The organism is Pseudomonas azerbaijanorientalis, assembly GCF_019139795.1.
GTDB classification, from domain to species: Bacteria; Pseudomonadota; Gammaproteobacteria; order Pseudomonadales; family Pseudomonadaceae; genus Aquipseudomonas; species Aquipseudomonas laurylsulfatiphila.
In genome coordinates this window covers 4,347,697-4,403,710 of the sequence record NZ_CP077078.1, presented here as the reverse complement: position 1 = coordinate 4,403,710, position 56,014 = coordinate 4,347,697, and the positions used below count along the sequence as shown (strand labels likewise).

The window sequence follows — 56,014 nt, the reverse complement described above, 5'->3', positions numbered from 1 at the left end:
AAAAAGCTGCAAGGTTCCATGAAGAATAATCGGCTTGCGGCAGATATCCACTTGCCACCATTTCATAGAGCAGCGCGCAGAAAAAATGTGGAAAACAAATGTGGGAGCGGGCTTGCTCGCGAAGGCGGTGTCAGTCGACGTAAATTTCGAATGACACACCGCCTTCGCGAGCAAGCCCGCTCCCACATGGGGATTTTGCAAGGCTTAAACGCGGAACTGGTCCATCAGACTCTGCTGCTGGTTCGCCAGGCTGTTGAGCGACTGGCTGACCCGTGCCGACTCATTGGCCTGGCCCGACAGCGACTCGGTCACGTCGCGAATGGTCGCCACGTTGTTGTTGATCTCCTCGGCCACCGCGCTTTGCTCTTCGGCGGCGCTGGCGATCTGCATGTTCATGTCGTTGATCACGGTCACCGCGTCGCCGATCTGGCGCAGCGCGGTCACGGCCTGGCCAACCTGCTCGACACTGCCCTGGGCCTGGCGATGGCTGTTGTTCATTGAGCCCACCACTTCCTGTGTGCCGCTTTGCAGTTGTTCGATCACCAGGCGGGTTTCCTCCACCGACTCCTGGGTACGCCGCGCCAGGTTGCGCACTTCATCGGCGACCACGGCAAAACCGCGCCCGGCCTCACCGGCACGAGCCGCTTCGATCGCCGCGTTGAGGGCCAGCAGGTTGGTCTGCTCGGCAATCGCGCGGATCACTTCCAGCACCGTGCCGATCTTCTCGCTATTGGCGGCCAGGCCTTCGACCTGAACCATGGCCGCGCTCATGTCGGCGGCGAGGTTGTCGATGCTGGCGGTGGTGCGGTCGATCACGGTCAGGCCCTGACGGGTTGCCTGATCGGCATCGCGGGCGGCGTGTGCCGCTTGCGCGGCACTGCGGGCGACGTCCTGGGCGGTGGCGCTCATCTCGTGGGAGGCGGTGGCAACCTGATCCACCTGTCGATATTGCTGCTCCATGCCGGCGCTGGTCTGGGTGGCGATGGCGGACGACTGGTCGGCGGTGCTGCGGGCGTCCTGCACCGAGCGTTTCACTTCGGCAATGATCGGCTGCAGCTTGTCGAGGAAGCGGTTGAACCAGCCGGCCAACTGGCCCAGTTCATCTTTCTTGTCGTAGGCCAGGCGACGGGTCAGGTCACCTTCGCCGCTGGCGATGTCCTCGAGCATGTGCGCCACGCCGAGAATCGGTCTGGTCACGCTGCGGGCCATCAGCCACACCAGCACCAGGCCCAGCAGCGCGGCGAGCACACCCAGGCCGAGTTCGACCAGTGTGCCGGCGGTGTTGCTGTCGTCCAGTTGCTTTTTCAGGGCTTCGGCGGGGCCGACCAGGACTTTCTCCGGCACGTCGAGCAGTACGCCCCAGGACTTGCCGCCGGGAATCGGCTGGAAGGGGGCCATCACTTTCAATTGCTGATGGCTGTGCAGGCTGGCGGTTTTGCTGCTGGCGGCCAGCATGCGCAGCAGTTCGGTACCGCTGGCCTTGTCGATGGCATCCAGGCGCTGGCTGAGTTTGCTGGCGTCCGGGCTGTAGCCGGCGAGCAGGCCCGCCGGGCTGATGATGCTGACACTGGTCTGGCCGTCGTAGAGTTTCTTGCTGGCCTCCAGGCTGACCGCTTGCAGGCTGTTGAGGTTGATGTCCACCGACAGCGAGGCGATCACCTTGCCGTTGACCATCAGCGGGAAAACGATGCTGGTCATCAGCACGTTCTGGCCGTCGATCTCATAGAAGTAGGGTTCGATCACGCACGGCTTGAGCGTGGTGCGCGGGCAGGTGAACCAGGCGTTGGCCGCTTCGCCGCTGGGGCCGGTGCTGGTGTCGGCCATGTCCTTTTCCGGCAGCGCCATGGACGTTAGCTTGCCCGGCGTCGGCTGCGACCAGTAGAGGGCGAAACGGCCCTTGTCGTTGCTGCCCAGTTCGGCCTGGCCGGCGAACAGGTCGTCCTTGCCGTCCAGCCCGTTGGGTTCGAACACCAGGGACAGGCCAAGCAGGTCCGGATTGGCCTGCAGGGCCGACTTGACCTGGCGGGTCAGGTCTTCGCGCAGGTCGAAGGCATCGAGGAAGCGCTTTTCGGCCTGCTCGCGCAAAAACAGCACCTGCCGGGAGAAACCGTGGCCGTACTGATAGGCGTCCATGAACTGCTGGCGAATCCCCAGTGCCTGGTTCTCGCCCTGGGACTCGATCCGGGCCTGGGCCGATTCGGTCAGCATCTCCATGCTCGAGGCTTTCACCAGCTCGGAGCTGTGCTCCATGCGGTATAGCGAAAGACCCACCAGCAGGGTCACGATGCCCGCCAGGCAGAGCCCGGCCAGCAGGGTGATTTTCCATTGAATGGAAGGTTGTCTGAGCGACATGGAGGCGTCCTTATTCGATAAATATCTGAGACTTTGCACTGTAGCGGCCGCGATCCGGCTTTCTTTAAACCGTCCACCAAATATCGAATCACCCCTGTAGGAGCTGCCGCAGGCTGCGATCTTTTGCTCTTCAACATCAGCGAAAGACGCCCAAGATCAAAAGATCGCAGCCTGCGGCAGCTCCTACAGGGGGTTGTGTGGGCTTTGACAAGGCGGCAACGGTCCGGCAAAGTGCGCGCCCTCTAATAAAACCCATTCCTGTTATCCGCTGGCGGCTCACGCAGACTGCCGGCCGGACTCTTTCCGTTTGTCACGAGGTTACGAAATGAATGCAGTCATTGCCGCGGTCGGCATCATGCTGGTGCTCAGCCTGTCCCGCGTGCATGTGGTGATCGCCCTGATCGTCGGTGCGCTGGTAGGTGGTCTGACCGGAGGCCTGGGCATCGAGGCGACGCTCAAGGCTTTCAACAGTGGCCTGGGTGGCGGGGCGACGGTGGCGTTGTCCTACGCCTTGCTCGGTGCCTTTGCCGTGGCCATTGCCAAATCCGGCATGGCCCATGCGCTGGCCGACAAGGCGCTGGCGATGGTCGATCGCCAGCACGCCAGCGGCGGCGGCCAGGTCAAATGGTTGCTGATTGGCCTGCTCTGGGTCGTGGCCATCGCCTCGCAGAACATCCTGCCGATCCATATCGCGTTCATTCCGTTGCTGGTGCCGCCGCTTCTATATGTGCTGACCAAGCTGCAACTGGACCGTCGACTGATCGCCTGTGTCATGACCTTCGGCCTGATCACGCCCTACATGTTCCTGCCGGTGGGCTTCGGCAATATCTTCCTCAATGAGATCCTGCTGGCCAACGTCGCCCGCAGCGGTGTGGACATCAGCGGCGTCAATGTGACCCACGCCATGGGCATTCCGGCGCTGGGCATGGTGGCGGGCCTGCTGATCGCGTTTGTCAGCTACCGCAAGAAGCGGGTCTATGACCTGGCAAAAATCGAGCAAGTCGAGCAAGTGGCGGTGCAATACAACCCGCTGAGCCTGATGGTGGCCGGCGTGGCCATCGCCGCGGCGTTCATCATTCAGCTGCTGCTGGACTCGATGATTATCGGTGCACTGGTCGGCTTCCTGATTTTCTCGGTGTCGGGCATCGTCAAATGGCGTGACACCGATGACCTGTTCACCGAAGGCATGAAAATGATGGCGATGATCGGTTTCATCATGATCGCCGCCTCGGGCTTTGCCGAAGTGATGAAGGCCACCGGTCAAGTGCAGACACTGGTCGAGTCGTCGGCGTCGTACATCGATCACAGCAAAGGCATTGGCGCCTTGCTGATGTTGCTGGTGGGGTTGCTGGTGACCATGGGCATCGGCTCGTCTTTCTCCACCGTGCCGATTCTGGCGGCGATCTTCGTGCCGCTGTGCGTGCAACTGGGCTTCAGCCCGTTGGCGATCGTGTGCATCGTCGGCACGGCCGGTGCCCTGGGCGATGCCGGTTCGCCGGCCTCGGACTCGACCCTCGGCCCGACCTCCGGCCTGAACATCGACGGCCAGCACCATCACATCTGGGACACCGTGGTCCCGACCTTCCTGCACTACAACCTGCCGCTGCTGGCGTTTGGCTGGGTGGCGGCGATGGTGCTGTAAAACACCACTTACCCTGTGGGAGCGAGCTTGCTCGCGATAGCGGTCTGTCAGACAACTTGATGCTGAATGTGCCGCCGTCATCGCGAGCAAGCTCGCTCCCACAGGGATTTTCTGCGGAGCTGATGACCGCGTTCAACTTTTGACCTGGCATGCCGTTAAAGCTTTTAACCACGCCAACAAAAACAAAAGAGTGAACGTCATGCGCATGAGCCTCAAGGCCAAAGTCCTGTCCCTTGCCGTCCTCCCGGTACTGCTGTTTGCGCTGGTCATCAGCCTGACCACGCTGTTCATTCTTCAGAAACAGGCCCGTAAGGAAGTCGAACAGACCCGCGAACGCCTGCTCAGCGATGCCAAGGCGACCCTGCAAAGCTACGTGGCCGTGGCCATGACCACGATTAAACCGCTGTATGACGCAGCTGCCCCCGGCGACGAGGCGGCGCGGGCCCAGGTGATCAAGCTGCTGTCGAGCATCACCTATGGCAAGGACGGCTACTTCTTCGGCTACGACTCCAACACCGTGCGCCTGTTCAAGGCCAACAGCCCCGAAGGCGTAGGCCAGAGCTTCAAGGACAATCGCGACCCGAACGGTGTCTACGTCAACCGCGACCTGGTGAAAGTCGCCAAAGACGGTACGCACTATCTGCAATACAGCTCGCCATTGCCCGGCAACACCCAGGTGCTGGTGCCCAAGCTCGGCTACACCGAATACCTGCCCAAGTGGGACATGGCGGTCGGCACCTCAGTCAACCTCGACGGCATCGAAGCACAAGTGGCGGTGGTCCAGGACAAGGTCCAGGAGCGCATGCAAGGCATGGTGCTGAGCATCGTCGGCGTGGCGGCGGTGGTGTTGCTGGTGATCGCTGCTGCCGGGATGTTGCTGGCCAAGACCATTCTGCGTCCGTTGCACTTGATGAAAGCCAACCTCGACGACATCGCGGCGGGCGAGGGCGATCTGACCCGCCGCCTGACCATCACCAGCCAGGACGAACTCGGCGAACTGGCCGGCTCGTTCAACCGTTTCGTCGACAAGATCCATGGCCTGGTGCGTCAGATCAGCGAAATGACCTCGCAACTGACCGGGCTGGTGAATCAGGTGTCCGACCAGGCCAATCGCTCGGATCAGGCCATGGAGCGTCAGCGTCATGAGACCGATCAGGTGGCCACGGCAATCAATGAAATGTCGGCGGCGGCCCAGGAAGTGGCCAAGAGCGCGCAGAACGCCGCGGTGGCAGCCCAACAGACGGATGAAGAAGGCCAGGCGGCCAAGCGGGTGGTGGCCGGCAGCATCGAGAAGATCCATGCGCTGGTGGACGACATCCGCAGCAGCGGCGTGTCTCTGGACAGCCTGCAAAAAGACGTGTCATCGATTGTCAGCGTGCTGGGGGTGATCCGCTCGATTGCCGATCAGACCAACCTGCTGGCGCTCAACGCGGCCATCGAAGCCGCCCGCGCCGGCGAGGCCGGGCGCGGTTTTGCGGTGGTGGCCGATGAAGTGCGGGCGCTGGCCAGCCGCACGCAAATCAGCACCCAGGAAATCCAGGGCATGATCGACCGCCTGCAGGCCGGCACCCAGTCGGCGGTGGAGGCGATGCGTCGCTCCAGCGAGGCGGGCGACGGTACTTCGGCCCAGGCCAACGAGGCGGGGGCTTCGCTGGACACCATGGCCCAGTTGATCGCGACCATCAATTCGATGAACGCGCAGATCGCCAGCGCAGCTGAAGAACAGACCGCCGTGGCCGAAGAGATCAACCGCAGCGTGCATCAGATTGCCGTGGCGGTGGACAACGTCGCCGACGAAACCCAGCTCGGAGCGCAGACTTCGCGCAGCCTGGCCGAGCTCGGTCAGCGCCTGGGCAGCCTGGTCGGGCAGTTCCGTATCTGATTAAAGCTTTTGTGGCGAGGACTCCCTCGCCACAGAAGATCGCAGCCTGCGGCAGCTCCTACACTTACGGTGTGCATCTGAGCACTGGCGACCACACAAGAGGAGTCAGACCCATGATTGACCGTGAAAGTATCTGCGATTGTCCGAAATGTTCCTGCAAACTCGGTGAACATCCGATTGCCCGTCACGGCAAGCACTACTGCTGTGAAGCCTGCGCCAAACACCATGAGCACGGCGAGGAGTGCGCTCATAAAGGCTGCAAGTGCTCCCATGGCTGACGGCATTCACGACAAGCTGTAAAAAGTGGAGCCTAGTCCGGCTCCACTTCCAGCCTGAGGCTGTCGTCCTCCAGGCGTTCGCTGTGGCGAACGGTGCCCTGCAAGCGCCGCCCTTCGACCCACAGCACCAGGGTCCTGGCTTGCTCCAGATCTTCCGGCAGTGGCGCGGGGACGCGTACGGCGAAGCAAAACGGGTCGTTTTCGACCGCTTCCAGTCCGATCGGGCACTCGGCGCTTTTGGTGATGCGACCGGACTGCGTGTCCAGGCCATAGTCCAGCTGCGCAGGGCTGTAGACGGATGTCGCACTCATATCGCTTCCCCCGAACCTGACGGTTGCCAGTGATTAGTTCGCCGGCCGCCACTTGACGTTTTCCACGCCGAATTTCTCAGCCATCGGCTTGCTGGTCTTTTGCACCTTCTCGCGTCCAAACCGGGGAATTCGCCCCACCCCCGCGTCACAGCTCGCCCAATGCCAGGCTTCTGCGTTATCCATTTTTTCCAGTCGGATAATGAATGATTTCGGAGTGCCATGGAGTGTGTACTCGATGACGAATAATTTTGCACTGTTCATAAAGCCCCGGTTCCTCCCTGTTGTACATAAAAGGATCGCGTGCCATCAGGAAAATTCACTCGGATTGTCGGATGCCGGGTGATCCTGTTGCCATAACCCACAGTGGCCCGTATCCACCAGCGTATCTCCTACAAAGAAAAAGGCGCGTTTGCTGTAGGATTGGTTACCTAGACTCCAAGAGGTAACCCTATGAGCGAGCCGATTCGCCTGACCCAATACAGTCACGGCGCCGGATGCGGTTGCAAAATTTCCCCCCAGGTGCTGGAAGTGATCCTGGCCGGCAGCGGGGCGCAGAATCTCGACCCGAAACTCTGGGTCGGCAACGCCTCGCGTGACGACGCGGCGGTGTATGCCATCGATGAAGAACGCGGTGTGGTCTCGACCACCGACTTTTTCATGCCGATCGTCGACGATCCCTTCGATTTCGGCCGAATTGCCGCCACCAATGCCATCAGCGACATCTACGCCATGGGCGGCGATCCCTTGATGGCGATTGCGATCCTGGGCTGGCCGGTGAACGTGCTGGCGCCGGAAATCGCCCGGGAAGTGATTCGCGGTGGCCGTTCGGTGTGCGATGCAGCGGGCATCCCGCTGGCAGGCGGACACTCCATCGACGCACCCGAGCCGATCTTTGGCCTGGCCGTCACCGGTCTGGTGGAAAAGCGCCACATGAAGCGCAACGACACCGCCACCGCCGGTTGCCTGCTCTATCTCACCAAGCCCCTGGGCATCGGCATCCTTACGACGGCCGAGAAAAAGGGCAAGTTGCGCCATGCCGACATCGGCCTGGCCCGGGACTGGATGTGCACCCTGAACAAGCCCGGCAGCCGTTTCGGCAAGCTCGATGGCGTGACCGCGATGACCGACGTCACCGGTTTCGGCCTGCTCGGGCATCTGGTGGAAATGGCCGACGGCAGCCAGCTCACGGCGCGCATTGAATATGACCGTGTACCGCGTCTGCCAGGGGTCGAGTATTACCTCGAACAGGGTTGCGTACCGGGCGGTACGTTGCGCAATTTCGACAGTTACGCCAGCAAGCTCGGACGCCTTCAGGAACTGCACAAACGTGTGCTCTGCGACCCGCAGACCAGCGGCGGCCTGCTGATTGCCGTAACGCCGCAAGGCAACGAGCAGTTTCTTGCCGTGGCCGCCGAACTGGGCCTGAGCCTGGAGTCGATCGGTGAACTGGTCGAGCGACAGGGCAACGCGGTCGAGGTGTTTTGATGTTCGTCGACTGCACCGATTACCGCGACATCTTCCTCAACGACCGGCCCATGATGGATGCGCGCGCGCCGGTTGAATTCAACAAGGGTTCGTTTCCCGGTGTGATCAACCTGCCGTTGATGAATGACCATGAACGCCAGCGGGTCGGCACGTGCTACAAGCAGCACGGCCAGCAGGCGGCCATCGTGCTCGGGCATCAACTGGTATCGGGTGCGGTCAAGGCTGAACGCATCCAGGCCTGGGCCGACTTTGCCCGGGCACATCCGGATGGCCTGCTGTATTGCTTTCGCGGCGGCCTGCGCTCGCAGATTGTCCAGCAATGGCTCAAGGATGAAGCCGGCATCGACTACCCACGGGTGGGCGGCGGCTACAAGGCCATGCGTACCTTCCTGCTGGACACCCTCGATCAAGCGGTTGCCCAGTGCGATTTCGTCCTGCTGGGCGGGATGACCGGTACCGGCAAAACCGAGGTGCTAACGCAACTGGGCAACAGCGTGGACCTTGAAGGTCATGCCAACCACCGCGGCTCCAGTTTCGGCAAGCGCGCCACCGGCCAGCCTTCGAATATCGACTTCGAAAACCTCCTGGCCGTGGATGTGCTGAAAAAACGCGCCCGGGGTATCGAGCAGTTCGTACTGGAAGACGAAAGTCGTGCGGTGGGCAGTTGCGCGTTGCCGTTGCCGCTGTACCAGGGCATGCAGCAGTTCCCGATGGTCTGGCTGGAAGACAGCCTGGAAGGTCGGGTCGAGCGGATCCTGCGTGATTACGTGGTGGATCTGTGCGCCGAATTCATCGACGTGCATGGCGATGATGGCTTCGCACTGTTTTCCGAACGGTTGCTGGCGAGCCTGAACAATGTGCAGAAACGCCTGGGCGGCGAACGTCATCGGCGCATGCTGGATTTGATGGAAGAGGCGCTGGCGGAGCAGGCCCGCAGTGGCGCGGTGGACCTGCACCGGGGCTGGATCGAAGGGTTGCTGAGCGAGTATTACGATCCGATGTACGCGTTCCAGCGGGAGAAGAAAGGTGCGCGGATCGAGTTTGCCGGGGAGCGGGGGGCGGTTCTCGAGTATTTGCGCGAGCGGGTGAATCAACGAAAGTGATGTCGGTTTTACTGGCCCCATCGCGAGCAAGCTCGCTCCCACAGGGTTCAGTGGTGCTCATGCCTTTGTGATCACACTGAAAATCCAATGTGGGAGCGGGCTTGCTCGCGAAGAGGCCAGCTCAGACAACGCATGCCTCAGGTCGGGCAAGTTTCGGCGCCGTTATCCAGGCCTTGCTTGTACACATGGCTCTGCAACTTGGCCTTGCCGTTGTGCCAGGTCAGGGTGAGCACATACAGCGAGTCGTAGTCGCTGGATTCCCAGTCATCGGTGATGGTCGTTTTCTTGCCGGTGGCGTCGCCAGCCACCTTGTTGATCAGTTCCGGCAGGTAGCCGTGCGACCAGGCGGTGTAGATGACCGAGTTGTGATACTTGTCGTGAAGCAGTTCATTGGCCAGGTCGCTGGTGTCATTGGCGGAGAAATTGATGTTCACCGGCAGGCCCAGCTTGATGGCGCTGGGGCTGATGGTCATCAGGGGACGGATGTAGCTGTAGGAATTGTCGAACTCGCCTTCCTCGACGTTACGGGTCGGATTCGCCGCAAACACGTAGTCGGCCTTGCCGAACTTTTCCGGCAGCAACGTGGACAGGTCGATGGCGCGGTTCAGCCCCTGGCAATTGAGCTGGCCGAGGCCGCCGTCGGGTTTTTCTCCGTGGCGCAGGAAGACCAGCGTCTGGGTGCCATCCATCGGTTGGGCGCGACTCAGGCCGGATTCCAGCAACAGGAACACCGCGCTGACTACCAGCAATGCGGGTAACAGCAGGTAGGCGCGATGTTTAAAACGTTTGGCAATATTGAACAGATTCATGAATAAAAGGTTCTTCAGCGCAATTCGGTTAAGGCTGACAAACCTTTACACCGCGACTTTCCAGCGTCGGGTGTTTTCCATGTCGTTGAAGCCGGTCCGTTTTCAAAGGGGTGGTGCTCAGAGTCCCCTGATCCCATTTGGTTCGATTCCGGCCAAGAGCGCAGCAATGTACCGGTAACCTTCAGCGGATTGCAGTGAAGGTTATCGACAGGATGTTGCGGATTTATGGACAGCCTACACCTGATGGTGTTCAAACCGTCGTGATCTCTTTTGATCTCCTCTATCAGCGAGATTGATGGTTCCAAGGGGTCGCTGAGCCGATATCTCCATTATGATCGCCACTCTCAATGTCTTCGTGGATCCTGCCCATGACCGATTTGTCCGCCTTCCCCATCACCCGCAAATGGCCTGCCCAATACCCGGAGTGGATTCAGCTGTACTCCTTGCCGACCCCCAACGGCGTCAAGGTCTCGATCATGCTCGAAGAGATCGGCCTGCCGTATGAGCCTCACCGGGTAGGCTTTGACACCAATGACCAGATGTCCCCGGAATTCCTGTCGTTGAACCCCAACAACAAAATCCCGGCGATCCTCGACCCCCACGGTCCGGACGACAAGCCGCTGGCGCTGTTCGAGTCGGGAGCGATTCTGATCTACCTGGCCGACAAGAGCGGGCAACTGCTGGCCCAGGAGTCGGCCGCGCGCTACGAAACGATTCAATGGCTGATGTTCCAGATGGGCGGCATTGGCCCGATGTTCGGCCAGCTCGGGTTCTTCAACAAATTCGCCGGCAAGGACTACGAAGACAAGCGTCCCCGTGATCGCTACGTCGAGGAGAGCAAACGCCTGCTCAAGGTGCTCGACGGCAGGCTCCAAGGGCGCGACTGGATCATGGGCGAGCGCTACACCATCGCCGACATCGCCACCTTCCCGTGGGTGCGCAACCTGATTGGGTTCTATGAAGCCGGCGATCTGGTGGGCATTCAGAACTTCCCGAACGTCACACGGGTGCTGGAGCGCTTCCTGGCACGGCCGGCGGTGGTGCGCGGGTTGCAGATTCCAAGCCCGGTCGTAAGCTGATACACCGCATAACCTGTGGGAGCGGGCTTGCTCGCGAAAGCGGTATTCCTGTCACATGGATGTTGACAGTGCCGACGCCTTCGCGAGCAAGCCCGCTCCCACAGGGGGATGTGGTGTTCTCAGGGCGTGCCAAAAAACGAGCGGATCCCGTGGTCGCGGAAATACCGTTCGATCACTTTCGGGTCCGCGCACGTCTCGGCAATCGCTACATAGGTATCGGGCCGCAACAGATAAAAGCCGTTGCGCCCCAGGCCCGCCGCTTCGAACGCCGGTCGCCAGTCGAACACATGCAGCGGCAGATGGTGCTCGTGGCACCAGGCGATCATCTCGTCGCTGGTGTCGCCATAGACATGCACCTGCCAGGTCATGCATTTGAGCGATTCCAAGTTGTCCCCCTCACCGTCATGGGCCCAGGGCAGGCGATCACCGCCATGCACGTGCCCGGCAACGCCTGTGCTCAAAGGCATGCCCCGATAATTCAGGGTGATCTGCGACACCGTGCGAAACAGGAATTGGCGGGAGGTTTCGAACGAGGTTATTTTCGGGATCAGGAACGGCGCCAGACGCGTCCGCAGCAAATCGGCCATCGGCCCGTCGGCGGTGACGAACGTGAAGACCCGGTCAGTGGTCGCCACCAGTTTGCGCGCGAAGGCGATGCGCTCGGTTTCATAGGTGTCGAGCAATCTGGCCTCGGCAGCGCCGCTCAGCACGGCCGCCAGTTTCCAGGCCAGGTTGATGGCGTCGCCGATCCCGGTGTTCATGCCCTGGCCACCCGCCGGGCTGTGCACGTGGGCCGCATCGCCGAGCAGAAACGCCCGGCCATTGCGAAAGTGATCCGCCACCCGGTGATGCACACGGTAGGTCGAGAACCAGTTCAGTTGCTCGATCTGCACCTTCATGTGCTCGATGGCCCGGCTGCTGACGTCTTCGAAGCACAGGGTCTCGGCGTGGTCGGCGCGTTCGTCGCGTACGGTGCCGATCAGGCGCGCGCGGCCACTGCCCGCCAGTGGGAACACGGCAAGGAAGTCCGCCTCGTCGAGGTCCACGTGCAGTTCACCGTTGAATGTCGGGCCGCTGCCCTGTACGTCGGCGACGTAGAAAATCTGCTGGTAGGTGCCGCCGGGAAACCCGGTATCCAGGGTCTTGCGCACAATCGACCGGGCGCCGTCGCACCCGGCCAGGAAACAGGCCTGACAGATTTCCTGCTGGCCGTCGGGCAGATGCAGCGTGGCGGTGATGCCGTCTGCGGTTTGCTCGAAGCTTGCCAGTTCGGTGTTGCGTTCGACCGAGATGCCGAAGGCTTCCAGGCGTTCGATCAGCAGCCGTTCGTGCTCGTCCTGCGGGAAATTTTCCAGGAACGCGTAGGGTGTCAGTCCCTCGCCGACCTGGGTCAGTGGCAGGTGCGCCACGGGTTCGCCCTTGACCCAGAAGTTGGCGGCCGCCACCCGATGGCCGTATTGCACAACCGCGTCGGCAAGCCCGAGTTGTCGATACAGTTCCAGCGTCCGCGCCTGGACAGCCAGCGCCCGGGACGTGGTGCCAGGGGCCGAGGCCTTGTCGACAATCCGCACGCGCACGCCCAGCTTGCTCAGCCACAACGCCAGGACCAGCCCGGTCGGGCCGGCGCCGATGATCAACACATCGCTTCTGTGCATGAGCTCATCCTCCTCGCTGGGTAGAACAAGTATGGACGACTCGGCCCCCTGTAGGAGCGAGCCCGCTCGCGATGAACGAAAGAGCGCCGCGTTAATCCAGAAAGTCCGCGTTATTGTTAACGTCCATCGCGAGCAAGCTCGCTCCTACAGGTACAGGGCTGCCCCCAATCAGAAGTCGATGGTGCCCGACAACTTCGCCGTGCGCGGTTCGCCCTGGGTCAGGTAACCCCCTTGGGCCGATTCCCAGTAGCTCTTGTTGGCGACGTTTTCCACGCCCAGGCGTACGGTCACGTCTTTTTCCTGGACCTTGAACGCGTAGCGGGCGCCGGCATCGAAGCGGTTCCAGGCCGGCAGGCTGAGGTTGTTCGCCGCGTCGGCGTATTGGCCGCCGGTGCGCAACATGCGTCCGTTCAGGGCTGCGCCCGGCAGGCCCGGCACGTCCCAATCGACACTGGCATTGAACTGGAAGCTCGGCACGCCGATGGCCCGATTGCCATCGTTGAGGCCGTCCTGGGTGTTCTTCAGTTCGGTGTCCATCACGGTCACGCCGCTGAGCAGGCGCAGGCCGTCGATGGGTTCGCCGAAGACATTGAGCTCCACGCCCTTGTTGACCTGTTCACCGTCATGAACGAACACGGCGGTGGTGTCGTCGATTGCTTGGGTGTAGCCGTCAGCCGGTTGTTCGATGCGGTACACACCGAGGGTCGCACCATAAGTGCCCATGTCGACTTTGACCCCGGCTTCAACCTGTTTGGAACGCGACGGTGCGAACACTTCATTGCCGTTGACCACGACCCTGGAGCCGGAGGTCGTCGGAGCCGTCGGGCCCTGGGCCAGGCCCTCGATACGGTTGGCGTAGAACGACACGTGGTCCCACGGCTTGAACACGATGCCGTACACCGGCGTGGTGATCGACTTGTCGTAGTTGGACGTGCGGTTTTGCGTGTTGTAGTCGTAGCCTTGAACGACCAGCTGTTGACGGCGTACGCCCAGGGTGACCAGCAGGCGGTCATCGATAAAGCCCAGGGTGTCGGACACGGCGGCGCTGCGCATGAAGGTTTTGCCGGTGATGCCCGGATCACTCAGGTCGCCGCCGGAGAAGCCGCCCGCTGGCGCCGGAACATCAATCGGGTGGTAGATGTTGTTCGGATATTGGGTCAGATCGAAATCGAAGGCGTTGCGCTGTTGGGTCCAGATCCCGGCCAGGCCGACGTTGAGTTTATGGGTCACCGGACCCGTGGCGAAACGGCCATTGAGGCCGGCCATGGCACTGGTGTTGTCTTCTTCGTGGGGAATGAACGAGCCGCTGGTCACCGAGCTGCCATCGTTGCCCACCAGGGTGGTGGAGTCGTAGTTGCCGACTTCGCGGGTATGCTTGGCGCCGCCGGCGATGTAAGCGGTCCAGCTGTCGTTCAGGTCGTATTCGGCGCGCAGCATGCCGAAGGTGTCCTCGATCTCGCTGAAACCCCACTTCTGCGCGTAGTTGGTATCGGCGGAGGGCGCATCCGGGATGTGCGTGGCGTCGCCAAGGTTGACCGAGCTGCGGCCGCCGTTGATGCGTTCCTTCGAATAGACGAAATCGCCGGACAGGCGTAGCGCATCGCCGCGGTAGTCGAGGCCCAGGGCGAACAGTTTGGAGCGCTGGTTCTCGTCGTCGATGGCGGTGTCGCCTTCACGTTGGGACAGGTTCAGGCGGGCACCGAAGCGGTTGTCCTCGCCAAAGCGCTGACCGATGTCCAGGTGTTCGCCGATGCGCCCGTCGTCGCTGATGTCCGTGGTGAACCGTCGCAGCGGCACGTCACTGGCGCGCTTGGGTTGCAGGTTGACGCCGCCACCGATGCCGGAACCGGTCGGGGTGACACCGTTGATGAAGGCGTTTGGCCCCTTGAACACTTCCACACGCTCCAAGGCATCAGTGGAAATGATCTGCCGCGGCAGGATGCCGTACAGGCCGTTAAAGGAAATATCATCGCCGTTCAGGGGCAGGCCGCGAATCATGAAGGTCTGGGCCTGGTTGGAAAAACCGGATGCCTGACGCACCGAGGCATCGTTGAGCAGCACATCGCCGACGGTTTCGGCCTGCTGGTCGCGGATCAACTCTTCGGTGTAGGACGTCATGGTGAACGGAACGTCCATGATGTCCTGGTTGCCCAGGATACCCAGTTGACCGCCGCGGGCGACCTGACCTCCGGCGTAAACCGGGGGCAGGTCGGACGGTGCCGGAGCCTGGGCGTTGACATTGACGTCGCCCAGCACCAGCGGTTTTCCCTGGGCCTCGGATGTTTCGGGCGTTGCGGCATGGGCCGTCAGGGACAAGGAGCAAAACAGGGCCAGTAGCGTCGGGTGAAAAGGCACACGGAGTCGTGCTGGAGTGATCATGATGGGTTCCTGGGCGGCGCGCGGCCGATTGGAAAAAGGGGCGGCGCGGGAACTCCATGCGCAAATGCGACTCCAGGCGCGAATGGTAGTTGTTCTCAATAACGTTATGCAATGCGTTTTCTGCAAGGTACACAGGCATTTTCTGCACATGCAGATTTCGGATAACGGGGCATCAGGGCCGTTTCAGTGGCAAATAAAGGCACGTGGTGGACAACGGTTATAGCCGGTGCCCTGCCATTGCTCGTATGGTTAAGCCGGACCCAAGGACTAGATGGAACGACATGCAAGCCAATCGATTGATCTTCAGCATCGCCGCTTTGTTGATACTGGCCGGTTGCGGCAGCCAGCGGACCCAGGAGCCGGCGGCGCGTAGTCCGGCCCAGGTGAAGGCTGAGATTGTGCGATTGCTGCCGGCCAAAGCCGCCGATCCCCAGGGGTGGGCCACGGATATCCAGGTGGCCTTTACCGCGCAAGACATCTCGCCGACCACGCAAAACCTGTGCGCGGTTTTGGCCGTGACCGAACAGGAGTCGACCTTTCAGGTCGATCCGAGCGTACCGGGCCTGGGCAAGATCGCCCGCGACGAGATCGACCGTCGCGCCGCCAAGGCACACATTCCTGGCCTGCTGGTGAGCGGTGCGTTGAAGCTCGACTCGCCCAACGGCAAAAGCTACAGCGCCCGCCTGAATACCGCGCGCAGTGAAAAGGAGCTGAGTGGCATTTTCGACGACTTCATTGGCATGGTACCGATGGGCAAAACCCTGTTCGGTGGCTTCAACCCGGTGCATACCGGCGGACCGATGCAGGTCAGCATCGATTTTGCCGAGCAGCAGGCCAAGGGCTACCCGTATCCGGTGCAGGGCTCGATCCGTCATGAAGTGTTCACCCGGCGCGGCGGCATGTATTTCGGCATCGCGCACCTGCTGGGGTATCCGGCGAGCTACCCACAGCCGCTGTACCGCTTTGCGGACTTCAACGCGGGTTGGTACGCCAGCCGTAATGCCGCGTTTCAGAACGCGGTGAGCCGGGCTTCCGGTATCCCGTTGGCGCTGGATGGCGACCTGGTGCGTTACGGTTCGATCATGCCCGGCACCACGGAACTGGCCGTGCGTACCCTCGGCAAGCAACTGGACATGCGCAATCCGACGATCCGCGAGCAACTGGAAGAGGGCAATACCCTGGCGTTCGAAGACAGCAAGCTCTATCGACGGGTTTTCGAACTGGCCGAACGGGCCGAAGGTCGGCCGTTACCCCGTGAAGTGTTGCCGGGGATCGTGCTGCAAAGCCCGAAAATCACGCGCAAACTGACCACCGCGTGGTTCGCCAAACGGGTCGATGAACGTTACCAGCGCTGCATGGCGCGGGCAGGGAAGTAATCGGTTCTTCACACAGTTCCGGGCAACTACTGTAGGAGCCAGCCTGCTGGCGATGGACTTAAGTGCGCCGCGTTTATCCAGGTTACACGCGTTATCGTTAACGACCATCGCTGGCCAGCCAGCTCCCACATGGGAACGTGCCCACGCTGAAACTGTAATTAAATGGACTCGCCCAAGCCGAGGCGTCTGTGCGCCGCGGTGGCATTCTTATAGAAGCCAACGACAGCGAGGGCGAGGCCATGAAAAAGCATACGATGTTCAATCAGTCTTTGTCAGCCGACGTGTCGGCGTGCACGACCGTTGCGGTAGATCTTGCAAAAAAGGTCTTTCAGGTCGCCGGGGAGGATGCTCTCGGCCAGGTAAAATTCGAGGATCGAATCAAGTCCCGCGAGGCCTTCCAGGTATTTCTGCACAAGCTTCCCGAGAGTGTGACGGTCTTGGTGGAAACCGGGCCAGGCGCTCAGGCGTGGGCGCGGTTACTGCAAATACAGGGCAATCCGGTCCGCATCCTGCCGGCCCAGCTTGTTGCCAAACATCGCTGTGGCCCGAAAAATGATCACAACGATGCGTTCGCTATCCTACGTGCAGGCCGCGATAGCACGATTTCAGCCGTTCCGGTCAAGAGCCCGGCGGCGCTCGCGATGCAGGCACTGCACCGAGCTCGACAGGGATATATACGGCGACGCACGGCGGTGGGCAATCAGATGCGCGGTTTGCTGCTGGAACATGGCGTGGCTCTGGCGCAGGGCGAAATGGCGATCAGCCAGCTCGTGCCTCGGATATTGGAAGATGTTACCCAGCCATTGCCCGATCTACTGCGCGAGCTGATCGCCGAACTGCTGGGTGAATGGAGTCAACTGGGTGAACGCGTCAACGTACTGACCGGCCGACTGGAAACGGCGGCGAAAGAGAGTGAGATAGCGAGGCGGCTGATGACTGTGCGCGGTGTTGGTCCAATCATCGCCACGGCGCTGCTGGCCAAGCAGACCGAGCCTGAACGCTTCGCCAACGCCCGGCAGTTTGCCGCGTACTTCGGGTTGGTGCCCAACCAGCACAGCAGCGGCGATAAAATCCGACTGGGCAAGATGTGCAAACATGGCGATGCCTACTTGCGCAGTCTGACGATCCAAGGAGCCCATGCTGTTTTAAGGCAGATACGATCTGACTCACAGCAGCCGGACGACCAACGTCTACAGCGTTGGATCTCCCGCCTGGGGCGCAAGGAGGCGGCAGTGCGATTGGCCAACCGCAACCTGCGCATTCTCTGGGTACTACTACAAAACGATCAGACTTATCATCGCCGGCCGGGAAATGGCCCCGAGGTGGCGATGAGTCACTGATCAATAGCGTTCTGCCACCGGGGCGTTAAGCCGCTCCAACCCATGCTAAAAAACATTGACCCCAGGTCAGACCGTCGCGGATTGATGCCTGGGCTCCTACCGGCCCTTGAGGCCTCACTGTAATCGGCATACCGCGCGCTTATCCAATGTTGGCCAGAAGCCGTTCAAGGCTTCCTCGAACAGGCCTGATACATAGATGCAACCGGGCAGCAGTGTTTAGAAGCAGGTTGAAAGTGGGGGCGAGTCCATACATAGGAGCCAGCCTGCTGGCGATGGACTCAAGCGCGCCGCGTTCATCCAGTTCGCACGCGTAATCGTTAACGATCATCGCTGGCAAGCCAGCTCCTACCAGGGGCCATGCCCATGCTGGAAATGAAGCGACCTCCAAAACAGTGAAAGCTCCAAGCATAAAAAAACCCGGCGGGTGAGGCCGGGTTTCGTCGAGTCCTGCGGTAAAGCCCTGCATTCAGACCGCGCGGCTTTCGATCAGACGATCCGAACCGCCTTCGGCAACGCGGTTTTCGATCAGGCGATCCGAACCGCCTTCAGCGACGCGGTTTTCGATCAGACGATCGGAACCACCTTCAGCGACGCGGTTTTCGATCAGACGATCCGAACCACCTTCGGCGACGCGGTTTTCGATCAGGCGATCGGAACCACCTTCAGCCACACGATTTTCGATCAGGCGATCGGAACCACCTTCGGCAACGCGGTTTTCGATCAGACGATCGGAACCACCTTCGGCGACGCGGTTTTCGATCAGGCGATCCGAACCACCTTCGGCCACACGATTCTCGATCAAGCGATCGGAACCACCTTCAGCCACACGGCTTTCAATCAGACGATCCGAGCCGCCTTCAGCGACCACAGGTTGAGCAGAAGTTGCGGCGAAAGCGTTAACTGCGAAAACCGAGAAAGCGATGCTGAGGAGGGTTTGGCGTTTCATGATGGTGTGCTCCGGGGTGCTTATGGGTTGGTATGGAGCAGATGTTACGCCGGGGATTTTTTAAGAGAACTTCATTGAGGTGATGGTGAACATCGATGGCAGTGATAAGTCCTGCGCCATACCTCTTGTGAGCTTGATGGTGCGATCGTCGGATGGTCGCTGCGTGGCAGGTGGCGGCTTCTACACTGGAAGCTGGCGCGTTCCTCTGCCGGGACGGATGATGAGGCACTGCAGAGATCGCGGTGTGTAAGGAGACGATTATGTACCAGCTCTACGGCCATCAGAACTCCGGGGCCGCGGCCATCGAAGCCGCCCTTGAACTCTGTGATGTTCCCTATCGCTTCATCGATGTCGAGGCATCCGCGGAGGCGGCCCATGCGCTGGAGAAACTCAATCCGCTCAAACAGATTCCGACCCTGCAACTCCCCGATGGCGCTGTCCTGACCGAGAGCGTGGCGATCCTGATTCACCTCGGGCTGAGCTTTCCCGCGTCGCGGTTGTTGCCCCAGGACCCGGCCGAGCGGGACCAGGCCATTCGCGCCATGGCGTACATCGTCAGCAATTGCTATGTGGCCATCGGCATCATCGATTACCCCGAACGCTGGCTGGCCGGGGCGGATGAGTCGTCCAGGCAGAACCTCATGGAGGGAACCCGCCGGCGCCTGCACTGGAGTTGGGAGGTGTTTGCCGACCAGTTTTCGGGCGAGCTGTATCTGGGCAGCGAGAAGCCGGGGGCCCTGGATGTGCTGACGGCGGTGATCTCGCGATGGGCGGGCAGTCGGGAACATCTGCGCACGACGCGGCCCGGGTTTTTCGCCTGGCTGGAACGCATCGACCGCCACCCGGCTTTGGCACCGGTGTTCGCCCGGCATTGGCCGGCTTGAGCACACAGAGAACCAAATGTGGGAGCGGGCTTGCTCGCGAAGGCGTAGTGTCAGACAGCATTAATGTTGACTGACCCACCGCTTTCGCGAGCAAGCCCGCTCCCACAGGGGATCTTCGGTGTGTCGACTATTCCCCGCGAATGTACTGCTCAAGCTGGCGAATCAACTCCGCCTGTTCGGCAATCGCTTCCTTGACCAGGTCACCGATCGACAGCAGGCCGATCAATTTGCCGCCTTCGACCACTGGCAAGTGACGCAGGCGTTTATCGGACATGATGCCCAGGCAGGTATCCACGGTTTGATGGGTGTCGACGGTAATCACAGGTGACACCATGATGTCGCGCACGGGCGTGCCCACCGAAGAACGGCCGTGCAGCACCAGTTTACGCGCATAGTCCCGTTCGCTGATGATGCCCAGCACTTCATCATTCTCCACCACCAGCAAGGCGCCGACGTTTTTCTCGGCCATCTTCATCAGCGCTTCGAGCACCATGTGATCGGGTTTGATCTGGTGCACTTCCTGATTCTTCTGATCTTTGAGCTTGAGCAGTTGGGCGACGGTTTTCATGGTGGTTACTCGGGTGTTGTCGTTGTCCTTGAAGAATCGTAGACGCAAGCGCTCAGGGCAAGGGCGAAAGCGGCAGATAACACGCAAAAAACGTCATTCGGCGATTTTTCTTCGGTAAACCCCCTCATTTCCGGCCAGCAGCTGACCTGTGGGAGCGGGCTTGCTCGCGAAAACGGACTGTCAGCCAGCAAAGATGTTGAATGTGCTGGCCCCTTCGCGAGCAAGCCCGCTCCCACAGGTTCTGTGTCTGCCTGTTAGGCCTGCGGCAAACGGGCTATCGCGACAGATGACGGGTAGAATCCCCCTCTGAATCAACGTTGAGGTTTGCAGTGGTGGATCTACAGCAGGGCTTCGTCCTGACCCGGCATTGGCGCGACACCCCGGCCGGTACGGAAGTCGAGTTCTGGCTGGCGACCGACAGCGGTCCCCGGCGCATCCGCCTGCCTTGCCAGCCCTCGGTGGCGTTCATACCTGCTGCGCAGCGTCTGCAGGCCGAAAGCGTCTTGCATGACGAGAAGAACGTCGAGCTCAAGCCCCTGAGCCTGCAGGATTTCGACCATCGTCCGGTCCTCGGACTCTACTGCCGGCAACATGGCCAGTTGATGCGCCTGGAAACCGCGTTGCGCAGGGCCGGCGTCGAAGTGTTCGAAGCCGATGTGCGCCCGCCGGAACGCTACATGATGGAACGCTTCATCACCGCGCCGGTGCGCTTCAGTGGCACGCCGAATGCCGAGGGTCTGCTGCTCGACGCACAGATGAAGCCCGATCCCGGTTACCGGCCGAGCCTCAAACTGGTGTCCCTGGACATCGAGACCACGGCCCAGGGCGAGCTGTATTCCATTGCCCTGGAAGGCTGCGGCGAGCGTCAGGTGTACATGCTCGGCGCGCCCAATGGTGACGATAGCCTGGTGGATTTCCAGCTCGAGTACTGCGATTCGCGGACCCTGCTGCTGAAAAAACTCAACGACTGGTTTGCCCGGTTCGACCCTGACGCGATCATCGGCTGGAACGTCGTGCAGTTCGACTTGCGCGTGCTTCACGAACACGCCCGGCGCCTCGCGGTGCCGTTGAAACTGGGGCGTGGCGGCGAAGAAATGCAGTGGCGCGAACATGGCAGCGGCAACCATTACTTCGCTTCAGCCGCTGGCCGCCTGATCATCGACGGTATCGAGGCCCTGCGTTCGGCGACCTGGAGTTTCCCCTCGTTCAGCCTGGAGAACGTCGCGCAAACCCTGCTCGGCGAGGGCAAGTCCATCGACAACCCGTACCAGCGCATGGACGAAATCAATCGCATGTTCGCCGAGGACAAACCGGCGCTGGCCAAATACAACCTCAAGGATTGCGAACTGGTCACGCGGATTTTCGCCAAGACCGAGTTACTCACCTTCCTGCTGGAGCGGGCCAGCGTCACGGGACTACCGGCCGATCGCATGGGCGGTTCGGTGGCGGCGTTCACCCACCTGTACATGCCGCTGATGCACCGCCAGGGTTTCGTCGCGCCGAATCTCGGTGGCAAGCCACCTGAAGCCAGCCCGGGCGGTTTCGTCATGGATTCGCAACCGGGACTGTACGAATCGGTGCTGGTGCTCGACTACAAGAGCCTCTATCCGTCGATCATCCGCACCTTCCTGATTGACCCCGTGGGGCTGATAGAAGGGCTCAGGCACCCGGACGATAGCGAGTCGGTGCCGGGCTTTCGCGGCGCACGCTTTTCTCGCACCCGGCATTGCCTGCCCTCCATCGTCGCCCGGGTCGCCGAAGGCCGGGAAACCGCCAAGCGTGAACACAACGCACCGCTGTCCCAGGCGCTGAAAATCATCATGAACGCGTTCTATGGGGTGCTCGGCTCCAGCGGTTGTCGCTTCTTCGATACGCGCCTGGCGTCGTCCATCACCTTGCGCGGGCACGAGATCATGCTGCGCACCCGCCAGTTGATCGAGGCCCAGGGGCATGCGGTGATCTACGGCGACACCGATTCGACGTTCGTCTGGCTGCGTCGCGCCCACGGCCAGCAGGAGGCGGCGCAAATCGGCCAGGCGCTGGTGGCGCACGTCAATCAGTGGTGGCGCGAGCATGTGCAGCAGGAATACGGCCTGCAAAGCGTTCTCGAGTTGCAGTTCGAAACCCACTACAAGCGCTTTTTGATGCCGACCATTCGCGGTGCCGAAGAAGGCAGCAAAAAGCGCTACGCCGGACTGGTGACCCGCGCCGATGGCAGCGACGAAATGGTCTACAAAGGCCTGGAAACCGTGCGCACCGACTGGTCGCCGCTGGCCCGGCAATTCCAGCAAGAGCTGTATTCGCGGATCTTCCTGCGCAAGCCCTATCAGGATTACGTGCGTGACTACGTGCGCAAGACCCTGGCCGGCGAGTTCGATGACCGGCTGGTTTATCGCAAACGCCTGCGCCGCACCCTCGATGATTACCAGCGTAACGTCCCGCCCCACGTGCGTGCGGCGCGTCTGGCCGATGAGTACAACGACAGCCAGGGTCGCCCGCGGCAATACCAGAACGGCGGCTGGATCAGCTACGTGATCACCGTTGCCGGCCCCGAACCGCTGGAAGTGCGCAGTGCGCCCATCGATTACGACCACTACATCACCCGGCAACTGCAACCGGTGGCGGACGCGATACTGCCGTTTGTCGACGACGACTTCTCAACCCTGATTGGGGGGCAGCTGGGCCTGTTTTGAGTCCATCAGCGACAAGGTCCAGTCATCCAGGATGCCGTGGAAGTATTGGTTCAAGGCTTGCTGGAAAAGGCTGTCGGCGGCATCGACCTGGGCGAACAGGGTCATCGAGGAATGAAATTTCAGGTCGTCGGGATGACCGAAAATCCCGGCCACCGAGCGCTCCCGGATGTTCAACACTTCCTGGGTGCAGGTGCGCAGGCGGGCGCCGAGCAGCGGATGCTCGAGGTAGGCCAGGGCCTCCTCCCGCGAACGAATGGCAAAGCGGCGCGACATCTCGCTGCCGCCGAGCCCGGCAAACTGCGGAAAAATGAACCACATCCAGTGACTGCGCTTGTGTCCGTTGTTCAGCTCGTCTTGAACCCGGTCGAATACCGGGTCCTGAGCCTGGAGAAAGCGTTGCAGATTGAACGGGTCCAGGTGGTCGGTGCTTCTCATGGCGAAGCTCTCAGACAGACTGCGTTGGCTCAGACCATGGCCAGCCGCTGTTTGCGTTGTGGCGCATGAAACGCGTGGTCCAGCGCCTCCAGATCCCCGGGTTCAAGTTGCAGCGTGGCAGCTTGGGCATTGAGTCGCACATGCTCGGGCCGGACCGCTTTGGGGATGGCGATCATGCCGTCCTGGCGCATTATCCATGCCAGCGCCACCTGTGCCGGTGTGACGCCGTGCCGGGCGGCCACCTGCTTGAGCGTGGCATTGGCGAGCATTTCTCCACCCTGGCCGATCGGGCAGTAAGCCATGACCGGCAGCCGCTGCTGTTGGCTCCAGGGTAACAAATCAAATTCTATGCCGCGTTGCTCCAGATTGTAGAGCACCTGATTGGTGGCGCAGGCCGGGGCATCCAGTTCCAGCAGGTCGTTGAGGTCGAAATTGGACACGCCCCAGCGACCGATCTTGCCGGCTTCGCGCAGGCGCTCGAAGGCGTCGACGGTTTCCTCCAGCGGATACTGGCCGCGCCAATGCAGCAGATACAGATCAATGTAATCGGTGCCGAGCCTGCGCAGGCTGCGCTCGCATGCCTGGGGAATACCCTGGCGGCTGGCGTTGTGCGGGTACACCTTGCTGACCACAAAGACGCTGTCGCGCTGTCCGGCGATGGCATCGCGGACCACTTCCTCGGCGCCGCCTTCGGCGTACATTTCAGCGGTGTCGATCAGGGTCATGCCCAGTTCGATGCCCAGGCGCAGTGCCGCGACTTCTTCCCTGTGCCGAGAGCGGTCCTCGCCCATCTGCCAGGTGCCCTGGCCAATGACGGGCACCTGGGCGCCAGCCAATTGAAGCGTGCGCATGCAAACCTCCTGTGTGTATACGGTGTTGTAGGAGCTGCCGCAGGCTGCGATCTTTTGATTTTAATTGTTCAAGATCAAAAGATCGCAGCCTGCGGCAGCTCCTACAGGGAGTGTGGACCGTTCTCATGATGTTCTGATCCGTTTTTTCTATGAACATTCCCCTGCCGGTGATCGATTGGTGCCGCCCGATACTGCACTTTTTCGAAATGCCCGGCTCTATCCATGGCAGCCTGCGGCGATCCCCACCGTCGGCCCATGTCCAAGTTCAAGAACCCATGGCTCGAGTTTCACCCGCGAACAGCTCAAGAATCCGCCGTCATTGCCTGCTGCTGGCAGGTCTGTCGATGTTCTTCGTCACCGGTTGCAGCCAGCAGCAGGGCGGCGACATCATCACCCAGATGCGCGAAGGCAAACCCCAGGAGTTCCTGCAGACCAGTGTCGACCGCATGGCCACCCTGACCATGCGCGACAACCTCGACAGCCTTTACCTGCTCATGGGCAAGCTCTACCTGCGCAACCCCGATGAGCTGAAAAAGTCCGGTTTCCTCGATGCCCGTACGGCCGGCAAGCAAGTGCGCATAGCCATTGAACAGCAGCAGCCCTTACCGACCCTGGGCGGCAAAAAGGACCTGGCGGCCCTGCGTTTTGCCATGAGCCCGGAATTTCTCGGCGATCGGGTCGGAGCGTTCATCTATGCCATCGGCAGCATGCTGGTGACCGCCCATGGCAATCGCACCGAGTTCTACATGACCGATACGATCAACCCGGTATTCGTCAGCAATGCCGCACGCAACATCGAGATTGCCACCTGGATCCTCAGCCAGCGACAAGACAAGGAAGGCCAACCCCTGCTGTTTTCCAACGAAATCTCGGAGGAGGGCAGCAACCTGAGCTTTGCCGTCGAGTTCGGCAAGATCGTCGCCCGGCTGGATTTGCTGACCCAGATGCTCGACGAACGCTACCGGCGCATCGGCCTGAATTATGCCCAGAGCCTGCTGTTCCTGAATTTCCTGCCGGTGCAATGAGCACGACACGGAACCCTGTGGGAGCGAGCTTGCTCGCGATGACTGAGTGTCAGTCGCCATTGATGCCAACTGATACACCGCTATCGCGAGCAAGCTCGCTCCCACAGGGTTGCATGATGGTTCCGGAATAAAGATAGATCGCATCGATATAACTGGTTATAAGAAATATCGCTATGCTGCGGGCCGGATTTCCCCTGCGATCTTTGTGGACGTATCAATGGATTTAGTGAACATCGGGTTGGTCGTGGCCGGGTTGGTGGTTGGCTTTATTGTCGGCATGACTGGCGTCGGTGGCGGGTCGCTCATGACCCCGATCCTGCTGTGGTTCGGCATCAATCCGGCAACGGCGGTCGGTACCGATTTGCTCTACGCGGCGATCACCAAGTCCAGCGGTGTACTGGTTCACCGAAAGAACAACAACATCGACTGGGCGATTACCGGTTGGCTGACCCTTGGCAGCGTGCCGGCGGTGGCACTGACGTTGTGGTTCCTGAGCAGCCTGCACTCCAGCCCCGATGCGATGAACGCGATCATCAAGCAGGCCCTCGGCTTTGTGTTGTTCGCCACGGCGCTGGCGATTCTGTTCAAGAAACGTCTGCTGGATTTCGCCCACAAACGTGCTGGCGGCCACTACAACCCCAGCGGGAAGCGCCTCAATGTCCTGACAGTCATCACAGGCCTGGTCCTCGGCACCATGGTCGCGCTGACGTCCATCGGCGCCGGTGCACTGGGCACCGTGGCCCTGTTCATTCTCTATCCGATGCTGCCGACCCGTCGCCTGGTAGGCACTGAAATCGCCCACGCCGTGCCGCTGACCCTGGTCGCCGGCCTCGGCCATGCGAGCATGGGCAACATGGACTGGCAGGTCCTGGGTTACTTGCTGGTGGGTTCGTTGCCGGGGATTTACCTGGGCAGCCACCTGACCGGGCGCATCTCCGACGAGCTGCTGCGCCCTTGCCTGGCGACCATGCTGTTGCTGATCGGCTACAAGCTGGCGTTCTGATTCAATTCGTTACGCCAGCCTCCTTCGCGGGTGCAATGCTCAGTCGGTGCCTGTCCGGGCACCCCTTGCGACCCGCTTGATCCTTGATCTGCCTTGAACTTTGTAAGTCCTGAGATGACCCCGAGCTGTTGCGCAATGACCGCCCTGACCTAAGCTTGGGACAAGGCGAAAAATTTGCGGCACGTCACCCGGAACGATCGCCGCGATGCGCAATCATTAGAGCGTGGATATCAAAAAGGAGATGCGCATGCTCATCAGGTCACTGACCATGGCTATCTTGCTGGCGATTGCCGGCACCTCGTTCGCCGCCGATGGCGACTCACCACTGGACATGGACAAGGGCAGGGCCCGGCCACTGATTGTCATCGCTCCAAGCACCGTGGATCCGACCTGGGTCAGCCTGAAAAAGTCGCTGGATGAGCCGGCCAATCGCAAGGGTTTCACCGACCGCAACATGGTGCTCTACACCGTGCTCAACCTGATGGGCCAGCGCGAGGGCAAAGACATCGGGCCACAGGACACGGCGGCGCTGATCCGCTCGCTCAAGCTGGGTGCTGGCGCCAAGACCAAGGTGATTCTGGTCGGCAAGGACGGCGAAAAGAAACTGGAACAATCGGACGCCATCAAGCTGGAAGAGATTTTCAGCGCAGTCGATCAATTGCCGGCGGCCGAGAAAGAATTTACCGCGACAGTGGCGGCTCCCGTCGCTGAAGCCGAGCCGGCGGCCAAAGGTGCCAAGCCCGGGAAAAACAGCAAACCGGCCAAGCCCGCCAAGCCGCCGGAAATGCCGGATGATTGATCCGACCTTGGTGGTAAGCAATTAACCTGTGGGAGCGAGCTTGCTCGCGATGGGGACCTGACATTCAACATTTATATTGACTGTTACGACGCCATCGCGAGCAAGCTCGCTCCCACAGGTTTCGTGTGTTAACTGATCAGTATTAACCTCCAGAGGTCGTCTTTACTCTGGGAACGCGAACCAGGCTTATCGGGCAAGGGCACTCAGAATCTGATGCGCAATCCTGACCCGCTGCGCATTCGGGAAGTTTTTGTTGGCCAGCATCACAATGCCGATCTCCTTCGATGGCACGTACGCCACGTAAGCACCAAAGCCACCGGTTGAACCTGTCTTGTTGATCAACACGTTCTGTGGCTGTGCTTGCGGCGGATTCAGCCACTGGACTTTGTGCGCCTGCATGGCCATCGGCGTGGAGTTGCCGTCCAGCAAGCGATCCAGTGTGATCGGGTAGCGATACATCTCCCAGCCCAGGCCTTGGGTCATGTCGCCAACGCTGTAGTAGGCGCTATGGGTCAAGGCGATGGCTTGCTGCAACGGCTTTTCCAGAGGCGCCGGCTTCATGTTGGCGTCGACGTAGGCCAGCAAGTCTGCGGCGCTGGTTTTCACCCCGTACGCCTCGGAATCCAACGCCCCCGGAGTGACCCGCACTGGCTTGCCGTCCTTGTTGTAACCCTGGGCGTACAGCGCCATCTGGTCCTGCGGTACATGCACATAGGTGTGCTTGAGGCCCAGTTTCGGCAGCAGGGTTTTCTCCATCAGCTCATCGAACGGCTGACCCATGCTGTGGGCGGCGAGGTAGCCGAACAGGCCAAGGCTGGGGTTCGAATACAGTCGGTGGCTGCCGGGGGTGTAGAGCGGTTTCCATTGTTTGTAGTAGCCGAGCATTTTTTCGGCCGAATCAGATTCAGCAGGAAATTGCAGCGGCAGGCCGCCGGCGCTGTAGGTGCCCAGTTGCAGCACGCTGATGTTGTCGAAAGCGCTGCCGCGCAAGGCCGGCAGGACCTGGCTGGCCTTGTCCGACAGTGACAGTTTGCCCGTGGCCTGGGCGTAGGCGGCGAGGGTGGCGGTGAAGGTTTTGCTGACCGAGCCGATTTCGAACAGGGTGTCCTTTGTGACGGGGCTGCCGGTTTCCTTCGAGGCGACGCCATAGTTGAAGTAGTGCGCTTGGCCGTTGACGGTGACCGCCACGGCCATGCCGTGGATACCTTCGGCCTGCATCACCGGTTGTACGGCGGCGTTCACCAGCGTCTCGATTTGATCCTGTGCCACGCACTGGCCTGCGGCAAATATCGCCATGCCGGCGGCGATGGTTTTCAGCCTGTCCATGTGGGTTTCATCCGTCGTTGATTAAGTTGCGCGCCATTTTAGGGGGTTAAGCGCCAGGCTCCGAGCGCTTTTTAAACCGGCCGCCAACAGGCGGCCACGCGCAACCCTTGAATCAACTCACTTGGCGATTCAACCCACTTGGCGTTTCAACCCACTTGGCGTTTCAACGCACCAGGCACGGCCGCTTGTTGTCGAACGTCCAGCCCGGAATCAAAAACTGCATGGCCACGCTGTCATCCCGCGCCCCCAGGCCCATGCCTTTGTACAGTTCATGGGCTTTGGCGACCTGATCCATGTCCAGTTCCACCCCCAACCCCGGTTTCTGCGGCACCTGCACGCAGCCGTCGACGATTTGCAGCGGGGCCTTGGTCAGGCGCTGGCCGTCCTGCCAGATCCAGTGGGTGTCGATGGCGGTGATCTCGCCCGGCGCGGCTGCCGCGACATGGGTGAACATCGCCAGGGAAATGTCGAAGTGGTTGTTGGAGTGCGAACCCCAGGTGAGGCCCCATTCGTGGCACATCTGCGCCACGCGCACCGAACCCTGCATGGTCCAGAAGTGCGGATCGGCCAGGGGAATATCGACCGACTGCAACTGGATCGCGTGGCCCATCTCCCGCCAGTCGGTGGCGATCATGTTGGTTGCGGTTTTCAGCCCCGTGGCCCGGCGGAATTCAGCCATGACTTCGCGTCCCGAGTAACCGTTTTCCGCCCCGCACGGGTCTTCGGCGTAGGCCAGCACGCGGTGCTGATCGCGGCACAGGCGGATGGCTTCTTCCAACGACCAGGCCCCGTTCGGGTCGAGGGTGATGCGCGCATCGGGGAAGCGTTCGGCGAGGGCCGTGACCGCTTCGATTTCGGCGTCGCCGCTGAGCACGCCGCCCTTGAGCTTGAAGTCCTTGAAGCCATAACGCGCGTGCGCCGCCTCGGCCAGGCGGACCACCGCCTCGGCGGTCATGGCTTTTTCGTGACGTACGCGGAACCAGTCGTTGTCGGCGTCTGGCTCGCTGCGGTAGGCGAGGTCTGTTTCGTTGCGATCACCTACATAAAACAGATAGCCAAGCATCTTCACTTCATCGCGCTGCTGGCCTTCGCCAAGCAGGGCGGCGACCGGCACGTCCAGGTGCTGGCCGAGCAGATCGAGCAGCGCGGCTTCCAGGCCGGTGACGGCGTGAATGGTGATGCGCAGGTCGAAGGTCTGCAATCCGCGACCGCCGGCATCGCGGTCGGCGAAGGTCTGGCGTACCTGGTTGAGAATCTTCTGGTAAGTGCCGATCGGGCTGCCGACCACCAGGCTGCGTGCGTCTTCCAGGGTCTGGCGAATGCGCTCGCCACCCGGCACTTCGCCGACGCCGGTGTGGCCGGCGTTGTCCTTGAGGATCACGATATTGCGGGTGAAAAACGGGCCGTGGGCGCCGCTGAGATTGAGCAGCATGCCGTCGTGGCCGGCCACCGGAACAACCTGCATGCTGGTGATGATCGGGGCTTTGGCGGTGTCGTGTGCGGTCATGTTGTTATCCTTTTAAACCAATGATTCAGGCGTGGTGGGGCGCTGGTTTGCCCGGTGCGGTGACGGGGGCGACCTTGGGTTTGTTGCGTGCGGCAAAGACGATGATCGCGGCGATGATCGAGGTCGCGGCCAAGCCGTAGAGTCCGCCCTGGATGGAGCCGGTGCGTTCCTCCAGCAGGCCGAACGTGGTCGGCGCGACGAAACCGCCGAGGTTGCCCACCGAGTTGATCAGCGCGATGACACCGGCGGCGATGCGTGCGTCCAGATAAGCCTGGGGAATCGGCCAGAACAGCGACGAGGCCGATTTGAAACCCAGCGCCGCAAAACAGATCGCGACGAAGGCGAAGACCGGCCCGCCGGTGGTGGACATGAACATCCCGGCAGCGGCGATCAGCAGGGCCGCGGCGACCCAGGCTTGCTGATGCTTCCAGTTGGCCGACAACGAGGCGAAGGCATACATGCCGACAATCGACAGCAGCCACGGAATCGAGTTGAACATTCCGACCTGGAAGTCGCTGAGGTCGCCCATCTTCTTGATGATGCTCGGCAGCCAGAAAGTCGCGGCGTAGATGGTCAGCTGGATAAAGAAGTAGATCACGCAGAACAGGATGATCTGGCGATCCTTGAGCAATTTGCCCAGTGACGGCTTGATCGGTGTGGCGGCTTCGCGGGCCAGTTGCTCGTCGTCGATGGCCTTGACCAGCGCGTCCTGCTCGTCGCGGCTCAGCCATTTGGCATCGTGGGGTTTGGAGTCGAGCCAGAACCAGACAAAAACACACAGACCCACCGAGAACATGCCTTCGATGAAGTACATCCATTGCCAGCCATGCATGCCGAGTCCGCTGATTTGCAGCAGCAAGCCGGACAGTGGGCCGGAGATCAGTGAGGCAATCGCCGAGCCACTGAGGAAGATGGCAATCGCCTTGCCACGCTCCACGCCAGGCAACCAGCGGGTGAAGTAGTAGATCACCCCGGGAAAGAACCCGGCCTCGGCCACGCCCAGCAGAAATCGCAGGATGTAGAAGTGGGTTTCGTTCTGGATGAACGCCATGCCCGCGGCGACCAGGCCCCAGGTCAGCATGATGCGAGTCAGCCAGATGCGGGCGCCGACTTTTTGCAGAAGGATATTGGAGGGCACTTCGAACAGTGCATAGCCGATGAAGAACAGGCCGGCACCCAGACCGTAGGCGGCCGCGCCAATGCCCAGGTCGTGTTCCATGTGGGCGCGGACGAAACCGATGTTCACTCGATCAATGTAATTGACGATGAACATGATGACGAACAGCGGCAAGACGTGACGTTTGACTTTGGCGATGGCGGACTTCAGCGCTGAATTGGCGTCGTCGTGCATCCCGGAGACGGATGTATTCACTGCGTTTTCTCCCACTCGTTATTTTTATGCTGGGTGAAGCTGAGTGCTGCGTTGTTGATAGACATCATACAACTAGGTTTTTTGATCTTGCAACCGCCTTTGTCCAATGAAATGGCGCTGTATTAGAGATTTTTTATTCTGGTGATGGTGGCGGGTGGCCTTTAAAACGAATCGATATGGGCTGGTTGTTGAGTGTTGTCATACAAGTTGAGCGAGGTTTTTCAGGATTCCCGCCCGGCGCGGTGCTACGATTCGATAGCCCTGATTTCCGGACACCCTCATGCAAGAAGACCTCGAAGCACCCGCCCGCAAGCGCAGCCACAACCTGGCCCATGACCTGGTGGAGAAACTGACCCAGCGCATCCTGCTCGGCCAGATATTGCCCGGCGACAAGCTGCCGTCGGAAAACACCATCGTTCAGGAACACGGGGTCAGTCGCACGGTGGTGCGCGAGGCGATCTCGAAGTTGCAGGCCTCGGGGCTGGTGGAAACCCGGCATGGCATTGGCACGTTCGTGATCGAGCGCGCACCGGAGCAGGGGCTGCGGCTGAATGTCGATACGGCGTTGGGGGTACGCAGCATTCTGGAGTTGCGCATGGGCCTGGAAACCCAGGCGGCGGCGCTGGCGGCAACTCGCCGCACCGATCTGCAACTGGCGCAGATGCGTGAAGCGCTGGACGATTATCAAAGCCTGCTGGCCAACAACGACAGCTGTGTCGAAGCGGACCGGCGTTTTCATCTGCTGATCGCCGAAGCCACCGGCAACGTCTGCTTTACCGAAATCATGCAGCACCTGGGCAGCGCCATGATCCCGCGCACCCGGGTCAATGCCGCCGAGCGGGGGGCCGTGGACTTGAGCAAGCTCGGCGAGCTGGCCAATCTTGAGCACGAGGCGATCCTCAATGCCATCAAGCGCCAGGACCCGGACGCGGCGCGGGCGGCGATGTGGTTGCACCTGACCAACAGTCGTGACCGGTTTTCGGCTAGCTGATAGTCAGTGACACCGCGTTATCGTTCTTCGCGGGCAAGCCACGCTCCCACAGGGCAAAACTGTGGGGGCGAGCTTGCTCGCGATAGCGCCAGACCTGACAGCGAAAAACCTGAATCAGACCCTGACAGCCTGAACAACCACAGCCCGCCGCTCCAGATTCAACGCCAGCACACTCGCCAACACCACCAGCCCACCCACCACGATCATCAACGTCGGCCGTTCGCCGAGCGCATAAGACGCCATCACCATCGCCGTCGGCGGCGTCAGATACAGCGTCATGGTCGCCCGGCTCAAATCGACATGCGCCAGCACATAGGCCCAGGCCAGGTACGCCAGGGCACTGGGGAATATCCCCAAGGCAATCACCGCCCACTGCACGCGCATCGGCGCCAGGGCGACTTGATCCACAAGGCCGGGCAGAAAAATCAGCAACAGCACCGTACCGGACCACACCGTGTAGCACACCAGCGTCAGCCCGTCGTAACGTCCGGTGTGATGTTTTTGCAGGGCAAAGTAGAGGCTCCAGGACACCGCCGCCAGCAGGATCAGCAAGCCATGGGCGTCAATGCTGCCCAGGCCATTATCGCCCGCCACCACTATTACCACGCCAAACAACCCGAGCAGCACACAACCCCAGCGCCACAGGCTCACCTGATCCTTGAACACGAAGCGTGCGATCAATGTGCTGAACAGTGGCGTGGTCTGGGCCAGGACGCTCGAAGCGCCTGCGCTGACTCCCTGCTGCCCGAAGTTGATCGCCACGTGATGCAGGCTCACGGCAAAGAAACCCAGGCCGAACATCAGCGGTAAGTCTCGCAGGCTGGGCAGGCGGATGCCCTTGAACATCGCGACCACGGCCATGAACACGGAGGCCAGCAGGAAGCGCAGCAGGGCCAGGTGCACGGGGTCGTAGGCCTGCAAGCCGATATGAATGCCGGTCGGGGAGTATCCCCAGCACGCCACGACAAATGCCATGGCCAGAATGATTTTCCAGGGTGAAACGGGGGAGGGTGTGAGCGGCGTCATGGTCGTGCACCTGTGGGCTGATGCACGGAGTATCAGAAAGCCTATCGTTCGCCACAACTGACTTATACTGTGCCAACCGTTCACTATGGGTGATGTATGGAGCTGGCACAGATTCGCATGTTCAAGACCGTGGCCGAGGTCGGCAGCATTGCCCGCGCAGCGCAATTGCTGCATTGCGTGCCGTCCAACATCACGGCACGGATCAAGGCCCTCGAGGCTGAGCTGGGTGTCGCGCTGTTCCTGCGCGAAGGCCGAGGGCTGCGCATCAGCCCGTCGGGGCAGACTTTCCTGGCCTACGCGTCGAAAATTCTCGCCCTGACCGTCGAGGCCAAGCGGGCGGTCGACCCTTCGGCCGATCCTTCAGGGCCGTTGCGCATCGGCGCCATCGAGTCGTCGGCCACCGGGCGTTTGCCGCGCCTGCTGGCGAAATTCCACAAGCGTTTCCCGCAGGTGGCGCTGGAACTGACCACCGGCGCCTGGGGGCAACTGCTCGATGACACGCTCAATCACAAGCTCGACGGCGCTATCGTCGCGGTCGACGTCGAGCGTTCGCATCTCAAGCGCACGCCGATGTACCGCGAAGAGTTGCTGCTGATCGCCTCGACATCCCTGGGGCCGTTGCGCGACATCAGCGACTTGCAGGACCAGACCGTGTTCATGTGGCCCCAGGGCTGTCCGTACCGGGCGGCGCTGGAGCATTGGTTGTTGCGACAGGGGCAGGCACTGCCGATTGTCAGCCTGGCCAGTTATGGCGCGATTGTCGGTTGCGTCAGTGCCGGGGCCGGCGTGGCGCTGGTACCCAAGGGGATCTTCGACCAATACGCCAAAGGTGCGGGGTGCGCGGGGTTTGAGTTCCCTGAGCTGACCGCCGTCGACAACCTGTTTTACTGGCACGAAAACGCCGGGGTGCACCCGGCGCGTGAGGCGTTCGTGGCGATGCTCCGCGAGGAATTTGCCTGACGCAGTACCTGTGGGAGCGGGCTTGCTCGCGAAGGCGGTGTGTCAGGCAACATTGACTTTGAATGTGCCGTCCCCTTCGCGAGCAAGCCCGCTCCCACAGGGATTACGGCATGTTGAAATCTCGCATCAGCAGGCCAAAACTCAAATCCACCGCATCCGGTATCGGCAAATACACCGTATGCCCATCCCCCGGTGCAACGTCGATCGCTTCACCCTTGGCGTTCTGCAGCTGATGCAGATCGAAGTGGAAGTTGCCCTTGGGCGTCATCAGCTCCATGTGGTCGCCCACGCCGAAACGGTTTTTCACCTTGACCTCGGCCAGGCGATCCCGGCGCTGTCCGGTCAGCTCACCGACAAACTGTTGCCGTTCCGACACCGAGCTGCCGTTCTGGTAGTTCTGGTATTCGTCATGCACATGCCGGCGCAGAAAGCCTTCGGTGTAGCCGCGCTGGGCGAGGGATTCCAGGTCGGTCATCAGGCCGCGGTCGAAGGCCCGGCCCGCCACTGCGTCGTCGATGGCCCGGCGATAAACCTGGGTGGTGCGCGCACAATAAAAGTGCGATTTGGTCCGGCCTTCGATTTTCAGCGAGTGCACGCCCATCTGCGTCAGGCGTTCGACGTGCTGCACGGCGCGCAGATCCTTGGCGTTCATGATGTACGTGCCGTGTTCGTCTTCGAAGGCAGGCATCTGTTCGCCGGGACGATTGGCTTCCTGCAACAGGAACACCTGATCGGTGGGCGCGCCGATGCCCAGGGTCGGTTCGGGGTCGAATGTCTGCACGATTTCGCCCAGCTGGTTTTCCGTGGCCGGCTGCGCCGAATATTTCCAGCGACAGGCATTGGTGCAACTGCCCTGATTGGCGTCGCGCCTGTTCATGTACCCCGACAGCAGGCAGCGCCCGGAATAGGCCATGCACAACGCGCCATGCACGAACACTTCCAGTTCCATGGCCGGCACTTGCCCGCGGATCTCGGCGATCTCTTCCAGCGACAGCTCCCGCGACAGGATGATCCGGCTCAAGCCTTGCTGCTGCCAGAACTCGACACTTGCCCAGTTCACGGTATTGGCCTGCACCGAAAGGTGGACCGGCATCTGCGGGTAGTGCCGGCGCACCAGCATGATCAGGCCGGGGTCGGACATGATCAGCGCATCGGGGGCCATGGCGATCACCGGTTCAAGGTCCTTGAGGAAGGTCTTGAGCTTGGCGTTGTGCGGTGCGATGTTCACCACCACGTAGAAGCGCTTGCCCTGCGCCTGGGCCTCGCGAATGCCGAGGGCGAGGTTGGCGTGGTCGAATTCGTTGTTGCGCACCCGCAGGCTGTAGCGCGGCTGGCCGGCGTACACGGCATCGGCGCCATAGGCGAAGGCATAACGCATGTTTTTCAGGGTGCCGGCGGGGGCGAGCAGTTCTGGCGCGGTGAGGTTCATGGTGGTGTCGTCGCAAAAGCCGCGCAGGGTAAACGCTCGGCACGGAGCGTTTATTGACCTGGATCTATGTCTGATCAACAAAGAGATGGCACTCGCGCGAGCCGTAGCGGACTAAACATCAGGGCGCGAGTTTTTCGTCCCGGCGGGCATGGATCGAATATGAACGAAGAAACCCTGAAAGACAGATCGCTGACCATCCTTCTGGCCCTGGTGAGCGTCGCCTTCATCTGGATCCTGCTGCCGTTCTACGGCGCTGTGTTCTGGGCGGTAATCCTCGGCATCCTCTTCGCTCCGCTGCAACGGCGGCTGCAGTTGAGGTTCGGCTGGGAGCGCAACCTCACGTCACTGCTCACGCTGAGCATCTGCCTGTTGATCGCGATCCTGCCAGTGATAGTCCTCAGCAGCCTCCTGGTCCAGGAGGGGGTTGCGCTCTACAAGAACATCGAGAGCGGCGAACTGGACATCGCCGGGTACGTGACGCAGTTCAAGCACATCCTGCCGCCGTATTTCCAGCATCTGCTGGATCGCTTCGGCATGGGTGAGCTGAACGGGCTGCGAGAGAAAATCGTCAAGAGTGCGATGACCGGCGGGCAGGAACTGGCCGCCAAGGCCTTCATTTTTGGCCAGGGCACGTTCGAGTTCATCGTCAGTTTCTTCATCATGCTGTACCTGCTGTTCTTCTTCCTGCGCGACGGCGCGGAACTGGCACGCAAGGTGCGTGCGGCGGTGCCGTTGGAGGAACAGCAGAAACGTCGTTTGCAGCTCAAGTTCAATCGCGTGGTACGGGCCACGGTGAAGGGCAACCTGCTGGTGGCGATCACACAAGGCGCGCTGGGTGGCCTGATTTTCTGGTTCCTGGACATTCCCAGCGTAGTGCTCTGGGCGGTGTTGATGGCGTTTCTGTCGCTGTTGCCGGCGGTGGGGGCGGGGATTGTCTGGGTACCGGTGGCGGCGTTTTTCCTGCTCACCGGGGCCATCTGGCAGGGCGTGGTGCTGGGATTGTTCGGGATCTTCGTGATCGGCCTGGTGGATAACGTGCTTCGACCGATTCTGGTGGGCAAGGACACCCGGATGCCGGATTACATGATCCTGATCTCGACCCTCGGCGGCCTGGCGATTTTCGGGCTGAACGGCTTTGTCATCGGCCCGTTGATCGCGGCCCTGTTCATGTCCAGCTGGGACATTTTCATTGAAACCAAACCGCGGGTGCAGCTGCCTTAGGCGCTGAGCCTGCCGGACTGGCCGGAGCCGATGCGTTGCGACAGTTCACGGGCGGCGGGCAACGAAGTGAGCGGGCCGCTGATCTGCACACCGTCCTGCACCAGATACCAGCAGGCGAGCATGCCCAGCTCTCTGAGCTGTGCGGGGACGGCGCTGCCGATAACGGACATGATCTGAACCTGGGACATGACAAGTACCTCCATCAATCTGTGGAGCTACTTTAAGGTCCGGGTGCCTCGATGAGTAATCAACGCTTTCAATAGTGGTCATTGATGCCAGCGGGGGCAAACGACCGTTGGTCGGTCAGTTGACCACCTGATCGAGCATGTTCACCACTTCCTGCTCGTTGAGCAGGCCCTTGCGCACCAGGTTTTGCGTCAGCAGCGAGAGAAACTTGGCGCTGCGATGACCTTCCAGGTGCTTGAGTTCGGTCAGTGCGTTGTACACCTTGCTGGAGGTGCACAGACCGACGATGCGGTGCGGGTTTTGCGTTGGCATGTGGTCGTCCTTGTTGTTATCAAGCTGTTTTCGACGGACAGCACCGAGCTTGCGGATCTGTCATGACAAAAATATGACCGTTTTTCGCCACACGGCAGAAAACCGGTCGAGTCCATCTTGCCCGTTTCTGCCGCGCGCACTGTCCCGATAGCGACCTTGGCGAGATTTATCCAGACCTGCACCGACCAACGGGCATAAAAAAGCGTGTTCACGCAATTGCGGGGAACACCGATAACGCACTACCTGTAATTAAATGGACTCGCCCAAGCCGAGGCGTCTGTGCGCCGCGGTGGCATTCTTATAGAAGCCAACGACAGCGAGGGCGAGGCCATGAAAAAGCATACGATGTTCAATCAGTCTTTGTCAGCCGACGTGTCGGCGTGCACGACCGTTGCGGTAGATCTTGCAAAAAAGGTCTTTCAGGTCGCCGGGGAGGATGCTCTCGGCCAGGTAAAATTCGAGGATCGAATCAAGTCCCGCGAGGCCTTCCAGGTATTTCTGCACAAGCTTCCCGAGAGTGTGACGGTCTTGGTGGAAACCGGGCCAGGCGCTCAGGCGTGGGCGCGGTTACTGCAAATACAGGGCAATCCGGTCCGCATCCTGCCGGCCCAGCTTGTTGCCAAACATCGCTGTGGCCCGAAAAATGATCACAACGATGCGTTCGCTATCCTACGTGCAGGCCGCGATAGCACGATTTCAGCCGTTCCGGTCAAGAGCCCGGCGGCGCTCGCGATGCAGGCACTGCACCGAGCTCGACAGGGATATATACGGCGACGCACGGCGGTGGGCAATCAGATGCGCGGTTTGCTGCTGGAACATGGCGTGGCTCTGGCGCAGGGCGAAATGGCGATCAGCCAGCTCGTGCCTCGGATATTGGAAGATGTTACCCAGCCATTGCCCGATCTACTGCGCGAGCTGATCGCCGAACTGCTGGGTGAATGGAGTCAACTGGGTGAACGCGTCAACGTACTGACCGGCCGACTGGAAACGGCGGCGAAAGAGAGTGAGATAGCGAGGCGGCTGATGACTGTGCGCGGTGTTGGTCCAATCATCGCCACGGCGCTGCTGGCCAAGCAGACCGAGCCTGAACGCTTCGCCAACGCCCGGCAGTTTGCCGCGTACTTCGGGTTGGTGCCCAACCAGCACAGCAGCGGCGATAAAATCCGACTGGGCAAGATGTGCAAACATGGCGATGCCTACTTGCGCAGTCTGACGATCCAAGGAGCCCATGCTGTTTTAAGGCAGATACGATCTGACTCACAGCAGCCGGACGACCAACGTCTACAGCGTTGGATCTCCCGCCTGGGGCGCAAGGAGGCGGCAGTGCGATTGGCCAACCGCAACCTGCGCATTCTCTGGGTACTACTACAAAACGATCAGACTTATCATCGCCGGCCGGGAAATGGCCCCGAGGTGGCGATGAGTCACTGATCAATAGCGTTCTGCCACCGGGGCGTTAAGCCGCTCCAACCCATGCTAAAAAACATTGACCCCAGGTCAGACCGTCGCGGATTGATGCCTGGGCTCCTACCGGCCCTTGAGGCCTCACTGTAATCGGCATACCGCGCGCTTATCCAATGTTGGCCAGAAGCCGTTCAAGGCTTCCTCAAACAGGCCTGATACATAGATGCAACCGGGCAGCAGTGTTTAGAAGCAGGTTGAAAGTGGGGGCGAGTCCATACATAGGAGCCAGCTTGCTGGCGATGGACTCAAGTACGCCGCGTTTATCCAGTTCACCCGCGTTATCGTTAACGACCATCGCGGGCAAGCCAGCTCCTACAGGGGACCGTGCGCATGCTGAAAATGAAGTGACCTCCAACCCCCCAAAAAAGCCCCGCTGTTTCAGCGGGGCTTGAAGGATTCGTTACCAGCGGCCGTGTCGCGGGCCGTAGTAGCCGCGTGGTGGGCCGTAGTAGCCACGGGGTGGCCCATAGTAAACCGGGGCCGGGCGGTAGTAGATCGGTTGCTGCACGTAGACCGGCGCCGGCTGGTAGTAAACCGGGGGCGGTGGCGCGTAGTAAACCGGAGGCGGCGGGGCGTAGACCGGTTGCGGCGCGACATAGACCGGGCGGTTGGCGTTGATCAGAGCCGAACCTACGATGGCAGTACCGACGATCGCGCCAAACACCGCCGGACCCTGCCAGTAATTACCACCACCATGGGCTTGCGCCTGTCCCGCGATAGCGAGGGCGCCGATCAGCAAGGCTACTGTGGGGATTTTACGGATCATGATAGTTCCTCGGTTCTTCAGCCCGGCGCCTGTGTCTGCAATAGACCCAGGGATTGTCGCGGGGATACTTCTAAGACAGCGTTTTTTCGAAAAACAGCACGGCTGCCAGGTAAATTTTGTGTAAGGTCTGTACCGACTTTCTTACCGACCTGGTCAAGCCCGTGGGTCCAGGCTTTCATGATCGATCAGATCCCGATGGACGGCTAATCCCGTCCATCCGAAAAGTGCATTTGAAGGAGCTTTGCCATGCAGATGAACCCCAACAAAGACACCCAGTTGTGCATGTCCCTTTCAGGGCGCCCCGGGAACTTTGGCCTGCGTTTTCATAATCATCTGTATGAGCAACTGGGCCTGAATTTTTACTACAAGGCCTTCGCCAGTCAGGACCTGCCGGGCGCCGTCGCCGGCATTCGCGCCCTGCGCATTCGTGGTTGTGGCGTGTCGATGCCGTTCAAGGAAGCCTGCATTGCCCTGGTGGATGAACTCGACGCCTCTGCCGCCGCCATTCAATCGATCAACACCATCGTCAACACCGACGGTCATCTCAAGGCCTACAACACCGATTACATCGCCGTGGCCCAGTTGCTGGAAAAACACCAGGTGCCCAAGGACTCGACCTTTGCCCTGCGCGGCAGCGGTGGCATGGCCAAGGCCGTGGCGAGCGCCTTGCGCGATGGCGGTTATGAGAACGGCCTGATCGTGGCCCGCAACGAGCGCGCCGGGCAGGCGCTGGCGCAGTCGTTGGGCTATGAGTGGCAGGCAGAGTTGGGCAGTCGTCGCCCGCAGATGCTGGTCAATGTCACCCCGATCGGCATGACGGGAGGGCCGGAGGCCAACCAACTGGCCTTTGAGGGCGATGTGATCGAAAAAGCGGAAACCGTCTTCGATGTGGTGGCGATTCCCTCGGAAACGCCGCTGATCGTGCGTGCCCGTGCCGAAGGCAAGCGGGTCATCACCGGGCTGGAAGTGATCGCGATCCAGGCGCTGGAGCAATTTGTGCTCTATACCGGTGTACGGCCGACGGATGAGCAATTCCAGAAGGCCGTGGCGTTTGCCCGCAGCTAGGAGGTGTCCATGCATCCCCCCATTCTCAATCTGAACACTGTCGAGCTTGAACCGCTGCCCGAAGCGTTTGCGCCGAGCGGTGAAACCGCCGGGCGCTATCAACAGCGTCTGGCCCGGGTCGGTCAACTGCTGGGGGCGCAAAAGCTGGGATATCGCCTGTATGTGCTGGAGCCGGGCATGCGCGGCAGTCCGTTTCACAGCCATCGGGTCAATGAGGAAATGTTCTACGTCGTGGCCGGGGAAGGGCAGGTCCGCCTGGGAGACGAGCGATTTCCAATCCGCGCCGGTGATGTGATCGCCTGTCCACCGGGTGGGCCTGAACAGGCCCATCAGATCATCAATACCAGCAACGGGGAGCTGCGTTACCTGGCGGTCAGCACCCAGCAATCACCGGAGATCTGCGAATACCCGGATTCCGGCAAATATGCCGTGATGGATGACTTCAAGGTCGATGCCGAGGGCAATGCTTCCGGATTTGTTGCGGTGGCCCGGCAGGCCGATGGGGTGGATTACTGGGACGGGGAGTAACTCAAAGCCCGCTCCCACAGGTTCTGTATCAATCACAAATGCCAGCCAGCCCACAGATCCACTGTGGGAGCGGGCTTGCCCGCGAAAGCGTCAGCACATCCAGCATTGATGTGACTGACAAACTGCTTTCGCGAGCAAGCCCGCTCTCACAGGTTCTGTATCAATCACACATGTCAGTCAGCCCACAGGTTTTGTGCCAGGCAAACATCCAGGCTATTCGAGGCGTGCCAACCGCTCTTCCAGCGCCGCAATCCGCGCTTCCAGTTCTTCGATCCGTTCTACCGAAACCCCGTTGCTGCCACGTTCGGTCGGGTTCTGCCGTGCCGCCATGATCGCCTCGATATCCGCCGGGTCGCCCAAGGCGTGGGTATAGCGGTCTTCGCGCTGGCCGGCCTGACGCGGTATCAGCACGGCCAGGCCCCGGGCGATCAGGCGTTCGAGTTGATGCACGACCTGTTCGGCGTCTTCGAATTCATGCATGCGGCCGCTGCGGGTCAGCAGTTCATTGACGGTCTGCGGGCCGCGCAGAAACATCAGCCCGGTCAGGATCACCTGCGCCGGCACCAGCTCCAGGGCCTTGTCGACCTTGTGTTCCCAACGGTCGGCACGGCTGCCCATCACCAGCCTGGCGAAGCCGCGCCCTTCGAGCGCGCGCAGGCTCTGGCCGACCTGGCCCGGCGTCAGGTTCATCACCGGCTCGCGGCTGGTTTTCTGGTTGCAGGCGATCACCAGGGCATTGAGGGTCAGGGGATAGGTTTCCGGGCTGGTGGCCTGTTTCTCGATCAACGAACCCAGAATGCGAATTTCCGTACTGTTGAGCCGCGGTTCGTCGAAAGTCGTCTCTTGCTCAGTGCTCATGGTTCTGCATCCTTAGCTGATTCATGTTTTTCACTTGCGTGAGCGCACTTTGACATCGCCCGTTCGGACTAGGCAAGGCTAACGATTCTGCCGCGACCGGCTGGCGCCAGACTTCATGCTCAAAGGGGTGTTGCGCCACGCGCGCCCCGCCAAACGAGCAGAAGGCGCCGCGATGGAGTTTGCATTCAGCGACGAACAGGAAATGATCCGCGCATCGGCCGAGGGCTTCCTCGCCGATGTCTCGGATTCTGCCGCCGTGCGGGCGGCAATGGTCAGTGAACGGGGTTTTGACGAAGTCCTCTGGCAGCGTTTGTGCCAGGAAATGTGCTGGCCCGCCATTCATATCCCCGAAACCTACGGTGGCCTTGGCCTCGGTTTTGTCGAGCTGACGATCCTGCTCGAACAGATGGGCCGGCGTTTGCTGTGCTCACCGTTTTTCGCCACCGCCTGCATGGCCACACCCGCGCTGTTGCTGGCCGCCAATGATGAACAGAAACAGCGCTGGTTGCCGTCGATCGCCGATGGCAGCGTGACGGCGACCCTGGCGTTCAGCAGTGCCAACGGCTGGTCAGCCGACGATGTCCAGGCAACGGTGCTGGCCGAAGGTGACGGCTTCGTCCTCGACGGCACCCTCAAGCATGTGCTCGACGGCCATGGCGCTGATCTGTTGATCATTGCCGCACGACAACCCGGAACCACTGGCGAAAAGGGCATCAGCCTGTTTGCCGTGAACGCCGCAAGCGCAGGCATCGCGCGACAGATGTTGCCGACCATGGACCAGACCCGGCGCCAGGCGCGGATCCAGCTCAAGGGCCTGTACCTTGAAGCTGACGCGCTGCTGGGTGAGTTCGGTCACGGCTGGCCGCACCTTGAGCGCGTCCTGCAACTGGCCTGCATCGGCCTGGCTGCCGAGCAGACCGGCGGCGCGCAGCAGGTGCTCGATCTCAGCGTGGCCTACATGCAGGAGCGCCAGCAGTTCGGGCGCCCGATTGCCAGTTTCCAGGCCCTCAAACACCGCGCCGCGGACATGATGCTCCAAGTCGAATGCGCGCGTTCGGCCAGCTACTACGCCGCGTGCGTGGCCCAGGAGGTACTCGACCCCCAGGGTGATCCGCAGGTCGCGGCCCAATTGCCGCTGGCGGCGGCGCTGGCCAAGGCGCAGTGCTCCGAGACCTATTTCCACTGCGCGTCCGAGTCGATCCAGTTGCACGGCGGTGTCGGTTTCACTTGGGAATACGACCCGCACCTCTACTTCAAGCGCGCCCGCGCCAGCGAGAGTTTCCTCGGGTTACCGGCCTGGCATCGCGAGCGCATTGCTTCGGTGATTCTTGGAGAACAGCCATGAAAATCAGTTTCAGCGAGCAGGACGAACGCTTCCGCCAGGAAGTGGCCGACTGGATGAGCGCCAACCTTTGCGGTGAGTTCGAGGCCCTGCGTTTTCGCGGCGGTCCGGGCGACGAGCACATGTTTCCCGAAGAGCGCAAAGCCTGGGAACGCAAACTCGCCGAAGGCGGCTGGACCTGCGTCGGCTGGGCGCCGGAGCATGGCGGGCGTGGCTTGTCGATCACCCGGCAAGTGATTTTCCACGAAGAATACGCCCGCGCCGGCGGCCCCGGCCGCATGGGTCATATCGGCGAAGGGCTGGCCGGGCCGACCATTGCCGCGTTCGGCACGGTCGAACAGCAACAGCGTTTTTTGCCGGGAATCGTCAGCGGCACGTCGTTCTGGTGCCAGGGCTATTCGGAGCCGGGCGCCGGTTCTGACCTGGCCAACGTCAAGACCCGCGCCACGCTGGATGAGGCGAGCGGCCAATGGTTGATCAATGGCCAGAAAGTCTGGACCTCCCTGGCCCACGAATCGGACTGGTGCTTTGTCATCGCCCGCACCGAACCAGGCAGCGTCGGCCATCGCGGCCTGTCGTTCCTGCTGGTGCCGATGGCCCAGGCGGAAATCACCGTGCGGCCTATCGAGCAACTGACCGGTACCTCGGAGTTCAACGAAGTGTTCTTCGACGATGCCCGCACCGACGCCGCCAACATCATCGGCGCGCCGGGCGACGGCTGGAAGATCGCCATGGCGTTGCTGGGTTTCGAGCGCGGTGTGTCGACCCTCGGCCAGCAGATGCAGTTTCAGAACGAACTCAACGAAATCATCGCCATTGCTAAAGCCAATGGCGCCGACCGCGATCCGATCCTGCGCCAGCGCCTGGCCGAAGCCTGGAGCGGGTTGCGGATCATGCGCTACAACTCGCTGCGCATGCTTTCGGGTAGCCAGGACGGTTCGCTGCGCAAAGAGGCGACCATCTACAAGCTGTTCTGGTCGACCTGGCACGCCAGCCTCGGCAAGTTGGCGATGGACGTGCTCGGCGCCGAAGCGGAACTGCTCGAAACGGCGCCCTACCAACTGACCCGTTTGCAGTCGCTGTACCTGTTCAGCCGCGCCGACACCCTGTACGGCGGCAGCAACGAAATCCAGCGCAACATCATCGCCGAGCGTGCCTTGGGCATGCCCAAAGAGCCGCGTCCGCGCGCCTGAAAGGAGAGAGTTCATGTCTGTACCTCAATATGTTGAAGGTCGCGGCCTGCTGCGCGGCAAGTCGGTACTGATCACCGCGGCGGCGGGTGCCGGGATCGGTTTTTCCGCCGCCGTGCGTGCTGCCGAGGAAGGTTGCCGTGCGCTGATGATCAGCGACATCCATGAAGGCCGGTTGGCCGAAGCAGTGCTGAAAATTCGCGAAACCACCGGGTTGCAGCAGGTCTTCGGCCAGGTCTGCAACGTCGCCGACGAAACCCAGGTGCAGCAGTTGATCGCTTGCGCCGAGCGCGACCTGCAAGGCGTCGACGTGCTGATCAACAACGCCGGCCTCGGCGGCTCGCGCCTGCTGGTGGAGATGGGCGACGAGGAGTGGAACCGGGTGCTGGATGTGACGCTCACCGGCACCATGCGCATGACCCGCGCCATGCTGCCGAAAATGATGGAACGGCGTGCCGGGGTCATCGTCAATAACGCCTCGGTACTGGGCTGGCGCGCGCAGAAAGAACAGGCGCACTACGCCGCGGCCAAGGCCGGCGTCATGGCGCTGACTCGCTGTGCAGCGGTCGAAGCCGCCGACTACGGCATCCGCATCAATGCGGTCAGCCCGAGCATCGCCCTGCACGATTTCCTGCGCAAATCCGCGCCCCAGGCGGTGCTCGATCAACTCGCCGCCAACGAAGCCTTCGGCCGCGCCGCCGAAGTCTGGGAAGTGGCCAACGTGATGATGTTCCTGGCCAGCGACTACAGCTCCTACATGACCGGCGAAGTGTTGTCGGTATCCAGCCAGAGGGCGTGACCATGCCACGTATTTTCGAGACGCCGATGGCCCTGTTCGAGGCCGTTGGCCAATCGCTCGGCGTCAGCGACTGGCTGCTGCTGGAGCAGGACCGCATCGACCGGTTTGCCGACGCCACCGGCGATCACCAGTGGATTCACGTCGATCCGCTCAAGGCCGCCGATGGCCCGTTTGGCGCCTGCATCGCCCATGGCTACCTGAGCCTGTCACTGGTCAACCTGTTCCTGCCGCAGATCGTCGAGGTCCGTGGCCTGGCCATGGGCGTCAACTACGGTTGCGAGCGGGTGCGCTTCCCTTCGGTGGTGCGCGTCGGTTCGCGGGTACGCGGCAGTGCGCAATTGATCGCGGTCGAGGAAGTGAAGGGCGGCGTGCAGGCGACCATCCGCGTCAGCGTCGACATCGACGGCCAGGAACGTCCAGGCGTCGTGGTCGACACCATCAGTCGCTATTACCCGGCCTGACCTTCAACAGCATTTTCGAGGAATCCAGCATGAAAGAAGCCGTCATCGTTTCGACCGCCCGTACTCCGATCGGCAAGGCCTTTCGCGGTGCGTTCAATGACACCGAGGCGCCGCAACTGGGCGGCCACGTGGTGCGCGAAGCCGTGCGCCGTGCCGGCATCGAGCCGGGTGAAGTGGACGACGTGATCATCGGCGCCGCCGCGCAGCAGGGTACGCAGTCCTACAACCTGGGGCGCCTGTGCGCGATCGCCGGCGGTTTGCCGACATCGGTTGCCGGGATGGCCGTCGAGCGCCAGTGCTCGTCGGGCCTGATGAGCATCGCCATGGCCGCCAAAGGCATCATGTGCGACGAAATCGACATCGCCGTGGCCGGTGGCCTGGAGTCGATTTCCCTGGTGCAGAACAAGCACAAGAACCTCTATCGCAACCAGTCGGCTTCAGTGATCGAGCTGGACCCGCACGCCTACATCCCGATGATCGAAACCGCCGAGATCGTCTCCGCGCGCTATGGCATCTCCCGCGACGAGCAGGACGAATACAGCTACCAGAGTCAGCTGCGTACCGCACAGGCCCAGAGCGCCGGGCGCTTCGACCGCGAACTCGCGCCGCTGGCCAGCCGCAAGGCACTGTTCGACAAGGCTACCGGCGAAACCGGTTATGAATCCGTCACCTTGCTGCGCGACGAGTGCAACCGCATCGACACCACCCTGCAAAGCCTGACAGCGCTGGAGCCGGTATGGCCGGGCGGTCAGTGGAGCGACAAGGGGCGTTTCATCACCGCCGGCAATGCCTCGCAGTTGTCCGACGGTGCGTCGGCCTCGGTGTTGATGAGCGCCAAACTGGCCGAGAAGCGTGGCCTGGAACCGCTGGGGATCTATCGCGGCATGGCCGTCGCCGGTTGCAACTCCGATGAGATGGGCATCGGCCCGGTCTACGCCATTCCCAAGCTGCTCAAGCGCCACGGCCTGACCATGGACCACATCGGCCTCTGGGAGTTGAACGAAGCGTTCGCCTGTCAGGTGCTGTACTGCCGAGACACCCTGGGCATTCCCGCCGAGCGCCTGAACGTCAACGGCGGGGCGATTTCCATCGGTCATCCGTTCGGCATGTCCGGGGCGCGGATGGTTGGACATGCGCTGATCGAAGGCCAGCGTCGCGGTTTGCGGTATGTGGTGGTGAGCATGTGCATCGGTGGCGGCATGGGTGCCGCCGCCCTGTTCGAGGTGGTCTGAATGATCAGCGCAGAGCAGATCCAGGCGACCATGGCGCGTTATGTGGAGCTGGTGGATGCCGGCGACATCGAAGGCATCCTCGCGCTCTACGCCAAAGACGCCACCGTTGAAGACCCGGTCGGCCAGGCGCCGTTGCAGGGCATCGACGCCATTGCGCGTTTTTATCGTGAGGGGCTGGGGGCGATGAAAGTCTCCGCAACCCGGACCGGCCCGGTGCGCGCCACGCTCAACGGTTGCGGGGCGATGCCGTTCCGGGTCGACATGGAGTGGGGCGGGCAACCGTGCTCGCTGCATGTGATCGACGTGATGGAGTTCGATGCCCACGGCCAGATCCGCTCGATGAAAGCCTTCTGGAGCGAGGTCAACGTGACGGCGCGAGGTGCGGCATGAATCTGGAACAGCGGATCGCCCGCCTGGAAGCGCTGGAGGACATCCGCCAGCTCAAGCATCGCTACCTCAATGCCTGCGACCTCAAGCAAGTCGAAGTGATTGCCGACTGCTTTGCCGACGGTGAAGTGCTGATCGATTACGGTCCGTTGGGGATCTTTCATGAGCGCGACAGTTTTGTCGCGCTGTACCGCGAGCTGGCCTGCCATGCGCGGGTGATCGACCTGCATCATGGCGCCAACCCGGAAATCGAGGTGTTGGGCGAGGATCAGGCCCGGGGCCGTTGGGCCCTGTGGTATTTCAACCTGGATGGCGAGAGCGGGGCGACGCGGCAGTTGGGTGGGTTCTATCAGGACCGTTACCAGCGTATCGCCGGCCAATGGAAGATCGTCGCCACCCGTTTTATTGCTCACTCGGAAGTGGCGCGTTCCTGAGGGTCGCCGCGATCCCAAGGAGCTGGCTTGCCAGCGATGACGGTGTGTCAGGCGACATTGATGCTGGATGTTCCGACCCCATCGCTGGCAAGCCAGCTCCCACAGGTCTTATGGTGACCCCGGCATTTGCAAGCACCCCCAATCCCCTGTGGGAGCGGGCTTGCCCGCGAAGGCGGGGTGTCAGGCGACATCAATGTTGGATGTGCCGGCCCCTTCGCAGGCAAGCCAGCTCCCACAGTTTTTGTGGTGACCCCGGCATTTGCAAACACCCCCCAATCCCCTGTGGGAGCGGGCTTGCTCGCGAAGGCGGCGTGTCAGGCGACATCAATGCTGGATGTGCTCAAAGCCATATCGGAATTCTGCGTGCGGCCGGTTTCGTAGAAGGCCTTGAGGTTCTCGGCAATCTGCTGCACGACCTTGTTGAAGGACTTGGCCAGCAACCACTCCATCAGCCTGCCTCCGCGCAGGCTGTAACGCATTTGCAGGGTGATGCGGGTCGTGTCGCCTTCGGCTTGCAGGGCATAACTGAAACTCGCCTGGCGAAACGGAAAGGGTGAGTCATTGCCGCCCTTGTGCAACCGCAGCAAGAACCCCGTGCCTTCCTGCCACTGCATCACGCTTTCATCCAGATACTGACCGCCCTTGCGCAGCACCCGGCGACTGGCGCCGAGGCCTTCTTTCGGCCCAGGATGAAACTGGCAACCGGTCAACCCCGGCACGTAGTGCGGGGCGAGGCTCAGGTCGCGCAGTTTGGTCCATGCGGCTTGTGGCGTGAGGTCGAGCGGGACGCTGTGGCTGGCGATTGCGGGCATGTCGGAACTCCTTTTGTTATTCGAATGCTTGAAAGATCGCAGCCTCGTTTCACTCGACAGCTCCTACAGAGATTGAGGTTCAACTGTAGGAGCTGCCGCAGGCTGCGATCTTTTCAGGATTGTGCCGCGTCGAGAAACGCCGGTCGCTCGCCGGCTCCGTGCACCGCGATGTCCGCGCCGCTGACATAACGGGCCAAAGACGACGCCAGGTACAGGCAGGTATCGCCAATGTCCTCCGGGGTCGCCAGGCGTTGCATTGGAATGGTCGCCGCCACCCGGGCAATGCCCGCGTCGTCACCATAATGCATGGCGGCCTGCTCGGTGAGAATCAGCCCGGCGGTGACCGCATTGACCCGCACCTTCGGCGCCCATTCCACCGCCAGCGAGGTGGTCAGGTTCAGCAGACCGGCCTTGGCCGCGCCATAGGCGGCGGTGCCGGGGGAGGGGCGGGTGGCGCTGACGCTGCAGATGTTGATGATCGCGCCGCCGTCGGCCTGGGCCTGCATCACCTGGTTGGCCTGCTGACACAGGTTCAGTGGAGCGATCAGGTTCAAGCGAATGATCGCTTCGCTGAAACGGGGAGAAGCGGTGGCCGCGTCGGCATTCGGTGAACCGCCGGCGTTGTTGACCAGCACATCGAGGCGGCCGAAACGCTCGACGATCTGTGCGATCAAGCGCCCGGATTGTTCGACGTCCCGCAGGTCGCAGGGCACGAACAGCGCCTCGCGTCCGCCGCTGGCAGGCACGAATGGCGGGGTTTGGCGACCGCAGATCACCACCTCGGCGCCGCAGTCGAGAAAGCGCTGGCTGATGCCGCGACCCACACCTTTGCCACCGCCGGTGACCAGTACCACTTTGCCGTGAAAGTCCATTGGATCAAGCATGGGAGTTCTCTTTTTGCCGCTCGGGAATGCCGTCGATGCTAGGTCTGTGGTCCCTGTAATCCAACGTCCGATGAGACTAGGAACGGTGTAGGAGCGAGCCTGCTCGCGATGGACGTCAACGATAACGCGTAAAACCTGATGCCCCACGGTGTCCTGGCGTTTTTCGCGAGCAGGCTCGCTCCTACAGGGGCGTAGTCCTGTCGGACGATGTTGCGCAGCCGGCCCGTCTGAATAATCCAGCTACAACAACAGGCCGGGAGGACACCTTATGGGCGCTTCAGCGCAAGGGCACTTCGTTACGCTGCCGGATGGTTTGCAGCTGCGCTATGTGGATACAGGCGGGAAGGATGGCGGCAACGGCGAGCCGGTGATTTTCATCCATGGCAGCGGGCCGGGCGCTAGCGGTCACAGCAACTTCAAGCAGAACTACCCGGTGTTTGCCGAGGCCGGTTACCGGGTGATAGTCCCGGATCTGCCGGGCTACGGCGCCTCGGACAAACCCGACACCCTCTACACCCTGGATTTTTTTGTCGCAGCCCTGAGCGGTTTGCTCGATGCCTTCGACATCCAGCGTTGTGTGTTGGTCGGTAATTCGTTGGGCGGCGCGATCGCGATCAAACTGGCCCTCGACCAACCGCAGCGTGTCAGCCGTCTGGTGCTGATGGCCCCCGGTGGCCTGATGGAAAAGGAACAGTATTACCTGCAGATGGAAGGTATCCAGAAAATGGGTGCGGCCTTCGCCAAGGGTGAGCTGAACGACGCGGCGGGCATGCGTCGCCTGCTGGCGCTGCAGCTGTTCGACGAAAGCCTGATCAGCGACGAGACGGTCAACGAGCGGGTGGCCGTGGTGCAACAGCAGCCGGTGTGCGTGCTGTCGACCATGCAGGTACCGAACATGACGTCGCGCCTGGGTGAGTTGCGGTGCCCGATCCTCGGTTTCTGGGGCATGAACGACAAGTTCTGCCCGTCCTCCGGTGCCCGGACCATGCTCGAAAACTGTTCCAGAATCCGTTTCGTGATGCTCAGCGAGTGCGGGCATTGGGTGCAGGTCGAGCACCGTGACTATTTCAACAGCCAGTGCCTGGCGTTTCTTCAGGAGGCCCGCGGATGAGCGTGCAATTGCGCCGTGAGTTCGGCGAAGAGCTTTATCAGGCGCTGCTCAGCGGCTCCACTCTGGCGCCGCTGACCGAGCGTTGGCCGTCGATCAGTATCGAAGACGCCTATCACATTTCCCTGTACGCCATTGAGCGTCGGGTGGCGGCCGGCGACCAGATCGTCGGCAAGAAGATCGGGGTGACCTCGGCGGCAGTGCAACAGATGCTCAACGTGCATCAACCGGATTTCGGCTTCATCACCCGGCAGATGTCGTTCGATGACGATGCGCGCATTTCTCTGTCGGCGAACAAACTGATCCAGCCCCGCGCCGAGGGCGAGATCGCCTTCAAGCTCAAGCACGATCTGGTCGGCCCCGGCATCACCGAGGCCGATGTGCTGGACGCGACCGAGTACGTAATGCCGTGCTTCGAGATCGTCGATTCGCGGATTCACGACTGGCGCATCCGCATCCAGGACACGGTCGCCGACAACGCCTCCTGCGGTGTATTCGTGCTGGGCGACAGCAAGGTCGATCCCCGCGAGCTGGACCTGCCCAACTTGCGCATGCGCGTGTTCAAGAACGGTGAACCCCTGAGCGAAGGCCTGGGTTCGGCAGTGCAGGGCAATCCACTGACGGCGGTGGCCTGGCTGGCCAACACCCTGGGCGCCTTTGGCATTCCGTTCAAGGCCGGGGAAATCATTCTGTCCGGCTCCCTGGTGCCACTGGAACCGGCCCGTGCCGGCGACCGTTTTTCTCTGACCATCGATGGCCTGGGCAGTGCCCGGGTGTCTTTCTGCGCCTGACTTTTGGAGTTTGACCCCATGAGCAAAAAACTCAGAGCGGCCATTATCGGCCCGGGCAATATCGGCACCGATCTGCTGATGAAAATGTGTCGATCGCAATGGATCGAGCCGGTATGGATGGTTGGCGTCGACCCTGAATCCGAAGGCCTGAAACGTGCCCGGGAAATGGGCATCAAGACCACCGCCGGCGGTGTCGATGGCTTGCTGCCGCACGTGCTCGACGATGATATTCGCATCGCCTTCGACGCCACCTCGGCTTACGTGCACGCGCAAAACAGCCGCAAGCTCAACGAACTCGGGGTGATCATGATCGACCTCACGCCGGCGGCCATCGGCCCGTTCTGCGTGCCGCCGGTCAACCTCAAGGAGCACGCGTCGAGCCTGGCGATGAACGTCAACATGGTCACCTGCGGTGGCCAGGCGACCATCCCGATGGTGGCGGCGGTGTCGCGGGTGCAACCGGTGAGCTACGGCGAAATCGTTGCCACCGTGTCGTCCGGTTCGGTCGGCCCGGGTACCCGGCAGAACATCGACGAATTCACCCGCACCACGGCCGGTGCGGTGGAGAAGATCGGCGGCGCCCGACGCGGTAAAGCCATCATCGTCATCAACCCGGCCGAGCCGCCGCTGATGATGCGCGACACCATCCACTGCCTGACCGATGACGAGCCGAACCAGGATGCGATCCGCACCTCGGTGCTGGATATGGTTCGCGAGGTGCAGCGCTATGTGCCCGGCTACAAGCTGATCAACGGGCCGGTGTTCGATGGGCGCAAGGTGTCGATCTTCATCGAGGTCGAAGGCCTCGGCGACTTCCTGCCCAAGTCCGCCGGCAACCTCGACATCATGACCGCCGCCGGTTTGCGCACGGCCGAGATGTTCGCCGAAGAAGCCCACAAGGGCACCCTGCAACTGCCTGTCCGTTGAGTGGAGATGAGTATGAATTTGCAAGGTAAGAGCGTCCGTCTGCATGACATGAGCCTGCGCGACGGCATGCACGCCAAACAGCATCAGATCAGCATTGAACAAATGGTCGCGGTGGCCACCGGCCTCGATGGGGCCGGTGTGCCGCTGATCGAAATCACCCACGGCGATGGCCTGGGCGGTGCGTCGCTGAACTACGGCTTCCCGGCCCACAGCGACGAAGAGTACTTCGCTGCGGTGATCCCGCAGATGAAACAGGCCAGGGTTTCGGCCCTGTTATTGCCGGGGATCGGCACCCTCGACCACCTGAAAATGGCCCATGAACATGGGGTTTCGACCATTCGCGTGGCGACCCATTGCACCGAAGCGGACGTGTCCGGCCAGCACATCGGCATGTCGGCGAAGATGGGCCTGGACACCGTCGGCTTCCTGATGATGGCGCACATGGTCAGCCCGGAGAAACTGCTGGAGCAGGCGCGGCTGATGGAAAGCTACGGCGCCAATTGCATCTACTGCACCGACTCGGCCGGCTACATGCTGCCCGATGAAGTGACGCAAAAGATCGGTGCCCTGCGCGCCGGCCTGAACGCCGGGACTGAAGTCGGCTTCCACGGCCACCACAACATGGGCATGGCCATCGCCAACTCACTGGCCGCCATTGAAGCTGGTGCTGCGCGGATCGACGGGTCTGTTGCGGGCCTTGGCGCGGGTGCGGGCAACACGCCGCTGGAAGTGTTCGTCGCGGTGCTGGAGCGCATGGGCGTTAACAGTGGCGTGGATCTGTACAAGATCATGGACGTTGCCGAAGACCTGGTGGTGCCGATGATGGACCAGCCGATCCGCCTGGACCGCGATGCGCTGACGTTGGGGTATGCCGGGGTTTACAGTTCGTTCCTGCTGTTCGCCAAGCGTGCTGAACAGAAGTACGGGATTGCCGCCCGTGAGTTGCTGGTGGAACTGGGCCGACGCGGGACTGTGGGTGGTCAGGAGGACATGATTGAAGACCTGGCGTTGACCTTGTCGCGGGCCCGAGGGGTATTGCCAACCTGATCCATGCAGCAACGAAAAAACCACCGATGAATCGGTGGTTTTTTTATGGCCGGTGAAATCTTGCGCTTAAGGCAACAGATTACGCACCAGCGGTGGATAGCAATTGATCGCCGCGCTCGCACAACTGAAATACGCCGTGGTCGGTCGATAGGCTTCGTTTTTGAACAGTTGGCACAGGCTGGTGGACGCGCCTGCACAGACGATGATGAATAGAGCACAAGTGGATTTGCGCATGATGAGTCTCGACACGGTTTTATTGTTGTAGAGACAGGTTATGGCGACGGTTCGCCAGTGGCTTCGTCCGAATGGACTAGTTGATGGCTTGAGAGCTCCGCAACCCCTGTGGGAGCGAGCCTGCTCGCGAAGGCGGTGTATCAGGCGACATGGATGTTGAATGTGCCGGCCCCTTCGCGAGCAAGCCCGCTCCCACAGGTTACTTGGCGTTTCCGGGATTTGCGTCTGGCTGCAATCCCCTGTGGGAGCGGGCTTGCCCGCGAAAGCGGAGTGTCAGGCGACATGGATGTTGAATGTGCCGGCCTCATCGCTGGCAAGCCAGCTCCCACAAGGTCAGTGGGCGTTCCCGGGATCTGTGCCTGGCCGTGATCCCATGTGGGAGCGGGCTTGCCCGCGAAAGCGGAGTGTCAGGCGACATGGATGTTGAATGTGCCGGCCTCATCGCTGGCAAGCCAGCTCCCACAAGGTCAGTGGGCGTTCCCGGGATCTGTGCCTGGCCGTGATCCCATGTGGGAGCGGGCTTGCCCGCGAAAGCGGAGTGTCAGGCGACATGGATGTTGAATGTGCCGGCCTCATCGCTGGCAAGCCAGCTCCCACAAGGTCAGTGGGCGTTCCCGGGATCTGTGCCTGGCCGTGATCCCATGTGGGAGCGGGCTTGCCCGCGATAGCGGAGTGTCAGACGCCATGGATGTTGAATGTGCCGGCCTCATCGCTGGCAAGCCAGCTCCCACAAGGTCAGTGGGCGTTCCCGGGATCTGTGCCTGGCCGTGATCCCATGTGGGAGCGGGCTTGCCCGCGATAGCGGAGTGTCAGACGCCATGGATGTTGAATGTGCCGGCCTCATCGCTGGCAAGCCAGCTCCCACAAGGTCAGTGGGCGTTCCCGGGATCTGTGCCTGGCCGTGATCCCATGTGGGAGCGGGCTTGCCCGCGATAGCGGAGTGTCAGGCGACATGGATGTTGAATGTGCCGGCCTTATCGCTGGCAAGCCCGCTCCCACAGGTTACTTGGCGTTTCCGGGATTTGCGTCTGGCCGTGATCCCATGTGGGAGCGGGCTTGCTCGCGAAAGCGGAGTGTCAGGCGACGTGGATGTTGAATGTGCCGGCCTCATCGCGAGCAGGCTCACTCCCACAGGTACTAACGGGTGTCAGGTTTTCTTCGCGCGAGGGCGCCCATGGCCATGAACAGCGCAGCAATGGCCCTGGCTTCGTGGAGGTCACCGCGGGCCACCAGTTCGGGGATCTGTGCCAGGGGTACACGCAAGCATTCCAGGGGTTCGGGTTCGTCGCCTTCGAGTTGGCAGGGGCTCAGTTGTTCGGCCAGTACCACCCGGTAGTGATGGCACAAATGCCCCGGTGCCAGGGTCAGTTCGCCCAGTTCGGTGAGGCGTGCGGCGCGCAGGCCGACTTCTTCGCTCAGTTCGCGCTGCGCCGCCTGCAAATAGTCTTCATCGGGCTCGGCACCGCCCTTGGGCAGGCCGAGTATGGTTTTTTCCACACCGACCGCGTATTCGCGCACCAGCAGCACATGCTCTGGATCAGGCATCGCCACCAGCATCACCGAGCGATAACCGGTGCCGCGCAGGCGTTCGTAGACCCGCTGTTGGCCGTTGCTGAATTGCAGGTGCAGGGCTTCGATCTGAAAGTGGCCGCTTTGCGCCAGCAGTTCAGTCTTGAGGATGGTTGGGCAGTTGCGCATGGGGCAGTCCCCTGTTTGGGATGAGGACACTGTGCGCTGTACAACGGGGGCCGCCATCGTCCGAGCGGACGAGGGCGGCAATGAGGCTCAGCCCAGGGTCGCCACGCTGCGCAGGATCAGGCGCACCAGCATGGTCTGGCGGGTCACGCCGGTCTTGGAGAAGGTCGAACGCAGGTGTGCCCGCGAGGTGTTGCGGCTGATGCCCAGCTCTTCCGAGGCTTCGTCCAGGGTCAGACCGTTGGCCAGCAGCATCGCCAGCTGGGTTTCCGCCGGGGTGAAGTCGAACAGCGCGCGCACGATTTCCTGCGGTGCGGTGGACTGTTGTTCCGGGTCACTGATGAAAATCACCACGGTCGGGCACTGCTTGCCTTCGCTCCAGTCGGTCAAAGGCACCGAGCGCACGATGATCCCCAGGTCCGCTTTGCCGGACGGCCGCTGCACGCGCAGGGCTTCGACCACGGACGGGTTGCTGCTCTTTTGCGACAGCAGCGACTGCTTGACCAGACGGCGGAACTCCTGAGTGTCCCGGGCCGTTCCCACCTGCAGGCCATCGTTGACCAGTTTGATGCCGTCCTTTTCCTGGATCAGCCGGTCGGCCACCTGGTTGGTCTGCAGCACCTTGCCGGACTCGTCGAGGATGATTGTGCCGACCGCCATCTGGTTCACCGCGCCGGCGTACAGGTTGCGCTCGGCTTCGATGCGGTTGAGCTGCATGTGGATCTTGATCGACCGTTCCAGGTGCGGAATGAAATGCGTGAGCAT

At 61.4% G+C, this 56,014-nt stretch carries 54 protein-coding genes (1 of these 54 cut by a window edge); 30 read left to right on the top strand and 24 right to left on the bottom strand.

All coding sequences use genetic code 11. From position 1 onward, the window contains the following. Positions 1–204: 204 nt before the first annotated feature. Positions 205–2,352 carry a methyl-accepting chemotaxis protein gene (locus KSS91_RS28925; RefSeq protein ID WP_217835831.1) on the bottom strand — a complete coding sequence of 716 codons (2,148 nt, stop codon included), beginning with the start codon at positions 2,350–2,352 and terminating at the stop codon, positions 205–207. A 325-nt stretch (positions 2,353–2,677) separates the two neighbouring features. Between KSS91_RS28925 and KSS91_RS19530 the strand changes: the two genes are divergently transcribed. The 3 genes from KSS91_RS19530 to KSS91_RS19520 all read left to right on the top strand — a co-directional run bounded on the left by KSS91_RS19530 (position 2,678) and on the right by KSS91_RS19520 (position 6,154). Further along, entirely contained in the window at positions 2,678–3,994 is a 1,317-nt protein-coding gene (locus KSS91_RS19530; RefSeq protein WP_126050273.1) for a Na+/H+ antiporter family protein, read from the top strand. Between the two features lie 199 nt (positions 3,995–4,193). Next, on the top strand, positions 4,194–5,876 hold the full coding sequence (ctpM, locus tag KSS91_RS28920) for a methyl-accepting chemotaxis protein CtpM (protein WP_217835830.1): 1,683 nt from the start codon (positions 4,194–4,196) through the stop codon (positions 5,874–5,876). 113 nt (positions 5,877–5,989) lie between these two features. Next, on the top strand, positions 5,990–6,154 hold the full coding sequence (locus KSS91_RS19520; protein ID WP_015094211.1) for a metallothionein: 165 nt from the start codon (positions 5,990–5,992) through the stop codon (positions 6,152–6,154). Positions 6,155–6,186: 32 nt separating this feature from the next. Here KSS91_RS19520 and KSS91_RS19515 read toward each other — a convergent pair whose 3' ends face one another. Together KSS91_RS19515 and KSS91_RS19510 are read right to left on the bottom strand one after the other, a co-directional pair. Beyond that, entirely contained in the window at positions 6,187–6,465 is a 279-nt protein-coding gene (locus tag KSS91_RS19515; RefSeq protein ID WP_015094212.1) for a hypothetical protein, read from the bottom strand. A gap of 33 nt (positions 6,466–6,498) precedes the next feature. Beyond that, complete coding sequence (locus KSS91_RS19510) at positions 6,499–6,726, bottom strand: DUF6555 family protein (RefSeq protein WP_007971981.1); 228 nt, start codon at positions 6,724–6,726, stop codon at positions 6,499–6,501. A gap of 189 nt (positions 6,727–6,915) precedes the next feature. On the opposite strand from KSS91_RS19510, the gene selD reads away from it, so the two are divergent. Further along, positions 6,916–7,950, top strand: a complete 1,035-nt coding sequence (gene selD, locus KSS91_RS19505; protein WP_217835829.1) for a selenide, water dikinase SelD — start codon at positions 6,916–6,918, stop codon at positions 7,948–7,950. Continuing rightward, complete coding sequence (gene mnmH, locus KSS91_RS19500; protein ID WP_217835828.1) at positions 7,950–9,053, top strand: tRNA 2-selenouridine(34) synthase MnmH; 1,104 nt, start codon at positions 7,950–7,952, stop codon at positions 9,051–9,053. The genes selD and mnmH overlap by 1 nt, the downstream gene beginning before the upstream one ends. Before the next feature lie 137 nt (positions 9,054–9,190). Here mnmH and KSS91_RS19495 read toward each other — a convergent pair whose 3' ends face one another. After that, positions 9,191–9,862: a histidine phosphatase family protein gene (locus tag KSS91_RS19495; RefSeq protein WP_217835827.1), complete on the bottom strand. Its 672-nt coding sequence runs from the start codon at positions 9,860–9,862 to the stop codon at positions 9,191–9,193. Between the two features lie 368 nt (positions 9,863–10,230). Between KSS91_RS19495 and KSS91_RS19490 the strand changes: the two genes are divergently transcribed. Next, complete coding sequence (locus KSS91_RS19490; protein ID WP_217835826.1) at positions 10,231–10,941, top strand: glutathione S-transferase family protein; 711 nt, start codon at positions 10,231–10,233, stop codon at positions 10,939–10,941. A 119-nt stretch (positions 10,942–11,060) separates the two neighbouring features. Here KSS91_RS19490 and KSS91_RS19485 read toward each other — a convergent pair whose 3' ends face one another. Further along, positions 11,061–12,596 carry an FAD-dependent oxidoreductase gene (locus tag KSS91_RS19485; RefSeq protein ID WP_217835825.1) on the bottom strand — a complete coding sequence of 512 codons (1,536 nt, stop codon included), beginning with the start codon at positions 12,594–12,596 and terminating at the stop codon, positions 11,061–11,063. A 168-nt stretch (positions 12,597–12,764) separates the two neighbouring features. Beyond that, positions 12,765–14,975, bottom strand: a complete 2,211-nt coding sequence (locus KSS91_RS19480) for a TonB-dependent receptor (protein WP_217835824.1) — start codon at positions 14,973–14,975, stop codon at positions 12,765–12,767. 281 nt (positions 14,976–15,256) lie between these two features. Between KSS91_RS19480 and KSS91_RS19475 the strand changes: the two genes are divergently transcribed. Beyond that, the gene (locus KSS91_RS19475; RefSeq protein WP_217835823.1) at positions 15,257–16,351 is read left to right on the top strand and encodes a DUF1615 domain-containing protein; all 1,095 of its coding nucleotides are present in this window, start codon (positions 15,257–15,259) and stop codon (positions 16,349–16,351) included. 281 nt (positions 16,352–16,632) lie between these two features. Further along, positions 16,633–17,691 carry an IS110 family RNA-guided transposase gene (locus KSS91_RS19470; protein WP_217838401.1) on the top strand — a complete coding sequence of 353 codons (1,059 nt, stop codon included), beginning with the start codon at positions 16,633–16,635 and terminating at the stop codon, positions 17,689–17,691. 466 nt (positions 17,692–18,157) lie between these two features. On the opposite strand, the gene KSS91_RS19465 is transcribed toward KSS91_RS19470, so the two are convergent. Further along, the gene (locus KSS91_RS19465) at positions 18,158–18,637 is read right to left on the bottom strand and encodes a phage infection protein (protein WP_217835822.1); all 480 of its coding nucleotides are present in this window, start codon (positions 18,635–18,637) and stop codon (positions 18,158–18,160) included. 260 nt (positions 18,638–18,897) lie between these two features. Here KSS91_RS19465 and KSS91_RS19460 point away from each other — a divergent pair, with 260 nt between their 5' ends. After that, positions 18,898–19,521, top strand: coding sequence for a glutathione S-transferase (locus tag KSS91_RS19460; protein ID WP_217835821.1), 624 nt, complete (start codon positions 18,898–18,900; stop codon positions 19,519–19,521). A gap of 127 nt (positions 19,522–19,648) precedes the next feature. On the opposite strand, the gene KSS91_RS19455 is transcribed toward KSS91_RS19460, so the two are convergent. Next, positions 19,649–20,089, bottom strand: coding sequence for a CBS domain-containing protein (locus tag KSS91_RS19455; RefSeq protein ID WP_015094223.1), 441 nt, complete (start codon positions 20,087–20,089; stop codon positions 19,649–19,651). Positions 20,090–20,421: 332 nt separating this feature from the next. On the opposite strand from KSS91_RS19455, the gene KSS91_RS19450 reads away from it, so the two are divergent. After that, a complete protein-coding gene (locus KSS91_RS19450; protein WP_217835820.1) occupies positions 20,422–22,782 on the top strand; it encodes a DNA polymerase II in 2,361 nt (786 codons plus the stop codon). Here the strand turns inward: KSS91_RS19450 and KSS91_RS19445 are convergent. Continuing rightward, positions 22,747–23,217 (bottom strand): DUF1810 domain-containing protein, encoded by a 471-nt coding sequence (locus KSS91_RS19445; RefSeq protein ID WP_116581565.1) that lies wholly within the window; start codon positions 23,215–23,217, stop codon positions 22,747–22,749. The genes KSS91_RS19450 and KSS91_RS19445 overlap by 36 nt on opposite strands. Before the next feature lie 29 nt (positions 23,218–23,246). Continuing rightward, complete coding sequence (locus tag KSS91_RS19440; protein WP_217835819.1) at positions 23,247–24,068, bottom strand: aldo/keto reductase; 822 nt, start codon at positions 24,066–24,068, stop codon at positions 23,247–23,249. 275 nt (positions 24,069–24,343) lie between these two features. Between KSS91_RS19440 and KSS91_RS19435 the strand changes: the two genes are divergently transcribed. The 3 genes from KSS91_RS19435 (at position 24,344) to KSS91_RS19425 (ending at position 26,895) form a co-directional block, all read left to right on the top strand. Further along, positions 24,344–25,093: a hypothetical protein gene (locus tag KSS91_RS19435; protein WP_217835818.1), complete on the top strand. Its 750-nt coding sequence runs from the start codon at positions 24,344–24,346 to the stop codon at positions 25,091–25,093. A 217-nt stretch (positions 25,094–25,310) separates the two neighbouring features. Beyond that, positions 25,311–26,096 carry a sulfite exporter TauE/SafE family protein gene (locus tag KSS91_RS19430; protein ID WP_015094228.1) on the top strand — a complete coding sequence of 262 codons (786 nt, stop codon included), beginning with the start codon at positions 25,311–25,313 and terminating at the stop codon, positions 26,094–26,096. Positions 26,097–26,343: 247 nt separating this feature from the next. Further along, positions 26,344–26,895: a DUF4174 domain-containing protein gene (locus KSS91_RS19425; protein ID WP_217835817.1), complete on the top strand. Its 552-nt coding sequence runs from the start codon at positions 26,344–26,346 to the stop codon at positions 26,893–26,895. Between the two features lie 186 nt (positions 26,896–27,081). Here KSS91_RS19425 and ampC read toward each other — a convergent pair whose 3' ends face one another. The 3 genes from ampC to KSS91_RS19410 all read right to left on the bottom strand — a co-directional run bounded on the left by ampC (position 27,082) and on the right by KSS91_RS19410 (position 31,100). Continuing rightward, a complete protein-coding gene (ampC, locus tag KSS91_RS19420) occupies positions 27,082–28,191 on the bottom strand; it encodes a class C beta-lactamase (protein WP_437179761.1) in 1,110 nt (369 codons plus the stop codon). Between the two features lie 193 nt (positions 28,192–28,384). Beyond that, positions 28,385–29,728: a glucarate dehydratase gene (gudD, locus tag KSS91_RS19415; protein WP_217835815.1), complete on the bottom strand. Its 1,344-nt coding sequence runs from the start codon at positions 29,726–29,728 to the stop codon at positions 28,385–28,387. Positions 29,729–29,753: 25 nt separating this feature from the next. Then, the gene (locus tag KSS91_RS19410) at positions 29,754–31,100 is read right to left on the bottom strand and encodes an MFS transporter (RefSeq protein WP_217835814.1); all 1,347 of its coding nucleotides are present in this window, start codon (positions 31,098–31,100) and stop codon (positions 29,754–29,756) included. A gap of 280 nt (positions 31,101–31,380) precedes the next feature. Here KSS91_RS19410 and KSS91_RS19405 point away from each other — a divergent pair, with 280 nt between their 5' ends. Beyond that, positions 31,381–32,091 (top strand): FadR/GntR family transcriptional regulator, encoded by a 711-nt coding sequence (locus KSS91_RS19405; protein ID WP_015094233.1) that lies wholly within the window; start codon positions 31,381–31,383, stop codon positions 32,089–32,091. Positions 32,092–32,205: 114 nt separating this feature from the next. Here the strand turns inward: KSS91_RS19405 and KSS91_RS19400 are convergent, their stop codons facing one another. After that, positions 32,206–33,117, bottom strand: coding sequence for a DMT family transporter (locus KSS91_RS19400; protein WP_217835813.1), 912 nt, complete (start codon positions 33,115–33,117; stop codon positions 32,206–32,208). Between the two features lie 96 nt (positions 33,118–33,213). Here KSS91_RS19400 and KSS91_RS19395 point away from each other — a divergent pair, with 96 nt between their 5' ends. After that, positions 33,214–34,077, top strand: coding sequence for a LysR substrate-binding domain-containing protein (locus KSS91_RS19395; protein WP_217835812.1), 864 nt, complete (start codon positions 33,214–33,216; stop codon positions 34,075–34,077). A 103-nt stretch (positions 34,078–34,180) separates the two neighbouring features. On the opposite strand, the gene trhP is transcribed toward KSS91_RS19395, so the two are convergent. Next, complete coding sequence (trhP, locus tag KSS91_RS19390) at positions 34,181–35,506, bottom strand: prephenate-dependent tRNA uridine(34) hydroxylase TrhP (protein WP_217835811.1); 1,326 nt, start codon at positions 35,504–35,506, stop codon at positions 34,181–34,183. A 159-nt stretch (positions 35,507–35,665) separates the two neighbouring features. Here trhP and KSS91_RS19385 point away from each other — a divergent pair, with 159 nt between their 5' ends. Further along, positions 35,666–36,727, top strand: a complete 1,062-nt coding sequence (locus KSS91_RS19385) for an AI-2E family transporter (protein WP_217835810.1) — start codon at positions 35,666–35,668, stop codon at positions 36,725–36,727. Here the strand turns inward: KSS91_RS19385 and KSS91_RS19380 are convergent. Both KSS91_RS19380 and KSS91_RS19375 read right to left on the bottom strand, forming a co-directional pair. Then, a complete protein-coding gene (locus tag KSS91_RS19380; RefSeq protein ID WP_102674556.1) occupies positions 36,724–36,915 on the bottom strand; it encodes a hypothetical protein in 192 nt (63 codons plus the stop codon). The two genes, KSS91_RS19385 and KSS91_RS19380, sit on opposite strands and share 4 nt — an antisense overlap. Before the next feature lie 115 nt (positions 36,916–37,030). Next, on the bottom strand, positions 37,031–37,225 hold the full coding sequence (locus KSS91_RS19375; RefSeq protein ID WP_007976845.1) for a hypothetical protein: 195 nt from the start codon (positions 37,223–37,225) through the stop codon (positions 37,031–37,033). 372 nt (positions 37,226–37,597) lie between these two features. Here KSS91_RS19375 and KSS91_RS19370 point away from each other — a divergent pair, with 372 nt between their 5' ends. Next, positions 37,598–38,656, top strand: coding sequence for an IS110 family RNA-guided transposase (locus tag KSS91_RS19370; protein ID WP_217838401.1), 1,059 nt, complete (start codon positions 37,598–37,600; stop codon positions 38,654–38,656). A 433-nt stretch (positions 38,657–39,089) separates the two neighbouring features. On the opposite strand, the gene KSS91_RS19365 is transcribed toward KSS91_RS19370, so the two are convergent. Then, positions 39,090–39,455 (bottom strand): hypothetical protein, encoded by a 366-nt coding sequence (locus tag KSS91_RS19365; RefSeq protein ID WP_102701863.1) that lies wholly within the window; start codon positions 39,453–39,455, stop codon positions 39,090–39,092. A 246-nt stretch (positions 39,456–39,701) separates the two neighbouring features. Here KSS91_RS19365 and KSS91_RS19360 point away from each other — a divergent pair, with 246 nt between their 5' ends. Continuing rightward, positions 39,702–40,520 (top strand): shikimate 5-dehydrogenase, encoded by an 819-nt coding sequence (locus KSS91_RS19360; RefSeq protein ID WP_217835809.1) that lies wholly within the window; start codon positions 39,702–39,704, stop codon positions 40,518–40,520. A 9-nt stretch (positions 40,521–40,529) separates the two neighbouring features. After that, complete coding sequence (locus tag KSS91_RS19355) at positions 40,530–41,048, top strand: cupin domain-containing protein (RefSeq protein WP_217835808.1); 519 nt, start codon at positions 40,530–40,532, stop codon at positions 41,046–41,048. Between the two features lie 213 nt (positions 41,049–41,261). On the opposite strand, the gene KSS91_RS19350 is transcribed toward KSS91_RS19355, so the two are convergent. Further along, positions 41,262–41,906, bottom strand: coding sequence for a YceH family protein (locus KSS91_RS19350; protein ID WP_015094242.1), 645 nt, complete (start codon positions 41,904–41,906; stop codon positions 41,262–41,264). 172 nt (positions 41,907–42,078) lie between these two features. Between KSS91_RS19350 and KSS91_RS19345 the strand changes: the two genes are divergently transcribed. From KSS91_RS19345 to KSS91_RS19315, 7 genes are read left to right on the top strand one after another with little or no spacing between them, the layout of a single operon-like run. Then, complete coding sequence (locus KSS91_RS19345; RefSeq protein ID WP_217835807.1) at positions 42,079–43,251, top strand: acyl-CoA dehydrogenase family protein; 1,173 nt, start codon at positions 42,079–42,081, stop codon at positions 43,249–43,251. Continuing rightward, entirely contained in the window at positions 43,248–44,441 is a 1,194-nt protein-coding gene (locus KSS91_RS19340) for an acyl-CoA dehydrogenase family protein (protein ID WP_217835806.1), read from the top strand. Before KSS91_RS19345 ends, KSS91_RS19340 begins: the two co-directional genes overlap by 4 nt. A gap of 13 nt (positions 44,442–44,454) precedes the next feature. Then, positions 44,455–45,237, top strand: coding sequence for an SDR family oxidoreductase (locus KSS91_RS19335; RefSeq protein WP_217835805.1), 783 nt, complete (start codon positions 44,455–44,457; stop codon positions 45,235–45,237). Positions 45,238–45,239: 2 nt separating this feature from the next. Then, positions 45,240–45,698 carry a MaoC family dehydratase gene (locus KSS91_RS19330; RefSeq protein WP_217835804.1) on the top strand — a complete coding sequence of 153 codons (459 nt, stop codon included), beginning with the start codon at positions 45,240–45,242 and terminating at the stop codon, positions 45,696–45,698. 29 nt (positions 45,699–45,727) lie between these two features. After that, positions 45,728–46,930 carry an acetyl-CoA C-acyltransferase gene (locus KSS91_RS19325; RefSeq protein ID WP_217835803.1) on the top strand — a complete coding sequence of 401 codons (1,203 nt, stop codon included), beginning with the start codon at positions 45,728–45,730 and terminating at the stop codon, positions 46,928–46,930. Further along, entirely contained in the window at positions 46,931–47,320 is a 390-nt protein-coding gene (locus KSS91_RS19320; protein ID WP_217835802.1) for a steroid Delta-isomerase, read from the top strand. Then, positions 47,317–47,751 carry a nuclear transport factor 2 family protein gene (locus KSS91_RS19315; protein WP_217835801.1) on the top strand — a complete coding sequence of 145 codons (435 nt, stop codon included), beginning with the start codon at positions 47,317–47,319 and terminating at the stop codon, positions 47,749–47,751. Before KSS91_RS19320 ends, KSS91_RS19315 begins: the two co-directional genes overlap by 4 nt. A 314-nt stretch (positions 47,752–48,065) precedes the next feature. On the opposite strand, the gene KSS91_RS19310 is transcribed toward KSS91_RS19315, so the two are convergent. Then, positions 48,066–48,563 carry an SRPBCC family protein gene (locus KSS91_RS19310; RefSeq protein ID WP_217835800.1) on the bottom strand — a complete coding sequence of 166 codons (498 nt, stop codon included), beginning with the start codon at positions 48,561–48,563 and terminating at the stop codon, positions 48,066–48,068. A 113-nt stretch (positions 48,564–48,676) separates the two neighbouring features. Continuing rightward, a complete protein-coding gene (locus tag KSS91_RS19305; protein ID WP_217835799.1) occupies positions 48,677–49,447 on the bottom strand; it encodes an SDR family oxidoreductase in 771 nt (256 codons plus the stop codon). 268 nt (positions 49,448–49,715) lie between these two features. On the opposite strand from KSS91_RS19305, the gene KSS91_RS19300 reads away from it, so the two are divergent. From KSS91_RS19300 to dmpG, 4 genes are read left to right on the top strand one after another with little or no spacing between them, the layout of a single operon-like run. Further along, positions 49,716–50,558 carry an alpha/beta fold hydrolase gene (locus KSS91_RS19300; protein ID WP_217835798.1) on the top strand — a complete coding sequence of 281 codons (843 nt, stop codon included), beginning with the start codon at positions 49,716–49,718 and terminating at the stop codon, positions 50,556–50,558. After that, entirely contained in the window at positions 50,555–51,346 is a 792-nt protein-coding gene (locus KSS91_RS19295) for a fumarylacetoacetate hydrolase family protein (RefSeq protein WP_217835797.1), read from the top strand. Before KSS91_RS19300 ends, KSS91_RS19295 begins: the two co-directional genes overlap by 4 nt. Before the next feature lie 18 nt (positions 51,347–51,364). Further along, the gene (locus tag KSS91_RS19290) at positions 51,365–52,273 is read left to right on the top strand and encodes an acetaldehyde dehydrogenase (acetylating) (protein WP_217835796.1); all 909 of its coding nucleotides are present in this window, start codon (positions 51,365–51,367) and stop codon (positions 52,271–52,273) included. Between the two features lie 12 nt (positions 52,274–52,285). Continuing rightward, positions 52,286–53,320, top strand: coding sequence for a 4-hydroxy-2-oxovalerate aldolase (dmpG, locus tag KSS91_RS19285; RefSeq protein WP_217835795.1), 1,035 nt, complete (start codon positions 52,286–52,288; stop codon positions 53,318–53,320). A gap of 66 nt (positions 53,321–53,386) precedes the next feature. On the opposite strand, the gene KSS91_RS19280 is transcribed toward dmpG, so the two are convergent. The 3 genes from KSS91_RS19280 to KSS91_RS19270 all read right to left on the bottom strand — a co-directional run. Then, a complete protein-coding gene (locus KSS91_RS19280) occupies positions 53,387–53,554 on the bottom strand; it encodes a hypothetical protein (protein ID WP_173900862.1) in 168 nt (55 codons plus the stop codon). A gap of 1,137 nt (positions 53,555–54,691) precedes the next feature. Further along, on the bottom strand, positions 54,692–55,252 hold the full coding sequence (nudE, locus tag KSS91_RS19275; RefSeq protein ID WP_217835794.1) for an ADP compounds hydrolase NudE: 561 nt from the start codon (positions 55,250–55,252) through the stop codon (positions 54,692–54,694). A gap of 87 nt (positions 55,253–55,339) precedes the next feature. Then, a protein-coding gene (locus KSS91_RS19270; protein ID WP_007986294.1) for a helix-turn-helix transcriptional regulator crosses the window boundary here: on the bottom strand, positions 55,340–56,014 show its 3' portion. Its footprint extends 456 nt past the window's final position; 675 of the gene's 1,131 nt are visible here — the last part of the coding sequence; its start codon lies off the right edge, out of view — the gene reads right to left on this strand; the stop codon is at positions 55,340–55,342.

Coding starts and splice junctions, on each gene's coding strand:
- KSS91_RS19515 (WP_015094212.1), bottom strand. CDS start 6,465: ATGAGTGCGACATCCGTCTACAGCCCTGCGCAGCTGGACTATGGCCTG.
- KSS91_RS19340 (WP_217835806.1), top strand. CDS start 43,248: ATGAAAATCAGTTTCAGCGAGCAGGACGAACGCTTCCGCCAGGAAGTG.
- KSS91_RS19320 (WP_217835802.1), top strand. CDS start 46,931: ATGATCAGCGCAGAGCAGATCCAGGCGACCATGGCGCGTTATGTGGAG.
- KSS91_RS19325 (WP_217835803.1), top strand. CDS start 45,728: ATGAAAGAAGCCGTCATCGTTTCGACCGCCCGTACTCCGATCGGCAAG.
- KSS91_RS19330 (WP_217835804.1), top strand. CDS start 45,240: ATGCCACGTATTTTCGAGACGCCGATGGCCCTGTTCGAGGCCGTTGGC.
- KSS91_RS19345 (WP_217835807.1), top strand. CDS start 42,079: ATGGAGTTTGCATTCAGCGACGAACAGGAAATGATCCGCGCATCGGCC.
- gudD (WP_217835815.1), bottom strand. CDS start 29,728: ATGACCGCACACGACACCGCCAAAGCCCCGATCATCACCAGCATGCAG.
- KSS91_RS19310 (WP_217835800.1), bottom strand. CDS start 48,563: ATGCCCGCAATCGCCAGCCACAGCGTCCCGCTCGACCTCACGCCACAA.
- KSS91_RS19475 (WP_217835823.1), top strand. CDS start 15,257: ATGCAAGCCAATCGATTGATCTTCAGCATCGCCGCTTTGTTGATACTG.
- KSS91_RS19485 (WP_217835825.1), bottom strand. CDS start 12,596: ATGCACAGAAGCGATGTGTTGATCATCGGCGCCGGCCCGACCGGGCTG.
- KSS91_RS19490 (WP_217835826.1), top strand. CDS start 10,231: ATGACCGATTTGTCCGCCTTCCCCATCACCCGCAAATGGCCTGCCCAA.
- KSS91_RS19355 (WP_217835808.1), top strand. CDS start 40,530: ATGCATCCCCCCATTCTCAATCTGAACACTGTCGAGCTTGAACCGCTG.
- KSS91_RS19375 (WP_007976845.1), bottom strand. CDS start 37,225: ATGCCAACGCAAAACCCGCACCGCATCGTCGGTCTGTGCACCTCCAGC.
- KSS91_RS19395 (WP_217835812.1), top strand. CDS start 33,214: ATGGAGCTGGCACAGATTCGCATGTTCAAGACCGTGGCCGAGGTCGGC.
- nudE (WP_217835794.1), bottom strand. CDS start 55,252: ATGCGCAACTGCCCAACCATCCTCAAGACTGAACTGCTGGCGCAAAGC.
- KSS91_RS19425 (WP_217835817.1), top strand. CDS start 26,344: ATGCTCATCAGGTCACTGACCATGGCTATCTTGCTGGCGATTGCCGGC.
- ctpM (WP_217835830.1), top strand. CDS start 4,194: ATGCGCATGAGCCTCAAGGCCAAAGTCCTGTCCCTTGCCGTCCTCCCG.
- KSS91_RS19405 (WP_015094233.1), top strand. CDS start 31,381: ATGCAAGAAGACCTCGAAGCACCCGCCCGCAAGCGCAGCCACAACCTG.
- mnmH (WP_217835828.1), top strand. CDS start 7,950: ATGTTCGTCGACTGCACCGATTACCGCGACATCTTCCTCAACGACCGG.
- KSS91_RS19520 (WP_015094211.1), top strand. CDS start 5,990: ATGATTGACCGTGAAAGTATCTGCGATTGTCCGAAATGTTCCTGCAAA.
- KSS91_RS19350 (WP_015094242.1), bottom strand. CDS start 41,906: ATGAGCACTGAGCAAGAGACGACTTTCGACGAACCGCGGCTCAACAGT.
- KSS91_RS19430 (WP_015094228.1), top strand. CDS start 25,311: ATGGATTTAGTGAACATCGGGTTGGTCGTGGCCGGGTTGGTGGTTGGC.
- KSS91_RS19455 (WP_015094223.1), bottom strand. CDS start 20,089: ATGAAAACCGTCGCCCAACTGCTCAAGCTCAAAGATCAGAAGAATCAG.
- KSS91_RS19445 (WP_116581565.1), bottom strand. CDS start 23,217: ATGAGAAGCACCGACCACCTGGACCCGTTCAATCTGCAACGCTTTCTC.
- KSS91_RS19440 (WP_217835819.1), bottom strand. CDS start 24,068: ATGCGCACGCTTCAATTGGCTGGCGCCCAGGTGCCCGTCATTGGCCAG.
- KSS91_RS19530 (WP_126050273.1), top strand. CDS start 2,678: ATGAATGCAGTCATTGCCGCGGTCGGCATCATGCTGGTGCTCAGCCTG.
- KSS91_RS19495 (WP_217835827.1), bottom strand. CDS start 9,862: ATGAATCTGTTCAATATTGCCAAACGTTTTAAACATCGCGCCTACCTG.
- KSS91_RS19510 (WP_007971981.1), bottom strand. CDS start 6,726: ATGAACAGTGCAAAATTATTCGTCATCGAGTACACACTCCATGGCACT.
- KSS91_RS19360 (WP_217835809.1), top strand. CDS start 39,702: ATGCAGATGAACCCCAACAAAGACACCCAGTTGTGCATGTCCCTTTCA.
- selD (WP_217835829.1), top strand. CDS start 6,916: ATGAGCGAGCCGATTCGCCTGACCCAATACAGTCACGGCGCCGGATGC.
- KSS91_RS19315 (WP_217835801.1), top strand. CDS start 47,317: ATGAATCTGGAACAGCGGATCGCCCGCCTGGAAGCGCTGGAGGACATC.
- KSS91_RS19295 (WP_217835797.1), top strand. CDS start 50,555: ATGAGCGTGCAATTGCGCCGTGAGTTCGGCGAAGAGCTTTATCAGGCG.
- KSS91_RS19300 (WP_217835798.1), top strand. CDS start 49,716: ATGGGCGCTTCAGCGCAAGGGCACTTCGTTACGCTGCCGGATGGTTTG.
- KSS91_RS28925 (WP_217835831.1), bottom strand. CDS start 2,352: ATGTCGCTCAGACAACCTTCCATTCAATGGAAAATCACCCTGCTGGCC.
- KSS91_RS19380 (WP_102674556.1), bottom strand. CDS start 36,915: ATGTCCCAGGTTCAGATCATGTCCGTTATCGGCAGCGCCGTCCCCGCA.
- KSS91_RS19400 (WP_217835813.1), bottom strand. CDS start 33,117: ATGACGCCGCTCACACCCTCCCCCGTTTCACCCTGGAAAATCATTCTG.
- KSS91_RS19365 (WP_102701863.1), bottom strand. CDS start 39,455: ATGATCCGTAAAATCCCCACAGTAGCCTTGCTGATCGGCGCCCTCGCT.
- KSS91_RS19465 (WP_217835822.1), bottom strand. CDS start 18,637: ATGAAACGCCAAACCCTCCTCAGCATCGCTTTCTCGGTTTTCGCAGTT.
- KSS91_RS19305 (WP_217835799.1), bottom strand. CDS start 49,447: ATGCTTGATCCAATGGACTTTCACGGCAAAGTGGTACTGGTCACCGGC.
- KSS91_RS19290 (WP_217835796.1), top strand. CDS start 51,365: ATGAGCAAAAAACTCAGAGCGGCCATTATCGGCCCGGGCAATATCGGC.
- KSS91_RS19280 (WP_173900862.1), bottom strand. CDS start 53,554: ATGCGCAAATCCACTTGTGCTCTATTCATCATCGTCTGTGCAGGCGCG.
- KSS91_RS19460 (WP_217835821.1), top strand. CDS start 18,898: ATGTACCAGCTCTACGGCCATCAGAACTCCGGGGCCGCGGCCATCGAA.
- KSS91_RS19480 (WP_217835824.1), bottom strand. CDS start 14,975: ATGATCACTCCAGCACGACTCCGTGTGCCTTTTCACCCGACGCTACTG.
- KSS91_RS19335 (WP_217835805.1), top strand. CDS start 44,455: ATGTCTGTACCTCAATATGTTGAAGGTCGCGGCCTGCTGCGCGGCAAG.
- KSS91_RS19385 (WP_217835810.1), top strand. CDS start 35,666: ATGAACGAAGAAACCCTGAAAGACAGATCGCTGACCATCCTTCTGGCC.
- trhP (WP_217835811.1), bottom strand. CDS start 35,506: ATGAACCTCACCGCGCCAGAACTGCTCGCCCCCGCCGGCACCCTGAAA.
- KSS91_RS19435 (WP_217835818.1), top strand. CDS start 24,344: ATGGCTCGAGTTTCACCCGCGAACAGCTCAAGAATCCGCCGTCATTGC.
- dmpG (WP_217835795.1), top strand. CDS start 52,286: ATGAATTTGCAAGGTAAGAGCGTCCGTCTGCATGACATGAGCCTGCGC.
- ampC (WP_437179761.1), bottom strand. CDS start 28,191: ATGGCGATATTTGCCGCAGGCCAGTGCGTGGCACAGGATCAAATCGAG.